General features: G+C 62.4%; 53 protein-coding genes and 3 tRNA genes (2 of these 56 running past the window's edge). 35 read left to right on the plus strand and 21 right to left on the minus strand.

The window, feature by feature from the left end; genetic code table 11:
* A protein-coding gene (locus PCLY_RS15070) for a LysR family transcriptional regulator (protein ID WP_061240458.1) crosses the window boundary here: on the minus strand, positions 1–158 show its 5' end (the start). 808 nt of this gene lie to the left of the window's left edge; only the first 158 of its 966 coding nucleotides appear in the window; it begins with the start codon at positions 156–158; the stop codon falls past the left edge of the window.
* 269 nt (positions 159–427) lie between these two features.
* Here PCLY_RS15070 and PCLY_RS15075 point away from each other — a divergent pair, with 269 nt between their 5' ends.
* The 4 genes from PCLY_RS15075 to aldA are packed head-to-tail and all read left to right on the plus strand — an operon-like array spanning position 428 to position 5,215.
* Positions 428–1,729, plus strand: coding sequence for an MFS transporter (locus PCLY_RS15075; RefSeq protein ID WP_061240459.1), 1,302 nt, complete (start codon positions 428–430; stop codon positions 1,727–1,729).
* A gap of 21 nt (positions 1,730–1,750) precedes the next feature.
* Positions 1,751–2,935, plus strand: coding sequence for an L-rhamnonate dehydratase (rhmD, locus tag PCLY_RS15080; protein ID WP_061240460.1), 1,185 nt, complete (start codon positions 1,751–1,753; stop codon positions 2,933–2,935).
* Positions 2,936–2,947: 12 nt separating this feature from the next.
* Positions 2,948–3,748 carry an HpcH/HpaI aldolase family protein gene (locus PCLY_RS15085; RefSeq protein WP_061240461.1) on the plus strand — a complete coding sequence of 267 codons (801 nt, stop codon included), beginning with the start codon at positions 2,948–2,950 and terminating at the stop codon, positions 3,746–3,748.
* 36 nt (positions 3,749–3,784) lie between these two features.
* Complete coding sequence (gene aldA, locus PCLY_RS15090; RefSeq protein WP_061240462.1) at positions 3,785–5,215, plus strand: aldehyde dehydrogenase; 1,431 nt, start codon at positions 3,785–3,787, stop codon at positions 5,213–5,215.
* Positions 5,216–5,452: 237 nt separating this feature from the next.
* Here aldA and PCLY_RS15095 read toward each other — a convergent pair whose 3' ends face one another.
* Entirely contained in the window at positions 5,453–6,109 is a 657-nt protein-coding gene (locus PCLY_RS15095) for a glutathione S-transferase (RefSeq protein ID WP_156458613.1), read from the minus strand.
* Positions 6,110–6,285: 176 nt separating this feature from the next.
* Here PCLY_RS15095 and PCLY_RS15100 point away from each other — a divergent pair, with 176 nt between their 5' ends.
* The 9 genes from PCLY_RS15100 to PCLY_RS15140 all read left to right on the plus strand — a co-directional run bounded on the left by PCLY_RS15100 (position 6,286) and on the right by PCLY_RS15140 (position 15,430).
* Entirely contained in the window at positions 6,286–6,849 is a 564-nt protein-coding gene (locus tag PCLY_RS15100; protein ID WP_061240464.1) for a TetR/AcrR family transcriptional regulator, read from the plus strand.
* Between the two features lie 122 nt (positions 6,850–6,971).
* Entirely contained in the window at positions 6,972–8,414 is a 1,443-nt protein-coding gene (locus PCLY_RS15105; protein WP_061240465.1) for a TldD/PmbA family protein, read from the plus strand.
* Entirely contained in the window at positions 8,414–9,733 is a 1,320-nt protein-coding gene (locus PCLY_RS15110; RefSeq protein ID WP_061240466.1) for a TldD/PmbA family protein, read from the plus strand. Before PCLY_RS15105 ends, PCLY_RS15110 begins: the two co-directional genes overlap by 1 nt.
* 155 nt (positions 9,734–9,888) lie before the next feature.
* Positions 9,889–10,908: a substrate-binding domain-containing protein gene (locus tag PCLY_RS15115; RefSeq protein ID WP_061240467.1), complete on the plus strand. Its 1,020-nt coding sequence runs from the start codon at positions 9,889–9,891 to the stop codon at positions 10,906–10,908.
* Positions 10,892–11,896: an ABC transporter substrate-binding protein gene (locus PCLY_RS15120; protein ID WP_061240468.1), complete on the plus strand. Its 1,005-nt coding sequence runs from the start codon at positions 10,892–10,894 to the stop codon at positions 11,894–11,896. Before PCLY_RS15115 ends, PCLY_RS15120 begins: the two co-directional genes overlap by 17 nt.
* A gap of 31 nt (positions 11,897–11,927) precedes the next feature.
* Complete coding sequence (locus PCLY_RS15125; RefSeq protein WP_061240698.1) at positions 11,928–12,767, plus strand: ABC transporter permease; 840 nt, start codon at positions 11,928–11,930, stop codon at positions 12,765–12,767.
* Positions 12,764–13,558 carry an ABC transporter permease gene (locus tag PCLY_RS15130; protein ID WP_061240469.1) on the plus strand — a complete coding sequence of 265 codons (795 nt, stop codon included), beginning with the start codon at positions 12,764–12,766 and terminating at the stop codon, positions 13,556–13,558. Before PCLY_RS15125 ends, PCLY_RS15130 begins: the two co-directional genes overlap by 4 nt.
* Positions 13,555–14,586 carry an ABC transporter ATP-binding protein gene (locus PCLY_RS15135; RefSeq protein ID WP_061240470.1) on the plus strand — a complete coding sequence of 344 codons (1,032 nt, stop codon included), beginning with the start codon at positions 13,555–13,557 and terminating at the stop codon, positions 14,584–14,586. Before PCLY_RS15130 ends, PCLY_RS15135 begins: the two co-directional genes overlap by 4 nt.
* Positions 14,579–15,430, plus strand: a complete 852-nt coding sequence (locus tag PCLY_RS15140) for a phosphodiesterase (RefSeq protein WP_061240471.1) — start codon at positions 14,579–14,581, stop codon at positions 15,428–15,430. The genes PCLY_RS15135 and PCLY_RS15140 overlap by 8 nt, the downstream gene beginning before the upstream one ends.
* Positions 15,431–15,455: 25 nt before the next feature.
* Here PCLY_RS15140 and PCLY_RS15145 read toward each other — a convergent pair whose 3' ends face one another.
* Entirely contained in the window at positions 15,456–16,580 is a 1,125-nt protein-coding gene (locus tag PCLY_RS15145) for a methyltransferase (RefSeq protein WP_061240472.1), read from the minus strand.
* A gap of 69 nt (positions 16,581–16,649) precedes the next feature.
* On the opposite strand from PCLY_RS15145, the gene PCLY_RS15150 reads away from it, so the two are divergent.
* Positions 16,650–17,426, plus strand: coding sequence for a ferredoxin--NADP reductase (locus tag PCLY_RS15150; protein ID WP_061240473.1), 777 nt, complete (start codon positions 16,650–16,652; stop codon positions 17,424–17,426).
* Here PCLY_RS15150 and PCLY_RS15155 read toward each other — a convergent pair whose 3' ends face one another.
* The gene (locus tag PCLY_RS15155) at positions 17,427–18,452 is read right to left on the minus strand and encodes a CNNM domain-containing protein (protein WP_061240474.1); all 1,026 of its coding nucleotides are present in this window, start codon (positions 18,450–18,452) and stop codon (positions 17,427–17,429) included.
* 198 nt (positions 18,453–18,650) lie between these two features.
* Between PCLY_RS15155 and PCLY_RS15160 the strand changes: the two genes are divergently transcribed.
* The gene (locus tag PCLY_RS15160; protein ID WP_061240475.1) at positions 18,651–18,899 is read left to right on the plus strand and encodes a YdcH family protein; all 249 of its coding nucleotides are present in this window, start codon (positions 18,651–18,653) and stop codon (positions 18,897–18,899) included.
* A 68-nt stretch (positions 18,900–18,967) separates the two neighbouring features.
* Positions 18,968–19,246, plus strand: coding sequence for a YdcH family protein (locus tag PCLY_RS15165; RefSeq protein WP_061240476.1), 279 nt, complete (start codon positions 18,968–18,970; stop codon positions 19,244–19,246).
* A 74-nt stretch (positions 19,247–19,320) separates the two neighbouring features.
* Here the strand turns inward: PCLY_RS15165 and PCLY_RS15170 are convergent, their stop codons facing one another.
* A complete protein-coding gene (locus tag PCLY_RS15170; protein ID WP_061240477.1) occupies positions 19,321–19,815 on the minus strand; it encodes a GNAT family N-acetyltransferase in 495 nt (164 codons plus the stop codon).
* 97 nt (positions 19,816–19,912) lie between these two features.
* Between PCLY_RS15170 and radA the strand changes: the two genes are divergently transcribed.
* The 3 genes from radA (at position 19,913) to yjiA (ending at position 22,831) form a co-directional block, all read left to right on the plus strand.
* Positions 19,913–21,271, plus strand: a complete 1,359-nt coding sequence (gene radA, locus PCLY_RS15175; RefSeq protein WP_061240478.1) for a DNA repair protein RadA — start codon at positions 19,913–19,915, stop codon at positions 21,269–21,271.
* A 217-nt stretch (positions 21,272–21,488) separates the two neighbouring features.
* Positions 21,489–21,638, plus strand: a complete 150-nt coding sequence (locus tag PCLY_RS25040; RefSeq protein ID WP_197432195.1) for a hypothetical protein — start codon at positions 21,489–21,491, stop codon at positions 21,636–21,638.
* A 218-nt stretch (positions 21,639–21,856) separates the two neighbouring features.
* Positions 21,857–22,831, plus strand: coding sequence for a GTPase (gene yjiA / locus PCLY_RS15180; protein ID WP_061240479.1), 975 nt, complete (start codon positions 21,857–21,859; stop codon positions 22,829–22,831).
* A gap of 5 nt (positions 22,832–22,836) precedes the next feature.
* Here yjiA and PCLY_RS15185 read toward each other — a convergent pair whose 3' ends face one another.
* Positions 22,837–23,208 carry a PilZ domain-containing protein gene (locus PCLY_RS15185; RefSeq protein ID WP_061240480.1) on the minus strand — a complete coding sequence of 124 codons (372 nt, stop codon included), beginning with the start codon at positions 23,206–23,208 and terminating at the stop codon, positions 22,837–22,839.
* A 169-nt stretch (positions 23,209–23,377) separates the two neighbouring features.
* Between PCLY_RS15185 and PCLY_RS15190 the strand changes: the two genes are divergently transcribed.
* Complete coding sequence (locus PCLY_RS15190; RefSeq protein WP_061240481.1) at positions 23,378–23,884, plus strand: DUF3015 domain-containing protein; 507 nt, start codon at positions 23,378–23,380, stop codon at positions 23,882–23,884.
* A gap of 61 nt (positions 23,885–23,945) precedes the next feature.
* Here the strand turns inward: PCLY_RS15190 and glyA are convergent, their stop codons facing one another.
* Positions 23,946–25,199 carry a serine hydroxymethyltransferase gene (glyA, locus tag PCLY_RS15195; RefSeq protein WP_061240482.1) on the minus strand — a complete coding sequence of 418 codons (1,254 nt, stop codon included), beginning with the start codon at positions 25,197–25,199 and terminating at the stop codon, positions 23,946–23,948.
* 125 nt (positions 25,200–25,324) lie between these two features.
* Positions 25,325–29,458, minus strand: a complete 4,134-nt coding sequence (locus PCLY_RS15200; RefSeq protein WP_061240699.1) for an EAL domain-containing protein — start codon at positions 29,456–29,458, stop codon at positions 25,325–25,327.
* Between the two features lie 497 nt (positions 29,459–29,955).
* On the opposite strand from PCLY_RS15200, the gene ettA reads away from it, so the two are divergent.
* Positions 29,956–31,623, plus strand: coding sequence for an energy-dependent translational throttle protein EttA (gene ettA, locus PCLY_RS15205; protein ID WP_061240483.1), 1,668 nt, complete (start codon positions 29,956–29,958; stop codon positions 31,621–31,623).
* A 97-nt stretch (positions 31,624–31,720) separates the two neighbouring features.
* Here ettA and PCLY_RS15210 read toward each other — a convergent pair whose 3' ends face one another.
* Both PCLY_RS15210 and PCLY_RS15215 read right to left on the minus strand, forming a co-directional pair.
* Positions 31,721–32,053, minus strand: coding sequence for a PilZ domain-containing protein (locus PCLY_RS15210; protein ID WP_061240484.1), 333 nt, complete (start codon positions 32,051–32,053; stop codon positions 31,721–31,723).
* Positions 32,054–32,062: 9 nt separating this feature from the next.
* Positions 32,063–34,387 carry a DUF1631 domain-containing protein gene (locus tag PCLY_RS15215; RefSeq protein ID WP_061240485.1) on the minus strand — a complete coding sequence of 775 codons (2,325 nt, stop codon included), beginning with the start codon at positions 34,385–34,387 and terminating at the stop codon, positions 32,063–32,065.
* A gap of 206 nt (positions 34,388–34,593) precedes the next feature.
* Between PCLY_RS15215 and PCLY_RS15220 the strand changes: the two genes are divergently transcribed.
* The 3 genes from PCLY_RS15220 (at position 34,594) to PCLY_RS15230 (ending at position 34,836) form a co-directional block, all read left to right on the plus strand.
* Positions 34,594–34,669 (plus strand) — tRNA-Asn (locus PCLY_RS15220).
* Positions 34,670–34,678: 9 nt separating this feature from the next.
* Positions 34,679–34,755 (plus strand) — tRNA-Pro (locus tag PCLY_RS15225).
* A gap of 5 nt (positions 34,756–34,760) precedes the next feature.
* Positions 34,761–34,836, plus strand: a tRNA-Lys gene (locus PCLY_RS15230).
* Positions 34,837–34,999: 163 nt separating this feature from the next.
* Here PCLY_RS15230 and PCLY_RS15235 read toward each other — a convergent pair.
* The 4 genes from PCLY_RS15235 to PCLY_RS15250 all read right to left on the minus strand — a co-directional run bounded on the left by PCLY_RS15235 (position 35,000) and on the right by PCLY_RS15250 (position 37,737).
* Entirely contained in the window at positions 35,000–36,301 is a 1,302-nt protein-coding gene (locus tag PCLY_RS15235; RefSeq protein ID WP_061240486.1) for an NAD(P)/FAD-dependent oxidoreductase, read from the minus strand.
* A gap of 63 nt (positions 36,302–36,364) precedes the next feature.
* Positions 36,365–36,538 carry a DUF3094 domain-containing protein gene (locus tag PCLY_RS15240; protein WP_061240487.1) on the minus strand — a complete coding sequence of 58 codons (174 nt, stop codon included), beginning with the start codon at positions 36,536–36,538 and terminating at the stop codon, positions 36,365–36,367.
* 24 nt (positions 36,539–36,562) lie between these two features.
* Entirely contained in the window at positions 36,563–37,111 is a 549-nt protein-coding gene (locus PCLY_RS15245; protein WP_061240488.1) for an MOSC domain-containing protein, read from the minus strand.
* Positions 37,108–37,737, minus strand: coding sequence for a DUF1780 domain-containing protein (locus tag PCLY_RS15250; RefSeq protein WP_061240489.1), 630 nt, complete (start codon positions 37,735–37,737; stop codon positions 37,108–37,110). Before PCLY_RS15250 ends, PCLY_RS15245 begins: the two co-directional genes overlap by 4 nt.
* A gap of 225 nt (positions 37,738–37,962) precedes the next feature.
* Here PCLY_RS15250 and PCLY_RS15255 point away from each other — a divergent pair, with 225 nt between their 5' ends.
* On the plus strand, positions 37,963–38,652 hold the full coding sequence (locus PCLY_RS15255; protein ID WP_061240490.1) for an energy-coupling factor ABC transporter permease: 690 nt from the start codon (positions 37,963–37,965) through the stop codon (positions 38,650–38,652).
* 106 nt (positions 38,653–38,758) lie between these two features.
* Positions 38,759–38,974, plus strand: coding sequence for a hypothetical protein (locus PCLY_RS15260; protein WP_061240491.1), 216 nt, complete (start codon positions 38,759–38,761; stop codon positions 38,972–38,974).
* Between the two features lie 73 nt (positions 38,975–39,047).
* Here the strand turns inward: PCLY_RS15260 and yacG are convergent, their stop codons facing one another.
* The 5 genes from yacG to pilB form a co-directional block, all read right to left on the minus strand.
* Positions 39,048–39,242 carry a DNA gyrase inhibitor YacG gene (yacG, locus tag PCLY_RS15265; protein WP_061240492.1) on the minus strand — a complete coding sequence of 65 codons (195 nt, stop codon included), beginning with the start codon at positions 39,240–39,242 and terminating at the stop codon, positions 39,048–39,050.
* Positions 39,239–39,847 carry a dephospho-CoA kinase gene (coaE, locus tag PCLY_RS15270; protein ID WP_061240493.1) on the minus strand — a complete coding sequence of 203 codons (609 nt, stop codon included), beginning with the start codon at positions 39,845–39,847 and terminating at the stop codon, positions 39,239–39,241. Before coaE ends, yacG begins: the two co-directional genes overlap by 4 nt.
* A 246-nt stretch (positions 39,848–40,093) precedes the next feature.
* Positions 40,094–40,963 (minus strand): prepilin peptidase, encoded by an 870-nt coding sequence (locus tag PCLY_RS15275; protein WP_156458608.1) that lies wholly within the window; start codon positions 40,961–40,963, stop codon positions 40,094–40,096.
* Entirely contained in the window at positions 40,964–42,181 is a 1,218-nt protein-coding gene (locus PCLY_RS15280; protein WP_061240494.1) for a type II secretion system F family protein, read from the minus strand. It abuts the gene before it with no gap.
* Positions 42,182–42,184: 3 nt separating this feature from the next.
* Positions 42,185–43,885: a type IV-A pilus assembly ATPase PilB gene (gene pilB, locus PCLY_RS15285; protein WP_061240495.1), complete on the minus strand. Its 1,701-nt coding sequence runs from the start codon at positions 43,883–43,885 to the stop codon at positions 42,185–42,187.
* A gap of 277 nt (positions 43,886–44,162) precedes the next feature.
* Here pilB and PCLY_RS25330 point away from each other — a divergent pair, with 277 nt between their 5' ends.
* The 5 genes from PCLY_RS25330 (at position 44,163) to PCLY_RS15305 (ending at position 47,540) form a co-directional block, all read left to right on the plus strand.
* Positions 44,163–44,348: a prepilin-type N-terminal cleavage/methylation domain-containing protein gene (locus PCLY_RS25330; protein WP_061240496.1), complete on the plus strand. Its 186-nt coding sequence runs from the start codon at positions 44,163–44,165 to the stop codon at positions 44,346–44,348.
* 26 nt (positions 44,349–44,374) lie between these two features.
* Positions 44,375–44,818: a hypothetical protein gene (locus PCLY_RS24880; protein WP_156458609.1), complete on the plus strand. Its 444-nt coding sequence runs from the start codon at positions 44,375–44,377 to the stop codon at positions 44,816–44,818.
* A gap of 160 nt (positions 44,819–44,978) precedes the next feature.
* Positions 44,979–45,788, plus strand: coding sequence for a hypothetical protein (locus tag PCLY_RS15295; protein WP_231740167.1), 810 nt, complete (start codon positions 44,979–44,981; stop codon positions 45,786–45,788).
* 1 nt (position 45,789) lies between these two features.
* A complete protein-coding gene (locus tag PCLY_RS15300; protein ID WP_061240497.1) occupies positions 45,790–46,632 on the plus strand; it encodes a hypothetical protein in 843 nt (280 codons plus the stop codon).
* The gene (locus PCLY_RS15305) at positions 46,629–47,540 is read left to right on the plus strand and encodes an ABC transporter ATP-binding protein (RefSeq protein ID WP_061240498.1); all 912 of its coding nucleotides are present in this window, start codon (positions 46,629–46,631) and stop codon (positions 47,538–47,540) included. Before PCLY_RS15300 ends, PCLY_RS15305 begins: the two co-directional genes overlap by 4 nt.
* A 131-nt stretch (positions 47,541–47,671) precedes the next feature.
* Here PCLY_RS15305 and nadC read toward each other — a convergent pair whose 3' ends face one another.
* Positions 47,672–48,520 (minus strand): carboxylating nicotinate-nucleotide diphosphorylase, encoded by an 849-nt coding sequence (nadC, locus tag PCLY_RS15310; protein WP_061240499.1) that lies wholly within the window; start codon positions 48,518–48,520, stop codon positions 47,672–47,674.
* A gap of 423 nt (positions 48,521–48,943) precedes the next feature.
* Here nadC and PCLY_RS15315 point away from each other — a divergent pair, with 423 nt between their 5' ends.
* From PCLY_RS15315 to PCLY_RS15330, 4 genes are all read left to right on the plus strand, one after another.
* Entirely contained in the window at positions 48,944–51,244 is a 2,301-nt protein-coding gene (locus PCLY_RS15315) for a DUF1631 domain-containing protein (RefSeq protein ID WP_061240500.1), read from the plus strand.
* Positions 51,245–51,404: 160 nt separating this feature from the next.
* Positions 51,405–51,956, plus strand: coding sequence for a 1,6-anhydro-N-acetylmuramyl-L-alanine amidase AmpD (gene ampD, locus PCLY_RS15320; RefSeq protein WP_061240501.1), 552 nt, complete (start codon positions 51,405–51,407; stop codon positions 51,954–51,956).
* 2 nt (positions 51,957–51,958) lie between these two features.
* Positions 51,959–52,792, plus strand: a complete 834-nt coding sequence (ampE, locus tag PCLY_RS15325) for a regulatory signaling modulator protein AmpE (protein ID WP_061240502.1) — start codon at positions 51,959–51,961, stop codon at positions 52,790–52,792.
* A 359-nt stretch (positions 52,793–53,151) separates the two neighbouring features.
* Complete coding sequence (locus PCLY_RS15330) at positions 53,152–55,182, plus strand: methyl-accepting chemotaxis protein (RefSeq protein WP_061240503.1); 2,031 nt, start codon at positions 53,152–53,154, stop codon at positions 55,180–55,182.
* 84 nt (positions 55,183–55,266) lie between these two features.
* Here PCLY_RS15330 and PCLY_RS15335 read toward each other — a convergent pair whose 3' ends face one another.
* Positions 55,267–55,889: the 3' portion of a TatD family hydrolase gene (locus PCLY_RS15335; RefSeq protein WP_061240504.1), read on the minus strand. 157 nt of this gene lie beyond the right edge of the window; the window shows 623 of its 780 coding nt (coding positions 158–780); its start codon lies beyond the right edge, outside the window; the stop codon is at positions 55,267–55,269.

A 55,889-nucleotide genomic window follows, 5' to 3' on the forward strand; every position in this document is an offset into this window, starting at 1 on the left:
TCGATCTCATGCAGCATGCGCGTGGCCGCCGGTTGCGACATGTTCAGCATCTGCGAGGCCCGGTGCAGGTTCTGGCTCGAGCCCAGGGCAATCAGCATGTGCAGGTGTTTGTAACGCAAGCGGTTGAACAGATTGCGCGGGCTATTGGGCGATTGCATGGCAGATTCCATTGATACCTTTTAGTTATCGATATTAAGCGAGATTCGATTGGTCGTGCATCGATGGTCGCCGTTAGAGTCGGAGCTACAAAAACAACAGCTCCGAGGCTCGCATGCTTACCATCCATACCGCGTCTAGACACGCACCGTCACTTCCAGCATCCCCATTCGCTCAGCGCTCAAGCCGTCATCCGGCTGTGGTCTGAGGTTTTCCCTGGCGCCAGTCGCCAGCCCACGCAGTGCACAATAATTCCAAGAGGAATACTGTCGTGAATAACGTACCTGCTGCTCTGATCGCCAAGATTTCCTGGCGGCTGCTTCCCTTCTTGCTGTTGATGTACATCCTCGCGTTTCTTGATCGCGCCAACGTCGGCTTCGCCAAGCTGGCATTCCAGGCCGACACCGGGATCAGCGATGCCGCCTTCGCTTTTGGGGCCGGCATCTTCTTCGTCGGCTATGCCCTGCTCGAAGTCCCCAGCAACCTGATCATGCACAGGGTTGGAGCGCGCATCTGGATGTGCCGGATCATGGTCACCTGGGGCCTGCTTTCGGCGGCGATGATGTTCGCCCACAACGAAACGACCTTTTACTTGCTGCGCTTTCTGCTCGGCGTGGCCGAGGCCGGTTTCTTCCCCGGGGTCATCTACTACCTCACGCAGTGGTTCCCTTCGGCGTCGCGTGGCAAGGCCATGGGCTTCTTCTACTTCGGCGCACCGCTGGCATTCATTTTCGGCGCGCCGCTGTCGGGCCTGTTGCTGGAGTTTGATGGCTTCGCCGGGCTGCACGGCTGGCAGTGGATGTTCCTGATCGAAGGCTTGATGGCTTCGGTGGTCGGTGTCTGGGCCTACTGGTATCTGGACAACAAACCGGCCGATGCCAAGTGGCTAAGCATTGAGGAGCGTCAGAGCCTGCAGGCCGCTATCAGTGCCGAGGATCGTGAAAAACAGTCCCATGGCCACAACCTGCTCGCGGTGCTGTTGCAACCGACCGTGCTCTATCTGTGCGCCATCTATCTATTGATCCAGGCCAGTGTGTACGGCGTAGTGTTTTACCTGCCCAGCCAGGTGGCCGGGCTGATGGGCAGCAAGGTCGGCTTCATGGTTGGCCTGGTCAGTGCCATCCCCTGGGTTTGCGCGCTGCTCGCCGCCTGGCTGATTCCCGCCTGGTCGGATCGTACAGGTCAGCGTCAGCGCACCGCCTGCCTGACACTGCTGATGTCGGCGGCCGGCATCGCCCTGTCTGTGAGTGTGACCAGCCCACTGGTGGGCGTGCTGGCGCTGTGCTTCGCCGCGGCCGGTTTCATCGCGGTGCAGCCGATCTTCTGGACCCTGCCTTCGAGCTACCTGGCCGGTAGCGCTGCTGCGGGCGGCATCGCCCTGATCAATTCCTGCGGTGCTCTCGGTGGTTTCATTGCGCCAATCCTCAAGAACTGGGCGGAAACCGCCGCCGCTTCGTCCGCCGCCGGCCTCTACCTGCTGTCTGTCACCACTGTGATAGCGGCGTTGATGGTGCTCGTCTTTCGCCTTCCCGGCGGACGCGAGCAACTGAACCGGCCCGCCACCTCTCACTGAATCGAATCAAGGAGCAATGTCATGAGTGTCCCGACGATCAAGCAGGTACGTGCTTTCACCCTGCGCGGTGGTGGCGCCGATTACCACGACCAGGGCGACGGCCACTGGATCGACGACCATATCTGCACGCCCATGAGCAAGTATCCCGAGTACCGTCAGAGCCGCCGCAGCTTTGGCATCAATGTGCTTGGCACGCTGGTGGTGGAAATCGAGGACAGCGCCGGCAACGTCGGCTTTGCCGTGACCACGGGGGGGGAGCCGGCCGCCTATATCGTCGAGAAGCACCTGGCGCGCTTCATCGAGGGGGCAAAGGTCACCGACATCGAGAAGATCTGGGATCAGATGTTCAACTCGACCCTGTACTACGGGCGCAAGGGCCTGGTGATCAACACCATTTCCGGTGTCGACCTGGCGCTCTGGGATCTGCTTGGCAAGGTGCGTCAGGAGCCCGTGCACCAGTTGCTCGGTGGCGCCGTGCGCGATGAGCTGCAGTTCTACGCCACCGGCGCGCGCCCTGATCTGGCCAAGGAAATGGGCTTCATCGGCGGCAAGCTGCCGCTGCATCATGGCCCGGCCGAGGGCGAGGAAGGTCTGCGCAAGAATCTCGAGGAACTGGCGACCATGCGTGAGCGGGTCGGCAAGGACTTTTGGCTGATGCTCGACTGCTGGATGAGCCTGGATCTCAACTACGCCACGCGCCTGGCCCACGGCGCCGCCGAGTTCGGCCTGAAGTGGATCGAGGAGGCGCTGCCGCCGGATGACTATTGGGGCTACCGCGATCTACGCAAGAACGTGCCGGCGGGCATGCTGGTGACCACCGGTGAGCACGAGGCGACGCGCTGGGGCTTTCGCATGCTGCTGGAGATGGGCTGCTGCGACATCATCCAGCCCGATGTCGGCTGGTGTGGTGGCATCACCGAGCTACAGAAGATCTCGGCGCTGGCCGATGCGCACAACGTCATGGTCGTGCCGCATGGCTCGTCGGTATACAGCTACCACTTCGTTGCCACCCGCACCAACAGCCCGTTCGCCGAGTTCCTGATGATGGCGCCCAAGGCCGACGAGGTGGTGCCGATGTTCCATCCGCAACTGCTCGGCGAACCGGTGCCGGAGCGTGGCCGCATGCGCCTGTCGCGCCTGGACAAACCGGGCTTCGGTGTCGAGCTGAACCCCGAATGTGCCCTGCATCGTCCCTACACGCACTGACCGGAGCGCCCCATGAAGTTGCCCCTGAACCCCTTTAAAGCCGCCCTGGCCAGCGGTCAGTCGCAGTTCGGCATCTGGGCCGGATTTGCCAGCGGCTACGCCGCCGAAATAGTCGCCAGTTTCGATTACGACTGGATGCTGATCGATGGTGAGCACGCGCCCAATACCCTGCCGACACTGCAAGCGCAGTTGCAGGCCGTGGCGCCATACCGCAGCGCGCCGGTGGTACGGGCGGTCAACAGCGACCCGGCACTGATCAAGCAGTTGCTCGATATCGGCGCACAGACGTTGATGATCCCCATGGTCGAAAGCGCCGAGCAGGCGCGTGCCCTGGTGCAGGCCACACGCTACCCGCCGCACGGCATTCGTGGTGTGGGTGGCGGCCTGACCCGCGCCACGCGCTGGGACAGCGTGCCGAACTACCTGAAGACCGCCCATGAGCAGCTGTGCCTGATCGTGCAGGTGGAATCACGCGCCGGGGTCGAGAACGTCGAGGCGATTGCCGCCGTCGAGGGTGTGGATGCGGTGTTCGTCGGCCCGGCGGACCTGTCCACCAACCTCGGTTACTACGGCGATGCCAGCCAGCCCGAGGTGCAGCAGGCGATTCGCCGTGCCATCGAGGCCACACTGGCGGCCGGCAAGGCAGCCGGCATTCTCGCGCCACAGGAGGCCGATGCCCGCCGCTACCTCGACTGGGGCTGCCAGTTCATCGCGGTCGGCATCGACATCAGCCTGATGCGCCAGGCCGCACTCGCCAACCTGAGCAAATACAAGGCGCTGGATGACCAGCCCGTGGCTTCACGCACCTACTGAACCGGCGCAAGTCGGCACTGACAACAGGAAAACGCCATGTCCGTTACCGTCTATCAGAACTACATCAACGGTGCCTTCACTGCCAGCCAGGAGCACCTCGACGTCTTCAACCCTGCCAACGGAGAGCTGCTGGCCAAGGTGCCGGCCTCCACCGACGAGGATCTTGACCAGGCCTTCGCTGCGGCCCGGGCCGCGCAGAAGGACTGGGCACGCAAACCGGCCATCGAACGTGCCGGCTATCTACGCAAGATCGCCCAACTGATCCGTGCCAACGCCCCGGCACTGGCGCGCACCATCACCCTGGAGCAGGGCAAGATCAACGCTCTGGCCGAGGTGGAAGCGAATTTCACCGCCGACTACCTCGACTACATGGCCGAGTGGGCACGTCGTATCGAAGGCGAGGTGATCAGCAGCGACCGCGCCAACGAGCAGATCTTCCTGCTGCGCAAGCCGCTGGGGGTGGTCGCCGGTATCCTGCCGTGGAACTTCCCGTTCTTTCTCATCGCTCGCAAGATGGCGCCTGCACTGATCACCGGTAATACCATCGTGATCAAACCCAGCGAGGAGACGCCGAACAACTGCTTCGAGTTCGCCAGGCTGGTGGCTCAGACCGACCTGCCGCCGGGCGTGTTCAATGTGGTCAGCGGTGACGGCCGGGTCGGTGCTGGCATGACTGGCAGTGGCCAGGCCGACATGATCAGCTTCACCGGCAGCGTGGAAACCGGCCAGCGCATCATGGCCGCGGCCGCACCGCACCTGACTAAGCTCAATCTGGAACTGGGTGGCAAGGCGCCGGCCATCGTCCTCGCCGATGCCGATCTCGATCTGGCGGTGCGTGCCATCCGCGACTCGCGCATCATCAACACCGGGCAGGTGTGCAACTGCGCCGAGCGCGTGTATGTCGAGCGCAGTGTGGCCGAGCCATTTATCGCGCGCCTGGCCTCGGCCATGGCAGCCACCCGCTATGGCGACCCGGTCGCCCAGTCGGATGTGGAGATGGGCCCGCTGATCAACCGCGAAGGTCTGGACAAGGTAGCGGCCAAGGTGCGTGAAGCTCTGGCCCAGGGCGCGACGGCGGTGACCGGTGGCCAGGTGGCCGATCTTGGTCGGGGTTACCACTATCAGCCCACGGTGCTGGCGGGCTGTCGCGCCGACATGCCGATCATGCGCGAAGAAATCTTCGGCCCGGTGCTGCCGATCCAGATCGTCGATGACCTCGACGAGGCCATCGCCTTGGCCAACGATTGCGAGTACGGCCTGACCTCATCGCTCTACACCCGCGACCTGGGTAAGGCAATGCATGCCATGCGCGAAATTGACTTCGGCGAAACCTACATCAACCGCGAGAATTTCGAGGCCATGCAGGGGTTCCATGCCGGGGTGCGCAAGTCGGGCATCGGCGGTGCCGATGGCAAGTACGGCCTGTACGAGTACACCCACACCCAGGTGGTCTATTTGCAGGGCTGACTGCTCCAGCCAGACGCAGGCGCTCTGGCGCCCGTGTCTGGCTTGCCCCTCGGCTAGTACGGGCCGCCTCTGCGGTCACTTCCCAGGAGGCCCGATATTCGCCCTCAACGATACGCTCATGCGTGGCTTCGCCGCGCTTAAGAGCACCGCCGATTTCTGGTCGCATTGCGAAAGGTGGACAAGCTTCGCGTTGTCCACCCTAGGTTGTACAGAAACGCAGCGTGTCGCGCGCAACCTTCAACTTGTCGGTGCGCCTTTTTCTACCATTGCGGCCCAGGCAACCAGGCTGGGGCGCTGTTGCATCCGGGCATACCATTCTCGAAGAGCCTGGCAATCATCAGGAACCGCCAACCCTAGGAGCGCGGAGAAGATCATGCCGCCAATCACGGTAATATCCGCCATGGAGAAGGAGGGGCTGGCAACGAATGGCTGGCTCTTCAATACCTCATTGAAATAGCGCATGCCTCGTACGGCCTTGTCACGCATGTGCAGGCCCCACTCCCTGTTCTGATAGATCTCGACGTGTGAGCCTAGGCCCGGGGTGGCATGGTGAAAGTACATGCTTACGGCATCCAGAAACTCGATCTCGGCACGCTTGGTCATCATGTGAATTAGACCCTTTTCAACGGCGGTGCTGCCGGTCAGCGTGGGTGAACCGTCCAGGTCGTCCAGATACTGCGTGATGGCCGTACATTCCGCGATGCGGGTACCGTCTTTCAGCTCCAAGACTGGAAGAGTGCCGGAGTAATTGATTTCGAGAAATTCGGGTGCCTTGTGCTCGCCTTTCCATAGATTGATCGAAACGAAGTCGACCTTTGCTAGCAGGCCTTTTTCCGCGAGCGCGATGCGCACTCGCGCCGGGTAGGGGCCGTTGTACCAGTCATAGATTTTCATCGGCAGTGGGGCGGCGTCGGTAGGGCAATTTGCAGTATTCATTTGTATGCCTATCTATCAGTTGGTAGGCATAGTTGTAGGCGCTATCCGGTTTGTGTCAATACCTATCTATCAGTTGGCAGGTTGTGGGCTTGCAGTTAGCATTCTCGCCATCTTCCAACCAGCGGGGTAATGGCGTGAGTTCAAACGCACGAGAGGCCATCCTGACGGCTGCAAAGCAGGCGGCGCAGTCGCATGGTTATAGCGGGCTGAATTTTCGTGACCTGGCGGCTGTAGTCGGTATCAAGAGCGCGAGTATCTACTACCACTTTCCCAGCAAGGCCGATCTCGGCGCGGCGGTCGCCAGGCGTTACTGGGAAGATACGGCCGCCGTACTGGAGGCGATGCAGGCAGGGGCTGACAGCCCGCTTGAATGCCTGCAGCGGTATCCCTCCATTTTTCGCCGGTCGCTCGAAAGCGGAAACAGGTTGTGCCTTGGCAGCTTCATGGCCGCTGAGCACGAAGACCTTCCCGCGCAAGTGAGGAGTGAGGTGCAGGCGTTCGCCACCGTAAACGTGGCATGGCTGTCCAAGGTTCTGCTTGCGGCCGGGTTCGGCGATCCGGTTGCGTGCGAGGAGCGGGCACGGGCTATTTTCGCGGCTATTGCCGGTGCCCAGCTGATTGCCCGCAGCCGCGCCGATATCGCCTTGTTTGATTCGCTTCTGGAAGGCTATCGGAAGGCTGGGCTGCTGCCAGCCTGAGTAAAAGGCCGTGGTGCCGCGAACCAGGCAAGATGGGCTTAGTGCATTGATCCCGCTCTGACACGTGCAGCCCCAGCAGTGTTGCTAGACTGTGCCCCTTTGCCACGATCCAAGGGGGCTCAATGTTCGCCTTCAGCGAAGTCCTAGAACGCCGTTTCGCCGCCCTGCAGTGCTCTGCCGATTTCTGGTCGCTGCGCCATGTACGTGAGAGCAGGGCGTCCTATTGGGTGCGCCGGCGCGTGGCGCAGGCGCCTTCCTTCCTCGACGATGGCGGCGCCATGCTCAGCGTGCGTATCGCCGGTGTCGAAGCCTATGCGGCCACCAGCGATCTCAGCCAGGCTGGCCTGCAGGCAGCGTTGGAGCGGGCCGAGCAGATGGCCCGTGCACTGGCCGGACATAACCTGCTGGCGCTCGCTGAGCTGCCGTATCCCGCCGAGCAGGCCGACGACGTGATGCCGGGTTACCAGCAGCCCCTGGCCAGCGCCGCACACTGGTTCGAGCTGCTGATGGCCGAGTCGGCGCTGATTCCCCAGGATGCGCGATTGGTTGACAGCCATGTTGGCCTGACCTTCACCGAGCATGAGCAGATCTACCTGAATAGCGCCGGAGCCTGTCTGCGCCGCGCCCAGCGTTACGTCTTCCCGCAGGTGGGCGTCACCGCCAGTGATGAGCACGACAGCCAGAGCCGCAGCTTCGGCGGTACCCACCTGGCGCGCCAGGGCGGGGCCGAGGTGTTGCAGCAACTGGGCGTGATCGGCAGTGCCGCGCGTATTGCCGATGAGGCGCTGCAACTGCTGCTGGCGCCCAATACCCCTAACGGTGAACGTGACCTTTTGTTGCTGCCGGACCAGATGATCCTGCAGATCCACGAGTCCATCGGCCATCCGCTGGAGCTCGATCGCATCCTCGGCGACGAACGCAATTTCGCCGGCACCAGCTTTATTCGTCAGGACGATTTCGGGCATTACCAATATGGCTCGCCGCTGCTCAACGTCAGCTTCGACCCGGGCGTGCCGGGCGAGCTGGCCAGCTACAGGCATGACGACGACGGCACGCCGGCCGAGCGCCAGCTGTTGATCGAGCGGGGCATCCTCCAGCGTCCGCTGGGTGGCGCGCTGTCGCAGTGGCGCAGCGGTTTGCCAGGCGTGGCCAACAGCCGCGCCTGCAGCTGGAATCGGCCGCCCATCGACCGCATGGCCAATCTCAACCTGGAGCCGGGTGACAAGACCTTGGCCGAGCTGATCGGCGGCATCGAGCGCGGCATCCTGATGAGCAACAACCGCTCCTGGTCGATCGACGATGCGCGCAACAAATTCCAGTTCGGCTGCGAGTGGGGTCAGTTGATCGAAAACGGCGAGCTCAAGGGGGTGGTGAAGAACCCCAACTATCGCGGTATCAGTTCGCGCTTCTGGCGCAACCTGCGCGCGGTGGGGGACGCCAGCACCTTCGAGGTGATGGGCACGCCCTATTGCGGCAAGGGCGAACCCAATCAGGTGATCCGCGTCGGGCATGCCTCGCCGGCTTGTGTGTTCGCCGATATCGACGTTTTTGGAGGGGCGGCCTGATGGACGCACGTCAGCATTTTTGCGCATTGCTGGAGTACCTGCAGGAGCAGGTCGTGGGCGAGGAGGGCTTCACCCTGGGCTACGGCGCCGAGCGCTCCAGCTTCATCCGTTTCAACCAGGGTCAGGTGCGCCAGGCCGGGCAAGTACAGCAGGTGTATGTCACCCTGGCGCTGTACCAGGGTCAGCGCCATGCCGAGAGCAAGCTGGCACTCAGCGGTGTGCTCGATGAGGATGTGCCCCTGCTGCAGCAGGCGTTGCGACAACTGCGAGATGTACTGCCTTCCCTGAGTGATGACCCCTATCTGCGCCTGAACCGTGAGGCCTGGCGCAGCGAATTGGCCGGTGATGCGGTGCGCCTGGACAGCGCAACCATGGCGCAGCAGATCGTCAGGGCGGCGACGGGACTGGATCTGGTCGGCTTCCTGGCCGTGGGGCCGCAGTACCAGGGTTTTGCCAGCTCCTGGGGGGCGTTCGGCTGGTACGCGGCGAGCAGCTTTAACCTCGAGTTCAGCCTGTTCCATGGCAACGGCCAGGCAGTGAAGAGCGGTTATGCCGGTGAGCAGTGGGATGCCCAGGCATTCGCCCGCAAGCTCGATGGCGCGCGCCAGCAACTGGCGTTTCTCGGCCGCCCGGCCAAGGCGCTGCAGCCGGGTGCCTATCGCGCCTACCTGGCGCCGGCCGCGCTGGAGGAGCTGGTCAGCCTGTGCTGCTGGGGCTTTGGCGCCCAGGCGTTGGCTTCCGGTGGCAGCCCCTGGCAGCGTCTGTTCAGCGGCAAGGCGCAGCTCAACCCGTTGCTGACGCTGGATGAGCGTATCGAAGGCGGCTTGGCCCCGGCCTTCACCGCCGAAGGGCCGCGTCAGCCGTTGCGCCTGATCGAGCAGGGTCGCCCCGGCGAGCGCATGGTCAGCTCGCGCAGTGCAGCCGAGTATGGCCTGACTGCCAATGGTGCGGGCCGGGGCGAATTCCCCTTGTCGCTGCGCATGCAGGGTGGCGATCTGGATGAAGCCCAGGTGCTGCAGCGGCTCGGTACGGGGCTGTATATCGGCAACCTGTGGTACGGCAATTTCTCCGACCTGCCAGCCGGGCGCCTGACCGGCATGACTCGCTTCGCCACCTTCTGGGTCGAGGACGGGCAGATCCAGGCGCCGGTCAACACCATGCGCTTCGACGATTCGCTGTTCGACTTTTTCGGCGCGCATCTGGAGGCGCTGACCCGCGAGCCGGAACTGCTGCTGCCCACTGGCACCTATGGCGCCAGGCAGACCGGCTCCATGGCACTGCCGGGGGCCTTGCTGTCACGGTTTGCCCTGACCTTGTAAGGCCGGGCTCACCCTCGGCTATCGCTGGGCCCGATCCCGGCGAGCGGCTGGCCACGCGGCGTCGGGCGTAACCATTCTGGCGTCCGGCTGTCGCGATATTGTCACCTTGGCAGCGCACCATTCGCTCAAATGAGATCGATCTCAGGCGAGTGAAGATGGCAGATCTGAAAGCAGTGGCGCAGTTGGCAGGCGTGTCTCGGGCAACGGCGGCGCGTGCCTTCGCGTCCCCCGAGCTGGTGCGCCCGAACACCCGTGAACAGGTGTTGCTGGCGGCGCGCGAGCTGGGTTTTCGGCCCAATCGGCTGGGGCGGCAGATGCGCCTGCAAACCACCCAGCTGATCGGCGTGGTGGTGCCCAACCTGCTCAACCCGGTGTTCGCCGAGCAGTTCCAGGCCATGGAACAGGCAGCGCGTGCGCGCGGCTACAACCTGTTGCTGGCTACCACCGATTACCAGGCCGAGCGCGAGAGCGACGTGGTCGAGGAGCTGCTACGCCAGCGTGTCGACGGCCTGGTGCTGACGGTGACCGAGGCGCGCAGCAATCGCGTGCTGCAGAGCCTGGCCCAGGAGGACACGCCCTTCGTGCTGGCCTATCACCAGCCCGAGGATGCCGAGTACAGCGCCGTGTCTGTGGATAACCGCGCCGGCATGGCGCTGGCCACGCGGCATCTGCTGGAGGCCGGCCACCGGCGCATCGGCATGGTCGCCGGCTCTGCATTGCAGTCGGACCGTGCGCGTCTGCGCTACGCCGGCTATCAGGACGCCATGCGCGCGGCCGGGCTGCCGGCGCTGCCGCTGATCGAAATGCCCGCCCACACCCAGGCCGACTTTGCCGCCATCGAACCCTTGCTGCGCGGCCCGCAGGCGCCCAGCGCGCTGCTCTGCTCCAACGACCTGCTGGCTATCAGCCTGATCAACGTGCTGCGCCGCAATGGCTGGAGCGTGCCCCACCAGCTGTCGGTGATGGGCTTCGACGGCATCGCCCTGGGCACGCAGATGCACCCGACGCTGTGCAGCGTGGTGCAGCCCATCGCCGAGCTGGCGCACACCGTAATCGACCAGTTGCTGGCACAGATCGCCGGCGCTCACCCCGTTTTCCACTGCCTGCCGTGCCATATCCGCCCCGGCGAAAGTATCCGCCCCTACGAGGACACATCCCATGATCCGCTTCAGTAAAACCCTTGCAGCCCTGCTGTTTTGTGGCGCCGCCAGCCTCAGTCACGCCGCCGAAACGGCGATCTGCTACAACTGCCCACCGGAATGGGCTGACTGGGGCACCCAGCTCCAGGCGATTGCCGAGAACACCGGCGTCAAGGTACCGCTGGACAACAAGAACTCCGGCCAGGCCCTGGCGCAGCTGGTGGCCGAGCGTGCCGCGCCGATGGCCGACGTGGTCTATTACGGCGTGACCTTCGGCCTGCAGGCGCAGAACGCAGGCGTTGCCGGCAGCTACAAGCCCAAAGGCTGGGACGAGATTCCCGCCGGGCTGAAAGACCCTGAGGGTCACTGGTTCGCCATCCATTCCGGCACGCTGGGGATCATGGTCAATGTCGACGCCCTCGGCGGGCTGCCGGTGCCGCAAAGCTGGGCCGACCTGCTCAAGCCCGAGTACAAGGGCATGGTCGGTTATCTGGACCCGTCCAGCGCCTTCGTCGGCTACGTGTCGGCGGTGGCAATCAACCGCGCCATGGGCGGCGACCTCGACAACTTTGCGCCGGCCATCGACTACTTCAAGAAGCTGGCCGGTAACGCGCCGATCGTGCCCAAGCAGACCGCCTATGCGCGGGTGCTGTCCGGCGAGCTGCCGATCCTGGTCGACTACGACTTCAACGCCTACCGCGCGCGCTACAAGGACCAGGCCAACGTCGCCTTCGTGATTCCCAGCGAGGGCAGCATCAGCGTGCCCTACGTGATGAGCGTGGTGGAAAACGCCCCGCACCGCGCCAATGCCGAGAAGGTGCTGGACTTCGTGCTCTCCGACAAAGGCCAGGCGCTGTGGGCCAATGCCTACCTGCGGCCGGTACGCCCGGTGCAGATGCCCGCCGAGGTGGCGGCGCGCTTCCTGCCGGCAAGCGATTACGCCCGCGCTGGCGTGGTGGATTACCAGAAGATGGCCGCGGCGCAGGAAGCCTTCGCCGCGCGCTACCTGAAAGAGGTGCGCTGAGGTGAGCAGCGCGCTGAGCAACCGCTCTGCCATGACAGTCGACAGCCGGCCGCTGTGGCGCTGGCGACCCGGCGCGGCCGTGGCTCTGGTGCCGGCAGCCGCGGTGCTGCTGGCCTTCTGGCTGTTGCCACTGGCCCACCTGGTGCTGCTCGGCGGCGAAAGCCGCGGCGAGGCAGGCAGTGGCTATTGGCAGGTGCTGAGCAGCGGCCAATATCTGAGCAGCCTGGCGCAGACCAGCGTACTGGCTGCCACGGTGACCCTGGCGGCGTTGCTGGTGGGCAGCATCAGCGGGGTGTTCCTGGCCCGCCAGCGCTTCTTCGGCCGTTCGGCTCTGGTTGCCTTGCTGACCTTCCCTCTGGCGTTCCCCGGTGTAGTGGTGGGCTTTCTGGTGATTCTCCTGGCCGGCCGCCAGGGCGTGTTCGCCGCGTTGGGTATGGGGCTGGTGGGTGAGCGCTGGGTGTTCGCCTATTCGCTGGCCGGGTTGTTTCTCGGCTACCTGTATTTCTCCATACCGCGGGTGATCCTCACCGTGATGGCCGCTAGCGAAAGTCTCGATGCCAGCCTGGAGGAGGCCGCCCGTTCGCTGGGTGCCAGCCACTGGCGGGTGATCTGGGACGTGATCGTGCCGGGGCTGATGCCGGCGTTGGTGTCCTGCGGGGCGATCTGCTTCGCCACCTCGATGGGCGCGTTCGGCACCGCCTTCACCCTGGGCACCCAGCTCAACGTCACCCCTGTGGCGATCTACAACGTGTTCACCAACTACGCCAACTTCAGCGTGGCAGCGGCGCTGTCGGTGATCCTCGGCGCGCTGACCTGGGCGGTGCTGCTGGTGGTGCGCAAATGGGTGCGCCAGTCCGGAGGGCTGCTATGAAACGCTCGACGCTGTTTGCCGCGCAGCTGATCTTCACCTGCCTGGTCTGTGCCTTCATGCTGGTGCCGGTGCTGCTGTCGCTGCTTGCCGGGCTGACCCGCAATTACTTCCAGGGCCTGTCCAGCGGCCTGACCTTCGACTGGCTGCTGCAGGTGTGGCAGGCCTATTCGCCGACGGTGTGGCTGTCGCTGCAACTGGCGCTGGCCTGCGCCCTGTGCGTGTGCGTGATCGGCGTGCCGGCGGCCTATGCGCTGGTGCGCATGAACAACCGCTTCAGTCGCGCCTTCGAGGAACTGATGGTGCTGCCGGTGGCGATGCCTGGCCTGGCCAGTGCCCTGGCGCTGCTGCTCACCTATGGGCACTTCGGCGGCTTTCGTGGCAGTTGGTTGTTCATTCTGGTCGGCCATGTGCTGTTCACCCTGCCGTTTCTGGTGCGCCCGGTGATGGCGGTGATGCAGCGGCAGAACCTGCCGACCCTGGAAGACGCTGCCGCCAGCCTCGGCGCCGGCCCACTGCGACGCTTCTTCACCGTGGTGGTGCCCAACTGCCGGGCCGGCATCCTTGCTGGCGTGCTGATGGTCGTCACCCTGTCGCTGGGCGAATTCAACCTGACCTGGATGCTCCATACGCCGATGACCAAGACCCTGCCGGTGGGCCTGGCCGACAGCTACGCCTCGGCGCGGCTGGAAGTCGCCAGCGCCTACACCCTGCTGTTCCTGCTGATGATCGTGCCGCTGCTGATCGCCCTGCAGGCCATCAGCGCCCGCCTGTCCCGTGGAGACCAACGATGAGCGCTACCTCCATTCGCCTGCACAACTGCCGCAAGGCGTTCGCCGACGGCACCGTCGCCGTGGATGACCTCAGCCTGGAGATCCAGGCCGGCGAGACCCTGGCCATCCTCGGCCCGTCCGGCTGCGGCAAGACCACCACATTGCGCTTGATCGCCGGCCTCGAACGGCCGGATGCCGGGCAAGTGCTGTTCGCCGGGAACGACGTCACGCCACTGCCCATCGAGCGCCGCGACGTGGGCATGGTGTTCCAGAACTACGCGTTGTTCCCCAATCTCAACGTGGCCGACAACATCGTTTACGGCCTCAAGGTGCGCAAGGTACCGCGTGCCGAACGGGAGAAGCGCTGCGCCGAGCTGCTCGAACTGGTCGGCCTGCAAGGCTATGGCCACCGCGCCATTCATGAACTCTCCGGCGGCCAGCGCCAGCGCGTCGCCCTGGCCCGCGCCGTGGCGCCACGCCCGCGCGTGCTGCTGCTGGATGAACCGCTGGCGGCCCTGGATGCGCAGTTGCGCGAACGCCTGCGTAGCGAGCTGGGCCAGTTGCTGCGCGAGCTGGCCATCACCGCCGTGTTCGTCACCCATGACCAGGGCGAAGCCATGGCCCTGGGCGACCGCATTCTGGTGATGGAGCGTGGCCGTATCGCTCAACTGGCCACGCCGCGCGCGCTGTATCAGCAGCCGGCCAATGCCTTCGTGGCGAATTTCATCGGCACCCTGAACGCCTTCGCGGTGCTCGGTCGCACGGCCAATGGCGTACAGGTCAACGGTGGCGAGTTGCCGTGGAGTGCCAGCGAATTGCCGAACACGCTGTACTGCCGCCCTGAGCACCTGCAGGTGACCAGTGCGCCGGGCCACGTGCGCGGACGCTTGCTCGGGCAATTCTTCCAGGGCGCGCAGAGCCGCCTGCTGGTGGACGTGGGCGGCGCGCAGCCGTTGTCGGTGGACAGCAGCGACGACCGCCTGCTCACCCCCGGCGATATGATCAACCTGGCCGTCGAGCCACAGCGAGTGTTCAGCCTCAATGCCTGATGTCATCCCCAACGCTTCGACCTTCCTGATCGCGCAGATCAGCGACCTGCACCTCAAGGCCAGCGGCAAGCTGAGTTACGGGGTGGTCGATACCCTGGCGGCGCTGCGCCGTGCGGTCGCGCACCTCAACGCCAGCCAGCCGCGCCCGGATATCGTGCTTATCAGCGGTGATCTGGTGGACTTCGGCCAGCCGGACGAATACGCCGTGCTGCGCCCCGAGCTCGAGCGTCTGGCCATGCCCTATTACCTGGTGCCCGGCAATCATGATGATCGCGCGCATCTGCTGGCAGCCTTCGCTGACCACGCCTATCTGCCACCATCGCCCGAGGCGCCGCTGGACTGGGTCGTCGATACCCATCCCGTACGCCTGATCGGTCTCGACACGACGATTCTCGGTAGCCACGGCGGGCAGCTGCAGGACAGCCAGTTGCGCTGGCTGGATGCTCAGCTGGCGCTGCGCCCGCAGGTGCCGACGGTGCTGGTTCTGCATCACCCGCCATTCATCAGCGGCATCGGCCATATGGACCGCGAGCCGTTTGGCAATGCGGCGGCGCTGAAATGGCTGATTGGCGGCCACCCGCAGGTGGAACGGCTGCTTTGCGGGCACCTGCACCGGCCAATCCAGCGGCGCTTCGGCGGCAGCCTGTGTTGCGTCTGCCCCGGGGTTTCCCATCAGATCGTGCTGGACCTGCAGCCCAGCGCCCCGGCGCATTTCAACCTGGAGCCGCCTGGCTATCTGCTGCACCACTGGCACGCGGAACATGGGCTGGTCACGCACAGCGGCGTGTTCGGCGAATATCCGGGGCCGTATCCGTTCTATGACGCCAATGGCCTGATCGACTGAGCGGTGGCTCCCCGGTACTCGCGGCTTACTTGGTCGCCTTGAGCACCACGAACTTCGGGTTGGCCGCGACCTGTTCGACACCACGGAACAGGCGCTTGAGCTTGGCGTGATAGCCCAGGTGGCGGTTGCCGACGATCCACAGTTCGCCGCCCGTGACCAGCGCCGCGCGGGCCTGCTGGAACATGCGCCAGGCGAGGAAGTCGCCGACCACCTGCTGCTGGTGGAAGGGCGGGTTGCACAGCACCAGATCCAGCGAGTCGGCCGGCTGCTCGGCCAGGCCGTCGCCGGCGCGGATGGTCACCGGGCGCTCGCCCAGGGCCGACTGCCAGTTCTCTGCAGCGGACTGCACGGCCATATAGGACTCGTCCACCAGGGTCAGCTCGGCTTGCGGGCTGCCCAGGGCATAGGCGATGCCGAGCACGCCGTTGCCGCAGCCGAGATCGGCAACCCGACGCGCGTCCAGATGGTGCGGCAGATGCGGCAGGAAGGCGCGGGTGCCGATGTCCAGGCCGTCGCGGCAGAACACGTTGGCATGGTTGAGCAACTCCAGTGCCGGTTTGTCCAGGCGATAGCGAGTCGGGTAGGGCGAGCGGGGCGCTGCCTTGGTTTCGGGCGTAGCACTGAGCAGGCGGGCTTTCTTCACCGCCAGCGAGGCCTGCACCGGGCCGATGTATTGCTCCAGCAGATCGCCAGCGGCGCGGGGCAGGTGCTTGATCATCGCGCCGGCAATCACCTGGGCGCCTGGCGCCATCTGGCCGTGCAGGCGAAGCAGTTGCTCCTCCAGCAGCGCCAGGGTCTTGGGTACGCGGATCAGCACCCAGTCGAACGGCCCCTGTGGCGTTTCGCTGCTCGGCAGAAAACTCACCCAGTCATGGCTCAAGCCGTTGCTGGCGAGGTTCTTCTGCAGGGCCAGATAGCCCAGGTGCGAGTCGCCACTGCTGGTCACCTGGCAATGCCCGGCCAGCGAGCAGGCCAGGGCACCGAAGCTGTCGTTGAGCAGCAGCACGCGGCTGCCTGCTTCGAGGCCTTGTTCGTGCAGGTGATTGAGCAGGTATTCGTCGGCCGCGTCGAATGCCTGCAGGGGTTCGTTTGCCTGATGCGGCTGGCGCTGCAGCTCGAGGCTGGCGAAGGGGGTGTCGAGAATAGGCATGCAAACCTTCGGTGTTTGTCGTCGGCCGATTGCGCCAGACTGGGCAGGTATTCAATGAAGGGGGCGATTATGACCGTCAGCGATGACAAGTTCACCCGTCAGACCCTGCTCGATGTGCAGACGCTGACGCCGAGCCTGTTCACCCTGCGCACCACACGCGATGCCGGGTTTCGTTTCCGTGCCGGGCAGTTCGTGCGTCTGGGAGTGGAAAAGGCCGATGGTTCGTTGGTGTGGCGCGCCTACTCGCTGGTGTCTGCGCCGCATGACGAGTTCCTCGAGTTCTTCTCCATCGTGGTGCCGGGCGGTGAGTTCACCAGCGAACTGAGTCGCTTGCGCGTTGGCGACAGTCTGCTGGTGGAGAAACAGGCCACCGGCTTTCTGACCCTGGATCGCTTCGTCGATGGCCGCGATCTGTGGCTGCTGGGTAGCGGCACCGGTATCGCCCCATTCCTGTCGATCCTGCAGGACTTCGAGGTGTGGCAGCGCTTCGAGCGCATCGTATTGGTCTACAGCGCGCGAACCGCCGCCGAGCTGGCCTATCAGCCGATGATCCGTGGTTTCGCCGAGCTCGAGCACCTGGCCGAGTTCGCCCACAAGCTCACCTACTTGCCGGTGGTCACCCGCGAACAGGTGCCGGGTTGCCTGGCGGCGCGCATCACCGACTTGCTCGACAACGGCGAGCTGGAGCGTGCCGCTGCTCTGCAACTGACCCCGGAGCACTCGCGGGTGATGATCTGCGGCAACCCGCAGATGATCGACGACATTCGTCAGCGTCTGAAGGCGCGCGGGCTGAACCTGAGCCTTACGCGGCGGCCCGGGCAGGTGGCAGTCGAAAACTACTGGTGATCAATCGGCGCGGATTGCCTTGATCCGATGCTCCCAGCGGCGCTTGGCGAAGCGGCGCATGTTGGGGATATCGTCGGTTTCGTCGAGGATCGGTTTACCGATGATGGTTTCCATGATGTCTTCCAGCGTCACCAGGCCGCGCCAGCTGCCGAACTCGTCGTACACCAGGCACATGTGCTGACGCTCCTGCATCAGCAGGGTCATCAGGTTTTCCACGTTCATGCTTTCCGGCACGACCTTGAGCGGCTTCATGATCTGCGTGATCGGCTCGCCATCGTTCTCGGCGGCTAGGGCGTCGTAACGGAACACCACGCCCAGCGGCGACTCGTCTTCGCCGATTACCGGGTAACGGGAGAACTGGCTCTCGCGGGCGCGCGCCTTGAACGCAGCGATGGACTCGTCCGGCGCCGCCGATTCGCAGACGATACGCGGGGTCATGATGTCGCGCAGACGAATTTCGTGCAGGTCGAGAATGTTGCTGATCACCCGGTGCTCGTCTTCGTCGAGCTTGCCCACTTCGCGGCCTAGCAGGGTCAGCGCCTTGATTTCCTGGCGAATGTCGTGCTCCGGCTCCTTGCCGCCGAACAGGCGCATGATCAGGTCTGACATCACGATAAACGGCTTGAGCAGCAGGATCATCGCCCGCAGCAGGCCCGGCAGGATGGGCGCCAGGGTACGCCAGTAGCGGGCACCGATGGTCTTCGGCAGAATTTCCGAGAGCACCAGAATCAGCAGGGTCATGATCGCCGAGGCGATGCCCAGGTAACCGTCACCAAAGACGATGGTGACCTGTGCACCGACGCCGGTCGCACCGACGGTATGTGCGACGGTGTTGAGGGTCAGGATGGCCGCCAGCGGCTGGTCGATCTTGTCTTTGAGTTCTTTCAGCCTTTCGTACAGCTGCGGTCTTTCGACCTTCTGCTGAGCGATGTAACTGGGCGTGAGGGAGAGCAGGGCGGCTTCGAGGATGGAACAGATGAACGAAACCAGAATGGAGAGGACAGCGAACGCTATCAGGAGTGTCATGTAGGGGGATAAGTGACCAAGGGCCTGCCAATCTAACGCAAGCTCCGTGGAAAAAGCAGAAAAGCTGCAACATTTCATTTCGTGATGCCGGCGCAGGCAGCGTTCGCTGGCCCGACCTCTTGCTTGCCCGGATATCACCGACTGCACCTGGCCAAGCTTCGACTAGGCTAAAGGAACAATCTCTGGGGAGGCTCCTCCATGCCGCTTGAACATCACCCGCTGAATCGCGAGTTTCCGCAGCATCACGATGCGCTGCGCCAGCTGATGCAAAGTGACCCGCACTTTCCTCGCCTGGCAGAGGAATACGAGGCGCTGGACAAGCGCATCTACGAAATCGAGGACGGTCGCGAGGCTGCTGACGACCTGATCCTGCAGGGGCTCAAGCTGCAGAGGGTGGGGCTCAAGGATGAAATCGCCGAACTGCTGCGCAAGGCAGGCGGTGCTTGATCCTGATCAAATGAAAGGTCGACGTGTGGCGCTAGGCTGGAGCCCTCTTTCCTGTCGGAGGCTTCATCATGCACGTCGACCATCATCCGCTGGTTCATGACTTTCCCGAACTGCGCAGCGAACTGCAGCGCCTTAGGCAGAGCGACGAACAGTTCTCTCGCCAGGCCGAAGAATACGAAGCGCTGGACAAGCGCATCTGTCGTATCGAAGACGGTATCGAGTTGCTCGATGACGTCACTCTCAGCGCCCTGAAACTCAACCGCGTCGCGCTCAAGGACGATCTGGCGCGCCAGCTCAAGCGTGCCTCCGGGCAGTGCTGTGGGTGTGGCAACGGTTGCAAGGGGTGATCGCCTAGCAACTACGGTGCGCGCAGCGGCCCTCTCGGAATTCATCCGGGCGATGCCAGCAAAACTGACAGCCTTCAATGCACGGGCGGGTTGATCAGATAGGTCAGCAACCCGTCCGCCTCGTCTTCCGTCCAGACTGCCCTTGGCGGTCTCGGCAACTCGCTCAACAACTGCTGCCAGAAGGCCAGGGCCACTTCGTCCTGGCGGTAGAAGCGCAGCAGCCAGGGGGGGCCGTCGCCCATCGCCTGATGCACCAGTGCGCGGCCGATACCCAGGCGGCGGTAGCGTTTGAGAATGAACAGGTCGGCGAACTCCGGCGCATCGATACCGGGCAGCTCGCTGCGTTCGACCAGCAGGAAACCGGCGATGAAACCATCGGCGAGGATCAGGCTGGCGCTCCAGCCTGGCTCCTGCCAATAGCGCAGCAGGTGCTCCTCGTGGATATAGAAGCGGCCGTCCGTTTCGACGTCTTCCTGCTCCCAGTCCGAACTGTCGTAGGAGTAGAACTGGTAGAGGTTGCGGATCAGTGGCAACTGCTCGGCAGTGGTGGGCAGCAGTTCGATCTGCATGGCGTTTCCTGGTGAGGGTCAGTGTCGGTGGTCTGTAAATCTATCCAGTAGTTCGGTATCGTTCCAGCCTTCGCTCAACAGGCAGGACGATTTCCCCATGGCCAAGGCAAAACGCATGTACGGCTGCACCGAGTGCGGCGCCACCTTTCCCAAGTGGGCAGGGCAGTGTGGCGAGTGTGGCGCCTGGAATACCCTGGTGGAAACCGTGGTCGAGGGCGCCACGCCCAGCGGCCGCACCGGCTGGGCCGGCGACAAGGCCAATATCAAGACCCTGGCTGAAGTCAGTGTCGAAGAAATTCCGCGTTTTTCCACTGCCTCCGGTGAACTCGATCGCGTGCTCGGCGGTGGCCTGGTGGACGGCTCGGTGGTGCTGATCGGCGGTGATCCCGGTATCGGCAAGTCGACCATCCTCCTGCAGACCCTGTGCAACGTCGCCCAGCGTCTGCCGGCGCTGTACGTCACCGGCGAGGAGTCGCAGCAGCAGGTGGCCATGCGCGCGCGGCGCCTGGATCTGCCGCAGGACAAGCTCAAGGTGATGACCGAGACCTGCATCGAGTCGATCATCGCCACCGCGCGCCAGGAAAAGCCCAAGGTCATGGTGATCGACTCGATCCAGACCATCTTCACCGAACAGCTGCAGTCGGCGCCAGGCGGCGTCGCTCAGGTACGCGAGAGTGCGGCGCTGCTGGTGCGCTTCGCCAAGCAGAGCGGCACGGCGATCTTCCTCGTCGGTCACGTCACCAAGGAAGGCGCGCTGGCCGGCCCGCGCGTGCTGGAGCACATGGTCGACACCGTGCTGTATTTCGAGGGCGAGTCCGATGGCCGCCTGCGCCTGCTGCGGGCGGTGAAGAACCGCTTCGGTGCGGTCAACGAGCTGGGTGTGTTCGGCATGACCGACAAGGGCCTCAAGGAGGTTTCCAACCCATCGGCGATCTTCCTCACCCGCGCTCAGGAGGCAGTGCCCGGCAGTGTGGTGATGGCCACCTGGGAAGGGTCGCGGCCGATGCTGGTGGAGGTGCAGGCGCTGGTCGATACCAGCCACCTGGGCAACCCGCGCCGCGTCACCCTGGGCCTGGATCAGAACCGTCTGGCCATGCTCCTGGCCGTGCTGCATCGCCACGGCGGCATCCCCACCTATGACCAGGACGTGTTCCTCAACGTGGTCGGTGGCGTGAAAGTGCTGGAAACGGCCTCCGACCTGGCGCTGATGGCGGCGGTGATCTCCAGCCTGCGCAACCGTCCCTTGCAGCACGACCTGCTGGTATTCGGCGAAATCGGCCTGTCCGGTGAGATCCGCCCGGTGCCGAGTGGCCAGGAGCGCCTCAAGGAGGCGGCCAAGCACGGCTTCAAGCGCGCCATCGTGCCCAAGGGCAACGCCCCCAAGGATGCCCCGCCTGGCCTTCAGGTCATCGCCGTGACGCGTCTGGAGCAGGCACTGGACGCCTTGTTCGAGTAGCGCCATTGATAGCCGGGGCAATCCAGGGTTGGTGCGGTCCTGTCCTCGGTTGCATCCGGGGTCTGCCGATTTGTGGCGGGCGCGCAAGCGGCTTTGGCCGCGCTCCGGCATGCGGCGTTCTGCCGCGACCAGGCACCGGCGGAAATTGATCGAGGTCAATGGGTAGCAGGCTAACGGAGCGCAGCATGAAACCGTACTCACTGAGGGAGACAGCATCATGTTCCTGTTCTTCGATTTCTTTTCCCGTGCCTTCAACTTCGACGCCCGGGCCGTGCAAACGCGTGATTCAGCGCAACGCGAGCGGCAACGTATCGAAGCCCGTCGTCAGCGCCGCCAGGAGTCCGAGGCTGCCTGCCGCCTCCACTGAGTGTTGCGGCTCGCTCTGCGCTCAGCAGGGTAGCAGCGCCTGCGGCGTACGGCTCTCGGCCAGCAGCGCCGAGGGGTAGTCTGAACCGGTCACTTGTTAGTCCTTGCAGCGCGCAGCCGAGGCTTGCTTCACGGCGGTCGGTGAGCGCGCTAAGGTGTCGGCCCTTTACGCCACCTCTGATCGTGGCGTGCACCTGATGCTCTGCGAGGACTGACTGCATGCCGCCATCCGCTATTCCCGTCACCGTACTCACCGGTTTTCTCGGCGCAGGCAAGACCACCTTGTTGCGTCACATGCTCAAGGCCGAGCATGGCCTGCGCCTGGCGGTGATCGAGAACGAGTTCAGCGCCACCCCCATCGACGGCCAGTTGCTCGGCGATGAACCGGTGAAACTGGTCACCCTGGCCAATGGCTGCGTGTGCTGCTCGATCCATGTCGAGCTGGAAAAGGCGCTGTACCTGTTCCTGGAGAAGCTCGACAGTGGCGAACTGGCCTTCGACCGCCTGGTGATCGAGTGCACGGGGTTGGCCGACCCGGCGCCCGTGGCGCAGACCTTCTTCGCCAGCGAGGAGCTGGCGGAGCGTTACCGGCTCGATGGCATCGTCACCTTGGTCGATGCGGTCAACGCCGAGCGTCATCTGAGCGAAACCATCGCCCAGGCCCAGGTCGGTTTCGCTGACCTGATCTTGCTGAGCAAGACCGACCTTGCCGGCTCGGCAAGTGTCGAGGCGCTGCGGGGACGGCTGCAGCGGATCAACCGTCGTGCGCCGATCGAGGTGGTCGAGCATGGTCATATCGACCTGGCAGCGTTGCTCGATCTACGCGGCTTCGAACTCGATCCGACGCCGGCGCGCGGCCTGACCTTGCGTCCGCTGCTGCCAGCGGGCAAGACCGCGGACCGCATCCGCACGCTGGTGCTGGAGAGCGGAGAGGCAGTCGATCTGGAACGCCTCAGTGCATTCATGGAGGCTTTGCTGGCGCGTTTCGGCGATGCGCTGCTGCGCTACAAGGGGGTACTCGCGGTGGCCAACGAGCCGCGTCGCCTGGTGTTTCAGGGCGTGCTGCGACTCTATAGCTTCGACTGGGACAGGGAATGGGCGGCGGATGAGGCGCGCGAGAGCGTACTGGTGTTCATCGGCGACGATCTACCCGAGGACGAAATCCGCCAGGGTTTCGCCGAATTACTCGGGTAGTCAGATCAGGGCTGCTCGCCGAGGGCGGCAAGTTCCCGTTCCAGCAGGCTCTCGTCGCCCAGGTTGAGCTCGACCAGGCGACGCAGGTGGCTGATCGAATCCAGGTCGATATGGCGGCAGACGAAGCCGAGATAGCCCGCCTGGGTTCGGGTCAGCAGCACTTCCATTTTCACCCGCGCCTCGTCGCCGAGCTGGATATGCGCTTCGAGCGGCTGGTCCGGGTCAGCGTTCCAGTTTGTCGGGGTCTCGACCATCAGGCCCTTGAGCGACAGGTCATGCAGCACCGCCGACCAGCGCCGTTCGCCTTGCACGAGCTCGGTAGGGGCGTCGAAGGCGATGCGCTGAAAGCGCCGACGCTCGTTGGCTGTATCACTCATTCCTGAACTCCGATCTGCAGGTTTCCCAACACTATAGCCAAGGCGGCTGTGGTCGGTGGCGAATTGTATCGAGTTGCACGAACGGTAGCGCGGGTTGTTTGACAGCAGGGGTGACCTGACCAAAGCTCCTTATGCAGTTTCAATCAATCGATATTGCGGGGCGATAGATATGGGCAAGCGAATGTTGGGCAAAGGTTTGATCTTTGGTGTCCTGAGCATGGCCAGTGTTGGCGCGTTCGCCGACGCGGCTGGGGGCAATGGCTGCGGCTGGGGCAACATGCTCTTCGAAGGACAGCGTGGCATGGCGCCTCACTTCCTCGCCACCACCACCAATGGCACCTTCGGCAACGCGACCTTCGGCATGACCTCCGGTACCAACGGTTGCGATACCAGCGGCGCGTTGGGCTACAACGGTCGCTCCATGCTGGCGATGAACGGCATGCTCGATTCCATCGCCGAAGACATGGCCATGGGCCAGGGCGAAGCGCTGGACGCCTATGCCACCTTGCTGGGCGTCGAAGCCCAGGACCGTGCGCACTTCGCCAAGGTCACCCACGACAATTTCGGCAGCATCTTCAGCAAGGCCGACGCCACCAGCGAGCAGGTGCTCGCCGCTACTCTCGATGTGATGAGCCGTGACGCGCAACTGGCGCGCTACGTTAAACAGCCGGCCTGAGGTGGAATCCAGGCAAAAAGAAGCCCGCCAATAGGCGGGCTTCTTCATTTCAGTTGCTGCTTCAGTTGCCGTATACCGGGAACTTGGCGCAGAGGGCTTTGACCTGATCGCGCACGCGGCCTTCGACTTCGTCGTTGCCGAGGTTGGCCAGCACTTCGCAGATCCAGCCCGCCAACTGACGGCACTCGTCTTCCTTGAAGCCGCGAGTGGTCACGGCCGGGGTGCCGATACGCAGGCCTGAGGTGACGAACGGCGAGCGCGGGTCGTTCGGTACGCTGTTCTTGTTCACGGTGATGAAAGCGCGGCCCAGGGCGGCGTCTGCGTCCTTGCCGGTGATGTCCTGCTTGATCAGCGACAGCAGGAACAGATGGTTCTCGGTGCCACCGGAGACCACGTCGTAGCCGTTGTCGATGAATACCTGAGCCATGCTCTGGGCGTTCTTGATCACCTGCGCCTGGTAGGCCTTGAACTCGGGCTGCAGGGCTTCCTTGAAGCACACCGCCTTGGCGGCGATGACGTGCTCCAGCGGGCCACCCTGGCCGCCCGGGAAGACGGCGGAGTTGAATTTCTTCTCCAGCTCTTCGTTCTTGCGCGCCAGGATCAGGCCGCCGCGCGGGCCGCGCAGGGTCTTGTGGGTGGTGGTGGTGACCACGTCAGCGAACGGCACCGGGTTCGGGTACAGGCCAGCAGCGACCAGGCCGGCAACGTGGGCCATGTCGACGAACAGGTAGGCACCGACCTGGTCGGCGATGGCGCGGAAACGCGGAAAATCCAGCACCTGCGAGTAGGCGCTGAAACCGGCGATGATCATCTTCGGCTTGTGCTCGACGGCTAGGCGCTCGACTTCGTCGTAGTCGATCAGGCCCTGGTCGTTGATGCCGTACTGCACGGCGTTGTAGATCTTGCCGGAGAAGCTGACGCTGGCGCCGTGGGTCAGGTGACCACCGTGGGCCAGGCTCATGCCCAGCACGGTGTCGCCGGCTTCGAGCAGGGCCATGTACACGGCGCTATTGGCCTGGCTGCCGGAATGCGGCTGGACGTTGGCATAGTCGGCGCCGAACAGCTGCTTGGCGCGGTCGATGGCGAGCTGCTCGACCACGTCGACGTATTCGCAGCCACCGTAGTAGCGCTTGCCTGGATACCCTTCGGCGTACTTGTTGGTCAGCACGCTACCCTGGGCTTCCATCACCGCCGGGCTGGTGTAGTTTTCCGAGGCGATCAGCTCGATGTGCTCTTCCTGGCGCAGTGCTTCCTGCTCCATGGCGGTAAAGAGTTCGGCGTCATAACGAGCGAGGGTCAAATCACGGCTGAACATGGCGGTCCCCTGAAATCAGCTGGGCGGTAGAAGAAGGGGGCGGATTCTACCGCAAAGGTCGCATTCAGGCATATGAGGGTCGGTCATGAAGCAGACAAATGCCCCTCATGCGCCTTTCGCGCCGCTCAGTCGAGCATGAACAACGCGGCGCCGCTGAACTGCGCGCTGAACTGTTGCGCGGACATCGGCTTGCCCAGCAGGTAGCCCTGTACCTCGTCGCAGTCGTGTTCGCGGAGGAAATCCAGCTGTTTCTGCGACTCGACGCCCTCGGCGATCACGGCCAGGTTCAGGCTGTGGGCCATGGCGATGATGGCGCGAGCGATCTGCGCATCCTGCTCGCCCTCCGGCAGGCCGTCGACGAAGCTGCGGTCGATCTTCAATACGTCGATGGGGAACTGCTTGAGGTAGTTCAGCGACGAGTAGCCGGTGCCGAAGTCATCCACCGCGATGCACAGGCCCAGTTGCTTCAGGTCGGCCAGAGTCTGCATGGCGCTGGCGACATCGCGCATCAGGATGCTCTCGGTCAGCTCCACTTCCAGGGAGGAAGGGGCAATGGCTGCTTTAGCAATGATGGCCGAGATGCGCGAAGTCAGGTCGCCTTCGGCGAACTGACGGGCGGAGAGGTTGACCGACACTTTGGGGATGCGAATCTTCTGCTCATGCCAGGCCTTGAGCTGGCTGCAGGCTTCCTCGAGCACCCATTCGCCGACCTGGACCACCAGGCCGAGCTCTTCCAGTACCGGAATGAAGTCGTTGGGCGGAACCAGGCCACGGGTCGGGTGATTCCAGCGCAGCAGCGCTTCCACGCCAGTCAGGCGACGGCCATCGCCGGAGAACTGCGGCTGATAGTGGAGCACGAACTGGCCCTGTTCCTGGGCGTGGCGCAGGTCGCTTTCCAGTTCCAGGCGTTCCAGGGCGCTGGCGTTCATGTCGGCCTGGTAGAACTGGAAGTTGTTCTTGCCGCGTTCCTTGGCGTGGTACATCGCGGTGTCGGCGTTCTTCATCAACTGGCTCAGCTCGTCACCGTCTTGCGGGGCAAGGGCGATGCCGATGCTGGCAGTGACGAAGAACTCGCGGCCTTCGAGCACGAAGGGGCGAGCCAGGCTGGAGAGAATCTGCTCGGCGACATGGATGGCGCGATTCAGGGCGCCTTCACGAGTGGCGCGCGGCTGCAGCAGCAGGGTGAACTCGTCGCCGCCCATGCGCGCCACGGTGTCGTCGCCGTCGACGCAGGCGGACAGACGCACGGCCACGTCCTTGAGCATGCGGTCGCCGGCCGCATGGCCGAGCGAGTCGTTGATCGGCTTGAAACGGTCGAGGTCGAGGAACATCAGCACGACCCATTCGTCGTGGCGTTCGGCATGCTGCAGGGCGCTGTGCAGGCGATCCTGGAACAGGGTGCGATTGGGCAGGTGGGTCAGGGCGTCGTAGTAAGCCAGACGGTGGATGCGCTGTTCGCTGGCCTTGCGCTCGCTGATGTCGCTGAAGAAGCACACGTAGCTGACCAGGTCGCCTTCCTCGTCATGCACCGCAGTGATGCCGACCCAGGCCGGGAAGTTCTCGCCGCCCCGGCGCTTGAGCCAGACCTCGCCCTCCCAGCTGCCGCGCTGGTTGAGCTGGCCGAGGATGTACTGCATGTGCGTTGCCTGCTGGCGGTCGGCGGTGAGCATGCCGGGCAACTGGTCGAGCACCTGGCCGGCGGAGTAGCCACTGACGCGGCTGAACGCCTTGTTGACCTGAACGATGTAGCCAGCCGGGTCGGTTACCAGAATCGCCGCGGTAGAGTGCTCGAATACCGTGGCGGCCATGCGCAGATCCTTTTCCGCGCGGCGCTGCTGGCTGATGTCACGGCCGACGCCGAGGATGCCTTCGAAGCGACCGTTCTCGTCCCACATCAGCACCAGGCGCAGCTCGACCGGGATCTTGTGGCCGTCGGCACGCAGGCAATCGAAGACGAACAGCTGGTCCGGCAGCTCGTCGCGCAGGCGGTTGAGGCGGTCACGCTCACCGAGCGCGTCCTGGATGCGCTCGAGCAATTGGTTGAGCCCGATCAGTTGCTGCGGATTGGCCGCCATGCTGGCAAAGCCATTGGTCATTACCCAGTTGACCGAGTAGCCCATCACCGGCTCGACAGAGGGGCTGACATAGTTCAATGCCAGGTTGCTGTCGGTAGAGAAAATCACGTCGCTGATGCTTTCTGCCAGCAGGCGATAGCGCTGCTCGCTGTCACGCAGCGACTGGTTGCGCTCGATCTGTTCGGTGATGTCCTTGGCCACACCGATCAGTCGGCTGACCCGGCCCTGTTCATCACGCGCCAGAGCCTGCTCGCGGATGCTGAACCAGCGCCACTGACCGTCGCGGTGGCGCCAGCGCAATACCGACTCGAGCAGCAGGCCGTCGCCGACCACTTTCTGCAGGTTGCGGATGCGCCAGTAGTAGTCGCTGTCGTCGGGGTGCAGCACCTGGACCCAGAAGTCCTCGCGCATGGCGCGCAGCTCGGCCTTGCTGTAACCCAACTGCAGGCCCAGGCTGTGGTTGCTGAACAGCACCTGGCGGTTCTGCATGTCGTGTACGTAGAGCAGGTCAGGGACCGAGCGCACCACCTCCGACCAGAAACGCTCGCGCTCGATCAGTGACAGCTCGATACGCTTGCGGCTGGTGATGTCGCTGATGCTCAGGGTCACCGCCTGGTAGTCCTGGATCATTTCCGGCAGGCGCAGCACCAGCCAGACATGGCGCTGCAAACCTTGCGCGGTGACCAGCTGGGTTTCCAGTTCCACCAGGTTGGGGCCTTCGACCACTGCCACCGCCAGGCGATAGCGCAGATCGTCCGGCTGCACCGGGCCGTTGTCCATCAATTGCTGCCAGGCTTGCTCGGTGGACTTCACCCCGAGCAGGTTGAGCGCCACCTGGTTGGCCTCGGTGATGCGCAATTGATCGAGCAGTTGCTCCTGATGCCCGGCATCGGCCTGCAACCAGCGCTGCAGCCCCCCGGCATCACGCAGCTTGTGTTGCAGCAAGAGGCTGCGCAAGCCGGAAAGATCGAGCACGCAGAGGGCTACGCCGGTGCCTTCGAAAATGTCCTGATAGCGCCTGCGGGTCTCTTGCAGCACGCGCATCGCCTGCTGCTCGTCGGTGACGTCACGCAGCACCCACACGTAGCCGGCCTGTTGGCCGACCCCGCCGATATCGCTGCGGGTCACGGCGAACAGGCGGGCGCGGCCGTCGTCTTCCACCCTGACCAGTTCCGGCCCCAGGTCATGAGTCAGTTGCGGGCTGTTGAGCAACAGGGGGTCGAGGTCGGGTAGCAGGTCGAGCAGGTGGACATCCCAGGCCGCTTCACTACTCAGCCCGAACAGGGCTTCGGCCTGCGGGTTGAGGTAACGCAGCTTGCCATCGGCCTGGGTCACCAGAATGCGCTCTTCGACGGCGCCGAGCGCGCTGGCCGCCTGGCGCAGCGAACGGCGCGACTCGGTATTCAGGCGTTGCAGGCGGCGTTGCTCGCGCTGCAGGCCATAGAGCGCCAGCAGGGTGAGCAGGCTGCACAGGGTAAACAGCAGGAACTTGCCGGCCAGGCTCGGCATCAGCTCGTTTCCGGCGCGGTCGGCGTCGAACAGCGCACGCAGCTGCCAGTCACTGCCGGGCAGAGGGATCAGCTGCAGGCTCTGCGCCTGCTCCGCAGCGGTCACCGGTGCGACGATGTTGCGCGCTTGCCCCAGGTCATCGGCACGCGCGATGACACGCTGGCTGAGGAGGTCTTCGAGCAGCCATAGGTGTTCACTCTGATGCTGTTCGCGCAGCCAACTGCGTAATGCGCTGGTGCGCATGCGCAGTACACGGTGGCTGTCATCGGCCTGGCGCAACAACAGGTACAGCACGCCGTCGTCCTGCGCGCTGAAGGCGAAGTGGTACGGCGCGGACCCGCTGCGCTGCTGCTGATTGCGGATGAAGCTGAGGTCACGCGATTCGCTGGCACTGTCGGCCAGCAAGCGTCCGTGGGCGTCGAGCCAGGCCACGCTGTTCAACGTTGGGAAGATGCTGCGCAGTATCGTGACCAGCTCGTCGCCATTGCTGTCTCGCGCTGCAACGCTCTGCAGCATCGCCTGGCCAGCCTTGGCCTTCAGGCGCATGTTCAGACTCACATGCCTGGCCAGCTGGGCGCTGTAGCCCTGGCTCAGTTGCTTCTGGCTGTCGAGCAACTGGCGGTATTCCTGCGTCAGCTGCCAGGCCAGCAGCGTCAGGATCGCCAACACCAGCACCACCAGAGCACGCCGCAACGCTTCGCGGCGCTTTGGTGCGCGCGACTCGCCGGGAGGAGGAGACGGCAGGGAGGAGGGGGTCGACACGTTCTGTGAACCTGCAGCTAGTGCTGGGCTATTGTAGCGTTACGGCGCGCGGTTAGGCCTGCGCTCGCGCGAGCCGGCTAGCATGCCTGTAAACGTGGCCAAGTGCCAGCTGTGCCGACGAGCGTGGGTTTGCCCTGACCCCCACATTCCGGTAGCTTTGCGCCGCGCGCGTGAACTGTCCGCGCGGTACTTGGCGTTCGCTCCGACAGGGGCTAAGGTCTCTGCACGACGCCCCCGCTGCGGCCTCCGTGAAAACTGGCAGCAGCCGGTGATACGGCGGCCAGGCCGGCACATGTCAGGGGGCATCGCCTGTTAGACTACGCGTCTTGCCGGTGTCGTCACTCGCAATCTTTTGCAGTGTCTGCCAGGCCCGCCACTTCCAGCTCTCATTCTCACCAGTCAGGTTCTCCATGGCTCAGTACGTCTACAGCATGCATCGGGTCAGCAAGGTCGTCCCGCCGAAGCGTGAAATTCTCAAGGACATCTCCCTCTCTTTCTTCCCGGGCGCCAAGATCGGCGTGCTGGGTCTCAACGGCGCCGGTAAGTCCACGCTGTTGCGCATCATGGCTGGCGTCGATACCGAGATCGATGGCGAAGCCCGCCCGATGCCCGGTATCAAGGTAGGCTATCTGCCGCAGGAGCCGCAGCTCGACCCGAGCAAGACCGTGCGTGACATCGTCGAAGAGGCGGTAGGCGAGATCAAGCAGGCCCAGGCCCGTCTCGACGAGGTCTACGCTGCCTACGCCGAACCCGACGCCGACTTCGATGCGCTGGCGGCCGAGCAGGCCAAGCTGGAGGCCATCCTCCAGGCCTCTGACGGTCATAACCTCGAGCGCCAGCTGGAAGTCGCCGCCGATGCCCTGCGTCTGCCGGCCTGGGATGCGAAGATCGAGCACCTCTCCGGTGGTGAGAAGCGCCGCGTGGCGCTGTGCCGCCTGCTGCTGTCGGCCCCCGACATGCTGCTGCTCGACGAGCCGACCAACCACCTGGATGCCGACTCGGTGGCCTGGTTGGAGCGCTTCCTGCACGACTTCCCCGGTACCGTGGTAGCCATCACCCACGACCGTTACTTCCTCGACAACGTTGCCGGCTGGATTCTCGAACTCGACCGTGGCCACGGCATCCCCTACGAGGGCAACTACTCCGGCTGGCTGGAATCGAAGTCCAACCGTCTGGCCCAGGAAGCCAAGGCCGAGGCCTCGCATGCCAAGGCCATGAAGGCCGAACTGGAGTGGGTGCGCCAGGGTGCCAAGGCGCGTCAGTCCAAGTCCAAGGCGCGTCTGCAACGCTTCGAGGAAATGCAGTCGCAGGAATTCCAGAAGCGCAGTGAGACCAACGAGATCTACATCCCCGCCGGTCCGCGCCTGGGTGACAAGGTCATCGATTTCCACAACGTGTCGAAGTCCTTCGGCGATCGTGTGCTGATCGACGACCTGTCCTTCAGCATCCCCAAAGGCGCCATCGTCGGCGTGATCGGCGGCAACGGCGCGGGTAAATCGACCCTGCTACGCATGATCACCGGCAAGGAGCAGCCGGACGCCGGCCAGATCGAGATCGGTGAAACCGTGCAGATCGCCAGCGTCGAGCAGAGCCGCGAGGCGCTCGAAGGCAACAAGACCGTGTGGGAGCAGGTCTCCGACGGCTTCGACATGATCAAGGTGGGCAACTACGAGGTGCCGTCGCGCGGTTACGTCGGGCGCTTCAACTTCAAGGGTGCCGACCAGCAGAAGTTCGTCAAGGACCTCTCCGGTGGTGAGCGCGGTCGTCTGCACATGGCGCTAACCCTGAAGCAGGGTGGCAACGTGCTGCTGCTCGACGAACCGTCCAACGACCTCGACGTGGAAACCCTGCGTGCGCTGGAAGACGCGCTGCTGGACTTCCCTGGCGCCGCCATCGTGATTTCCCACGATCGCTGGTTCCTCGACCGTATCGCCACGCACATCCTCTCTTACGAGGACGATGGCAAGGTCAACTTCTTCGAAGGCAACTACACCGAGTTCGAAGCCGACCGCAAGAAGCGCCTGGGCGATGCAGCCGCGCAGCCACACCGCGTGCGTTACAAGAAGCTGGCGCAGTAAGTGTTCGCCAGATGAAAAAACGGAGCCTTCGGGCTCCGTTTTTCGTTGCGGCATTTGCGCGGAGCGGGCTGTGTGCGCCTGCTGCCCCGCCAGCGGCTCAGAGTTTTGCCAGCAGGCTGTCCAGTGCCTTGGCCTGATCCTCGGCCAGGTCGATGATATGAAAGCCCGCCCAGCAATGCTGGCCATCGGCGCCGGGGCGACTCCACAGGCAGTCGGCACCCAGGCGCACCTCCTGAACCTTGTCGCTGCCCGCGGTGCACACCAGTCGGCATTGCAGCACCGCGTCCGCGGTCTGTGGCGTATCGCTGAACAGCATGAAACCGTCGGCGGACAGGTCGACGATGCGGCCCAGGCGCTGGCCGCTGTTGAGGTCGAAGACCTCCAGCTGCATCTCGGTGCCATGGCGGCTGTGTTGGCGACGCTCTTCCATGGAAATTCCTCAGCGGGGTTCGGCTGTGCGCCCAGTGAAGCGCTGCAGCACACGATAGATGGCGGTCAATGCACGATCCACCAGAGGCGTCGCGCGTTCGGGAGTGACGATACGGGCCAGGCCCTTTTCCATTTCGCTGGCCAGCAGGGTCAGCGGCTTGATCGCCACGCGCTGGCCGCTGTTGTCGACGAACATGTAGTTGTGGGTGGTCGGGCTGAACCAGGAGAGCTTGAGTACGCGGCTCTTGCTGTCCTCGACGAATTCGAACCAAGTGCCGAACTCGACGTTGGCCAGTTCCTTGGCCAGCATCTGCGCGCGGGCCGAGAGTTTGCTACGCGGGGGCGCCTGGCGAGCCAGGTCGGCATCTTCGCCGAGCATCGCGCCCAGCGGGCTTTCCGGCAGATTGGGCTTGAGCTGCGCCGCCAGCTGCGGCTGCTTGGCCTGTACCGCGTGCTGGCAGGCCACCAGATCCTGTAGCAGGCGGCGGATGCCGTCTTCGTGATAGCCACCCAGCAGTTCCAGGCCCTTGCGCAGGTCGCTGAGCATGGGCACGCGTATCTCCTGCAGGTGCTGTTTGTCGGCATCGCCCAGTGGCGTGCCGCTCCAGGCCAATTGTTCGGCCACTTCGCAGGCGCGTCGCCACTCTGCGTTGTGCTCGCCGTGGCGCAGCAGGACGAACACCAGCACGTCGGCCCAGGTCAGTTCGAGGAAGTTGCGGATGATCGCCGGCAGGTCGCGCTGCGCAACGCATTGCTGAACCACCTCCAGCGCCTGCTCACGAGCACCGAGCAGGCGGTCGCGGCCCTTGGCTGCCTCGACCGCACGGCGCTCACGCAACTCGACCTTGTGACGCAGGGTTTCGACGTACTCGTTGAATTCTTCGATCAGGCTGTCGAACAGCCCCAGATCCCCGCTAAAGCCGTGAATCACCCGCTCGACCACCCACTGCATCTTGGCCAGCAGGCCACGCTCGTCACCTTCGCTGCCATACAGCACGCCGGCCTGAGCCATCGCATTGAGCAGGCGACGAGCCGGATGGTGGTGCTGGGTGAACAGTGCCTTGTCCAGCAACGCGATTTTCAGATAAGGCGTATGCAAGTGTGAGAGTGCGGTCTTGCAGGCGTCCGGCAGGTTCTCGTCGTCGAGGATGAAGTCGAACAGCATGCCGACAAGGTCGATCACGTCGGCTTCCTGATCGGATACCTTGCTGTCGCCTGGCAAGCTGCTGTGCGATTCAAGCTGCTGTTGCAGGTCTGCTTTGAGGCCTTCCACGGCCTGCGGCTTGTGCAGGCGCTGGGCTAGCTCGCTGGCGGACTGCTGCTGCATGCGGTTGAGCGCATCGAGCAGTTCGCTGGCGCTGTAGGTACGGCTGGCCTCGCGTGGCGAGAAGCTGACGATGCTGCGCGTGCCACCCAGCAACGGCGCATCCGGATGGCTGTGGCGGTGCTCGTCGAGCAGGCTGGAGAGGCCGCTGAACAAGGCGCTTGGGTCGCTTGGTGGCGGTGCGTTGAGGTCGAGATCGAGCAGCGCCGGCGCTGGGCTGGCGGGTGCGTTGCCTGGCTGGACTGGCTCCTGTGGTTGGCTCGACGGAGCCTCTGCCTTGGGCGGCTCTGGGCGACTGACGCTCGGATTGATCTGCGCGCTGTACTTGAGATTGGGCAGTACGCCGGCATCGATCAGACGCTGGTTGAGCGCAGCGTAGAGCGAGTCCAGGCTTTGCATCACATGGCGATCGAAGAGCATGTACAATATGGTCTTGATCTGCAGCGGGAACGGGCAGGGGGCCAGTGCATCACGAAACGCCTGGGCGATGGCCTGCGGGCCGAAGGGGTTGCTGTCCTCGCCGAGCTTCTGGCCATTGTTGAGCAGTGCCAGGCGCTGCTCCAGGGCGAACAGCGGCTGGGTGCAGCGAGCCTTGACCCGGCTGACCATGTTGGTGACCTGAAGGGTCTCTTCGTAATCTTCGTTCTGCACCAGTGCCAATTGCTCCGCGTCCAGTGGAGCAGCGGTCTGATTCTGCAATTTGCCGTCGAGGAAGTCGGAGAAATTGTTGGCGATCGCCTGGTGATAGCTGCGTTCTATCTGCGGACGCTGGCGGCGAATCTCGCGCATGCTGTCGAAGAACAGCGTCTGCACCTTGTTGTTCTCGGCCTTCTCGGCGCACTCGAAGAGCGTGTCGTCGACCTGGCCGAAAACGCCGTTGAGGTGCTCAGCCAAACGGTTCATCACCAATTTGCGGCAGGCCTGCACCAGATCGCTGAAGCGCGGCTGGATACCGCGGCTCGCGAGGCTGACCACCTTGGGATGAATAGGGGGCTTGTCCTGGTTACTCATGGACTGTCCTGGCTGGCGTCGTCGGCTGGCGCGTCCTGCGTCGTGCCGTAGTTCGATGAAACATATAGTAGTCCATGCTCGCGCTGCAAAGCATTGTCGTAAAAGCAGTTTGCAGGGGTTGACAGGGAAAATTTGCTACGTAAAATGGCGCGCCTCTGAAGCGGTAAAGCGAAAGCCGAAGCGCAGCAGAGCTGGAAGACCGAAGTTCCGCGATAGCTCAGTCGGTAGAGCAAATGACTGTTAATCATTGGGTCCCTGGTTCGAGTCCAGGTCGCGGAGCCAACTTCCTATCGGGGTATAGCGCAGTCCGGTAGCGCGCTTGCTTTGGGAGCAAGATGTCGGGAGTTCGAATCCCCCTACCCCGACCATATTTGGGTCGTTAGCTCAGTTGGTAGAGCAGTTGGCTTTTAACCAATTGGTCGTAGGTTCGAATCCTACACGACCCACCACCACAACGAACAAGCCCGCCTAGTGCGGGCTTTTTCGTTTCTGCATTCCCGCATTCGGGCAATGTGCTTGCCTCCCCTGTCCCACTTGCGGGAGAGGGGGCGGGGGAGAGGGCTAATTGGCTGCAGAGTTACTTGCAGAACCCTCTCCCGCCCTGCGCCGCTTTTAGTGCAGCTTCAGGCGTGGTTCGGTGCTGCGCCCGATCCGGTCGCTGAGCATCAGCAGCAGTGTGCGCGGCACGCCATACAGAGCCATCTGGTGCATGCGATAGAGCGATACGTAGAACACGCGCGCCAGCCAGCCTTCGAGCATCACGCTGCCGGTCAGGTTACCCATCAGGTTACCGACTGCCGAAAAGCTCGACAGTGAGATCAGCGAGCCGTAGTCGCGATAACGGTATTCCGGCAGGGGCTGGCCGCTGATCTTCAGGCGTAGTGACTTGGCCAGCAGTGATGCTTGCTGATGCGCGGCCTGGGCGCGAGGCGGTACGTTGCGCCCATCGTTGCCTGGCTGAGGGCAGGCGGCGCAGTCACCGAAGGCGAACACGTCGTCATCCCGCGTCGTTTGCAGCGTCGGACGCACCTGCAACTGGTTGATGCGATTGCTCTCGAGTCCGTCTATATCCTTGAGAAAACCCGGTGCACGGATGCCGGCCGCCCAGACTTTCAGGCTGGCCGGAATGAAATTGCCGTCAGCGGTTTTTAGGCCGTCGGCGGTCACTTCGCTGACGGCGGCGCCGGTCAGTACGGTGACGCCCAGTTTCTCCAGCGTCTGGTGCACCGGGCGAGCGATGCGTTCCGGCAGCGCCGGCAATACGCGTGGGCCTGCTTCGATCAGGGTGATGCGCATGTCTTCCGGGCGAATGCGATTTAGGCCATAGGCGGCCAGCTGCTTGGCGGCATGGTGCAGCTCGGCGGCCAGCTCGACGCCCGTAGCGCCCGCGCCGACGATGGCGATGTTGATCTGAGCTCCCTGTTCGTGTTCGCTGGCATGGGCGCGCAGGTAGTGGCTGAGCATGCGTCGGTGAAAGCGCTCGGCCTGCGCCCGCGTGTCGAGGAAGATGCAGTGTTCGGCAGCGCCGACCGTGCCGAAGTCGTTGGTGGTGCTGCCGACGGCGATCACCAGGCTGTCGTAGCTGATGCTGCGCTCCGGCATTAGCACCTGACCGTCATCATCCAGCGTGGGCGCCAGGGTGATGTGCTTGTTGGCACGGTCCAGGCCGGACATGCGCCCCAGCTGAAACTCGAAATGATTCCACTTGGCCTGCGCCACGTAGTTCAGTTCGTCTTCCGAGGAGTTCAGCGAGCCAGCGGCCACTTCGTGCAGCAGGGGCTTCCAGATGTGGGTGAGGTTGGCGTCGACCAGAATGATCCGGGCAGCGCCACTCTTGCCCAGTTTTCTACCCAGACGGGTGGCCAGCTCCAAACCGCCGGCGCCGCCGCCGACAATCACGATGCGATGGGACATGGATATTGCTCACAAGGCTTTGAAAAAGACGGTGTGAGTACGAGAGGGCGAGCGCGAAGCAGCTCATAGCACCAGTCGACTCAGAAAGCGGCTCAGCAGGCCCAGGCCGATGACGACGGCCAGCACCACGGCGAGCAGTCGCCAGACGCGAAACGGCTGACGTTCCACTTGGTGCTGCGGTGCGCTCAGGTATTGGTCGACTTTTTGCTGGTCTTCGGGGCTCAGGCGGCTGGTCATGGGCGGGCCTCTGCTTGAATGCAGCTATTCTAGGCGTGCCCGCCAGCCTTGGCGAGCGTTGTTGTCCTGCGGGTCAGGTAGCGTTTCGAGGGGTTGCACGGTTACCGCGTCATCCAGGCGGATGATGCCGCCTTCGATCACCCGGGCGGTGATGCCGCCATGGCCGCGCATGGCCTGGAAGGTGCCGCGCCCGAGGCGCTCCTCCAGGCGGGCGCAGGGTTGGCACCAGCCAGTGGTTTCCAGCAGTGCCTGTCCGATGCGAAAGCGTCGGCCCTTGAGACTGAACAGGTTGATGCCGGCGACCGCGATATTGCGGCGCAGCTCGCTCGGCTGCATGGGGGCATCGCGTCCGAGCAGCCCGGCGACGACGGCCAGATGCTCCCATTGAATCAGGGTGACCTGCCGCGCATTGCGTGGCCCTGGGCGACTGTGATCGCCCGTCAGGCCGGCCTCACGCCGAGCCTCCACGGCTTCGACTTCGAGCATGGCCTCGCGCGCCCTCGGGCGCACGCCTATCCAGCGCACCTGGCCGACCTGCGGCACCTCTGCCAGCAACTCCTGCAGCGGGCTCATAGGCCAATCCCGATGTCGAACAGCAGGCTGCGCCCGAGGTTCTGGCGTAGAAAATCCGGCGCGTCGGGGTGGGCGAACAGTACCCGGGCGAAGCGCGGGCCGACCAGCGACAGCGAGCGCCAGCCCTGACGCAGGTATTCGGTCGGGGGTGGAAAGTGGCTGTTGCAGTCGAGCACGGCACGCTTGAGGCTGACGAAGGCAACCAGGTCGAGGTCGCCCGGATCGAGGCCGCGTTCGCGATAGTTATGCGCCTTCTTGCGCAAGGTTGGCGCCAGGCGCGCCTGCATCTCGCTGGCGGGAATGCGCTTGGGGCGTATTTCGCGGCGCACCAGCTGGCTCAGGGAGAAGGCGCTGCGGCGCCGTTCCAGCTCGGCGCGCCACTCGTCATTGAGTCGGCGGCCTTCGTCGAGGACGAAGAACACCTCGAAATTGGCATCGCGAAACAGCACGTCCGGTGGCTCCTGGCCACTGGGGGTAAAGTCATCGTTGTGATGGCGCACGTTCAGCGCCTGCAGCAGGCGCTGGCAGACCCAGCGCTCGCGCTCCCATTTCTTCGCGTTGGAAAGGAAGGCATTGGCCTGTTCGGCCTGGTGGGTAAGTAAGCGCAGGTAGTCGGAGTCGTCCATGCCCAGAGCTTAGCCGCAGCGCCGACCTGCATGCCAGTGCCGGTCGTGTAGCGGTTAGCCGGTAGGGCAGTCGTCATCGCCTCGCGGGCGTTGATCTGGCTGCGGTCGTGGGGACGTTTCAGTGGCCAATCCAGTCTGTTCCACTGCGCAGGTGTCCGCCTGGCCAGGACTGCCGGTGTAGACTGCCTGCACTCATGGCGATGAATGAAGGAGAGGGGCGCGCGCATGATCGCTTCCAACCTGCTGGCGTTCTCCACCTTGCTGGGTGGCTGGTTGATCTATGGGCTGGCGCTGCTCTGGGCGATTGCACGAGCGCCCTGGGTCGAGCTGTTCAGCGACCTGCGCCGCCAGCACCTGCTGTTTGGTACCATGCTCGGCCTGTTCCTGCTCTGGCTGGTGCGTCGCGATTTCGACTCCGGGCTTTCCTACCATTTCATCGGTATGACGGCTGTGACGCTGCTGCTCGACTGGCCGCTGGCCGTGCTTGCAGGCCTGGCGGCGCAGCTTGGCCTGCTGGCTATCGGTCGACTGGATCTGGCCTCGCTTGGCGTCAACGGCGTGCTGCTGGTACTGACCCCCGTGCTGATCACCGAGCTATGCGCGCTTCGCGTGGAGCGCGCGCAGCCGCGCAACCTGTTCGTCTACATCTTCTTCTGCGGTTTCTTCCCAGCGGCATTGGCGACGCTGGCGACTCTGCTCGGTGGCTTGGCGCTGTTGTGGCTGGATGGTCTGTTCCCCATGCCACCCTGGCTGGACGACTTCGCCGGCTATTTGTGGCTGGTGGCATTTCCCGAGGCCTTCATCAACGGCACCATCGTCACCGCGCTGGTGGTGTTCTGTCCGGACTGGCTGGAAACCTTCAACCGCAGCCGTTATCTGCAGGCGCCCTGGAAGGAAAGTGATCGCGGCGACTGAATGACGCCGTATTGGCCGATTGAATGCCACGGGCGGATTGATCCCCGTCAATATCTGAAACCTGTCTGGCGACATGCTGTGCAAAACACTGCCGAGGAAGCCGAACATGAGTGTTCACAGCTGGGCGAGAAGCACTGTTCAACGCGATCTGCATGACGCCCAAGAGCAGGGCCATGAGCCTGTCATGGCACTGCGTGCGCTGCTGTCGGAGGTCGTGCAGCAGAGCAGGGCGCTGCGTGACACTCAGGAGCTGGCGCACGAACTGCAGTTTCTCGCCGACAACCTCGACGATGACCGCGATTACGCCTTCATGCGTCCCTGAGATGCGCCGGGCGCTATGGTTTCCGCAGTTCATCCAGGCACTCGTAGGAGCGGCTTCAGCCGCGATCGCATTATTAATGCGGTCGTGTAGGCAGGTCGCCGCTGAACATCTCGTCTTCCAGGTCATTGCCCGGAATCGCATGTTCCTCGGCGGCCCAGGCGCCCAGATCGATCAGCTTGCAGCGCTCGCAGCAAAACGGGCGGTAGGTGTTCTCGACTTTCCACTCGACGGGCGCACCGCAGGTGGGGCATTGAACGGTCGTGGTCATGGTTGGCCTCCGCGCAGGGTCAGATAGAAGTTGTGCAGGCGCTCGACCTCCGCGTCCAGCCAAGCCCTGTCTCGATCATTGACCAGTACGTCGTGGGCGTGGCGCAGTCGCTCTTCGCGGCTGGCCTGTGCCTGCATGATGGCGCGAACCTGCTCTTCCGAGCTCTGGTCGCGCGCGATGGTGCGTTGGATCTGCAGCTCTGCAGGTGTGTCGACTACCAGCACGCGCTGGGTCATATGTCGCTGGCCGGATTCGACCAGCAGCGGTGATACCAGGATGGCGTAAGGTGACTCGGCGCGTGCCAGAACCTGAACGATTTCCTCGCCGATCAGCGGGTGCAGCAGGCTTTCCAGCCAGCGGCGCTGTTCGGCGTCGGCAAAAACCAGCTTGCGCAGCGCGGAGCGGTCCAGCTCGCCATTGGCTTGCAGCACGCCCTCGCCGAAGTGTTCGACGATCTTTGCCAGCGCGGGGCGGCCTGGCTCGACCACCCAGCGCGCCGCATGGTCTGCATCGACCACATGTACACCGCGCTCGATGAAGCCCTGCGCCACCGCGCTCTTGCCGCTCCCAATGCCGCCAGTCAGGCCGAGTATCCAGGGTTTCATGACGCCAATGCAGCCTCGTTATTGCTCAAGGCCGCGATTGTAGGGGGGATTGGGATGCGATGCGAATCGCGTATGCCGAGAATCGCCATCCCGCGAAGGCAAGAACTGGGTTGGCGCCATGCCGGCGGTAGCCCGGATGAAATCCGGGATTGGCCGATAGATTTCCCCGGATTGCATCCGTGCTACAGACTGCAGGAGCGACGCCGTGCTGCGAGTCCGTGCTTGCTGGTGGCAGAGCTGAGCGCGTTAGAACCCGGCAAACTTCAAATAACTACCAGTAATCACGTCGCCCCAGAGCAATGCGATCCAGCCGGCAATCGCCAGATAAGGCCCGAAGGGCATTGGCGTGCTGGAATCGCTACCGCGCATGCGCAGCAGAATCACCCCCAGCATGGCGCCGACCAGCGACGACAGTAGAATGGTCAGCGGCAGAATCTGCCAGCCACCCCAGGCGCCGAGCATGGCCAGCAGCTTGAAGTCGCCATAACCCATGCCTTCCTTGCCGGTGATCAGCTTGAACAGCCAATACACCGACCATAGGCTCAGATAACCGGCAATCGCTCCCCACAGAGCATCTTCCAGGTTGGTGAACAATCCGTAGTAATTGACGATCAAGCCCAGCCACAGCAGCGGCAGCACCAGCACATCCGGCAGGATCTGGTGGTTGGCATCGATCAAACTCATTGCCAACAGCCCCCAGGCCAACACCAGCATCGCCCCTGCTTGCCAGGTAAAGCCGAAATGCCAGGCTATGTAGCCGGAAAGCACACCGCAGGCCAGTTCGACGATGGGGTAGCGTTTGCTGATCGGCGTCTTGCAGTTCGAACACTTGCCGCGCAGGAACAGGTAACTGATGACCGGGATGTTCTCCCAGGGGCGGATCTCATGACCGCAGTTAGGGCATGCGGAGTTGGGCAGGATCAGGTTGAAGGTTTCTGATTGGGGTGCTTCTGGTAGCTCAAGCACCTCACGCGCCTGGCTTTGCCAGCCGCGCTGGAGCATCAGCGGTAGGCGGTAGATCACTACGTTGAGGAAGCTGCCGATCAGCAGGCCAAGTAACAGGACGAAGAAAACAAAGGCCAGCATATGGCTGGCCAGAAAATCTATCGCGAGCATTTAGACTACGGCGCCCAGTTGGAAGATCGGTAGGTACATCGCAACGATCAATCCGCCAACCAGGACGCCGAGCACGGCCATGATCATTGGTTCCATCAACGTGGTGAGGTTGTCTACAGCGTTGTCGACTTCTTCTTCGTAGTAGCTGGCAGTCTTGTCCAGCATTTCATCCAGCGAGCCGGCTTCTTCGCCGATGGCTGTCATCTGTACGGCCATGGTGGGGAAGATGCCGGTACTGCGCATGGAGAAGTTCAGTTGAGTACCGGAAGAGACGTCGACTTTGATCTTGTGGACGGCGTTGCGGAATACGACATTGCCGGTGGCGCCTGCTACCGATTCGAGTGCGTCGACCAGTGGAACGCCGGCTGCAAAGGTCGTTGCCAGGGTGCGGGCGAAGCGTGCGACCACTGCTTTGTACAAGATGTCACCGATGATTGGGGTCTTGAGTAGTACTCGGTCCAGTGCATCACGAAATTTTTCCGAACGCTTGTAAGACTGGGAAAAAGCGAATGTAGCGGCAAAAACGATGGCCAGGACCACAAACCACCAGTGCTGCAGACCTCGTGACAGATCGACGACGACTTGGGTAAAGGCCGGTAGCTCGGCACCAAAACCTTGGAACACCGACTCGAATTGCGGCACGACCTTGATCAGTAGAATGGCTGTCACGATCACTGCAACTACAACGACCGCGATCGGGTAGGTCATGGCTTTCTTGATCTTGGCTTTGAGAGACTCGGTCTTTTCTTTGTAAGTGGCGATACGGTCCAGCAGTGTTTCCAGGGCCCCTGACTGTTCGCCGGAGTCCACCAGGTTGCAATACAGGTCATCGAAGTACATTGGTTTCTTGCGCAGCGCTGACGCAAAGCTATTGCCGGCGGCAACTTCCTGTTTAACCTCATCGATCAGTTTGCGCATATTGGGGTTGCCGACACCCTCGGCGATGATGTCGAAAGACTGCAGCAGCGGCACGCCGGCCTTCATCATGGTTGCCATCTGCCGGGTGAACAGGGCGATGTCCATCGGCTTGATTTTCTTGCCTGCGCCGAACAACGAAACCGCCTTCTTGCGCACCTTGATCGGGTTGATACCCTGCTTGCGCAGTTGTGCCTTGACCAAGGCAGGCGACTGCCCGCTAAGCTCACCTTTTACCTTGCCTCCCTTTCTATCGGTGCCTTCCCAAGCGAATACGCTGGTTTTCAGTGCTTTTTCCGCCATGGATTAATCCTTGGTCACGCGGTTGACTTCTTCCAGGCTGGTGATGCCTTGCATCGCCTTGAATAGCCCCGAAGTACGGAGGTCGTTGAAACCATCGGCTCGTGCCTGCTTGGCGATTTCGATGGAGTTGCCTTCTTCCATGATAATGCGTTGCAGTGAGGGCGTGATTTTAACTACTTCATAAATCCCAATCCTTCCTTTATAGCCGCCTTTGCAATTGTCGCAGCCGTTGGGTGCATAGAGCTTGAAGGTGCCGATCTTGTTTTCCGGGAAGCCTTCCTTGAGTAGTGCCTCGCGCGGTAGCTCCAATTCCTTCTTGCAGCTGCAAAGTTTGCGAGCCAGGCGCTGGGCGATGATCAGGTTGACAGAGGTCGCGATGTTGAAGGCCGGCACACCCATGTTGCGCAGGCGGGTCAGGGTTTCTGCGGCGCTGTTGGTGTGCAGGGTCGACATCACCATATGGCCTGTTTGCGCGGCCTTGACTGCAATCTCCGCTGTTTCCAGGTCGCGGATCTCACCCACCATGATCACGTCAGGGTCCTGGCGCAGAAAGGCACGCAGGGCCTGGGCGAAATCCATGCCGTGCTTCGGGTTGACGTTGACCTGGTTGATGCCTTCGAGGTTTATCTCCACCGGGTCTTCTGCAGTGGAGATATTGATGTCTGTGGTATTGAGGATATTCAGGCCGGTATAGAGCGATACCGTTTTGCCGGAGCCGGTGGGGCCGGTGACCAGGATCATGCCCTGAGGCTGCTTCAGGGCGGTCATATAGAGATTTTTCTGCTCCTCCTCGTACCCCAGGGCATCGATACCCATCTGCGCGCTGGTAGGGTCGAGAATCCGCATCACGATCTTCTCGCCCCATAGTGTGGGCAAGGTGTTGACTCGAAAGTCGATGGCTTTGCTTTTCGAGATCTTCATCTTGATCCGGCCATCTTGCGGCTTGCGCCGCTCGGATATATCCAGCTGCGCCATGACTTTCAGGCGAGCGGATAAACGGCTTGCAAGCTGAATGGGTGGGCGTGCAACTTCATGCAGCATGCCGTCGGTACGAAAGCGCACGCGGTAGGACTTCTCGTAGGGCTCGAAATGCAGGTCGGAGGAGCCCCCCTTGATCGCGTCCAGTAGCATCTTGTTGATAAAACGCACCACAGGCGCATCATCGGCATCGCCACCGGTGCCAGCATCATCCTTGTCGTCGTTGACGGCTTCTACATCCAGGCCGTCCAAGTCAACATCAGCCAGATCCTCCATGCCGGTATTACCGGTATCGAAAAAGCGCTCCAAGGCATCGCCCAGCTTGTCGTCCTCGACCAGCAGCGCCTCGGTGCTAAGCCCGGCGCTAAATTGAACATCGGTGAGTGCCTGATGATTGGTGGGGTCGGAAAGCGCAATAAACAGCTTGTTGCCCCGACGGTATAGCGGCAAAACACGATGCTGGCGGCAGAGCTTTTCGCTAAGCACCTCTCGTGGCTGGCTGTCCTTGTCGATGGCGGTCAGGTCGAAATACGGCACGCCAAACTGTTCGGCCGCCACCTCCGCCAGTGCGCGGCTGCTAACCAGCTTGTTCTGTACCAGGTATGACACCAAGGGAATCTTGTTACGGGCTGCCTGCGCCTGAGCATTGCTGGCTGCGCGTTCGTCGAGAATCTCTGCATTGACGAGTTGTCGGGCAAGCCCGGTTACGATCACTGTTTCGTTCATTGCATTAGGTGTCGAGCTGATGGCTAAGGTACTCCTTATAGCCTAAAGCCGTGCTGTCGCCCAAGTAGGTTCTCTAGGGGTGACGTAAAGTGTCAGTTGGTGACTTTTGTAGGAAGTGCTGCTGGCGTGGAGTTGTTTGTGGCCTTCCGCATCAGTCTGCTTCGGGAGGATAGATGGCGTTCAAATGCTTCTTGTGTGGCTGGTTTGTCGGGGTTGGCACGTTATCTGCTTTGGGTGGGGTGGGGTCGTTGACCTTAACCACAATAGGAGTTCGTCCATGAAGTCTCTTAAGAAACAAAAAGGTTTTACTCTGATTGAGTTGATGATTGTTATTGCGATCATTGGTATTTTGGCTGCTATCGCTATTCCGCAGTTCAATGACTATCGAGCCAAAGCAAATGATTCCACTGCCTTGGCTGATGTCAAGAATGGTGTAACTATCTTTGCTGCAGCCCAGCGTTAATAATTCGCAGGAATTCCGAGGCTCTTATGAAAAAAATTAATTTTTTTGGCGTAGCCGCAGTGCTGGCATTTTCTGTCGGCGTACATGCAGCCCCAGCTGCCGTTACAAGTAATGCGCTAATCGCCGTTCCAGATTGCCCGCTGTTGTCTGAAGACGTGCGTATTCCGCTTTCTAACAATGTGATAGCTGCTCGAAACTGCGCAGGTGGTGCTGCCAACTCTATTCGGATGGCGGCTTGTCACACTGCTGGGCGCCAGGGTAGCCGTACTGTTGAGGTGCCATGCACCAACGATACGGTAGCTAACCCGGGTCTGCCGCAGTGCACTGATCCGCAAGTATCTGTAAACCGTGTAACTAACACGGGGGCGGCTATCGTGGTCGGCTCCACTGCGGGCGGGCAAGTTGGGCCGCTTGATTTGGCTAACTATGCTTGTGATGCTGGTACTGTTGCTGGCCGTATTCCGGATTAATAGTTACGAAGGAGGGAGAGAAATCTCCCTCTTTTGAGTCTGGTTTTTGGTTGGGGGAAGTTCTGAGTTGTGGTGTGATATCTGATTGGTGCGGTTGTTCATGTCTATGGCATTTTAAAAATATTCGAGGCATGGTTTTTTATTTGGTAGTTATTTTTTTATGCTGATATTGAAAGATGCTCTAGTGGCTCTTCGTTTGATTTTTAGGGCTGGCTTTAGTCAGCTGGCTGTTGGCCTTGTAGTAGTGGTGTTGCTGGCTACTTTGCTGTCTTCCTATTTTAGTGGTCGTCAATTGGCAACTGTAGGTGTGGATGTGGGGTTTTCCACAATGCGCTTGCTTTTGCCGCTCTTGCTTGTGCTGTTGATGCAGGAGGTTCTGTTTCGTGAGTTTGATAAGCGCTATTACCTGAGCTCTCTGGCACATCCGCGTACACGTATCAATTTATTGGCTGGGCGAGTTGTTGCGGTTTTGGTGTTTGTGTTGGGTCTATTGCTTGTTTTGTCGGTTTTGCTGGTTTGCTTGGTGGAGATGATTGGTGGTATGTATCTCCAATCTACTCCAGTAGGGCTAGGATTGCCCTATATAGTTACCATTTCCTTTTTTGCGGTTGACCTTCTGGTATTGACTTCAGTAGCGACCTTGCTTTCGGTTTTGGCTTCTACGCCCAGCTTTGTGTTGATAGGGACCTTGGGCTTTATGCTGGTAGCGCGCTCGTATGGAGCTGTTGTCGAATTGCTGAGCAGCGACTCTGGATTGGTGGGCAATGCTGAGAACTATCGTGATAGCTTAGGTGTTCTGGGATATCTAGTGCCGGATCTTGGTGCGCTGGATGTGCGCATGATCATGCTCTACGGGAAAATGGAGTTTCTTCCTTCCGACTGGGGGTGGCTGCTACTTTCCTGTCTTAGTTACATAATTGCACTGCTCGCTCTGTCGGTATGTGCGCTACAGCGTAAGCGATTCAATTGATATGCGTCGCCCGCACTTCTTGCTGGTAATTCTAGCGATTTTTGGTTTTGTATTATTTGTTGCTACTTCTCAGTTGCGGAATCAATCATTCGACGGGACAGCTTCAGGCATTGAAGGGCGCGTGGTTATTGCGGCTCCAGTATTGGTCGTATTGTTTGGTGGTGATCGTTTTCTGGCTGCTAATTTAGAGGCCATGCGTTTAGCAGCTACTGGTATGGATGGTGGGCATTCAGATATTGGCTATTTGATTCGATCTCAACAAGAAGTAGCGAAGCTCAATCCTTGTCACGAAGACAACTACTACTTGGCCAACGGGCTGCTCACCTGGGGCGGTGCGGATCGTGAAGGCTCTGAGGTGTTGCGTCGAGCCATGCAGTGTCGGTTCTGGGATGAGCTGCCCGCATTTTTTTATGGTTTCAACCAGGCCTTCTTCGACAAGGATATCGCCGAGGCCAGTCGTGCCTTGGATTTGGCGGCGGAGCGTGCGACCGACAACGCGGCCGGTTTCCGGAAACTGGCGGTGATGCTGCGGGCAGAAAGTTTCGCTGACGAGAAGCTGGCTCTTGATTATCTGATCCGGCAGCGGGATGCCGCTCACAACGATCCTAAGCTGCAGCAGATGCTCGACAAGCGCGTTGTTCGCTTACAGGGTTTGGTTTCCCTCCGTGACGCGCAACGGCGTTTCGAGTCCGAAAATGGCTCGCTGCAGAATTTGGGTCAACTGGTCGATTATGGCTTGTTGACCTCTTTGCCAGAAGACCCCTTGCGACTTGGTTATGAGTTGAAAGACGGTCGAATTATTCTTAAGAAGTTGCAAATCGCCGGGATAGAGGATCAACCTTGAGCGCTGTACTGGAGTTCAACGGCGTCAGCCACACTTTCCACGCCAAGGGCAAAGAAGTTCGCGCGTTAAATTGCGTAAATTTCGCCCTCACCGAAGGCGAGGTTTTTGGTTTCGTTGGTCCTAATGGTGCCGGCAAGTCCACCACTATCAAGGTGATGCTGGATATCATCAACGACTATCAGGGCGAGGTGAGCATCTACGGTGTCGATGCGCATCGAGCCGAGGCGCGTCAGCCTTTGGCGTTTGTGCCTGAGTCGCCAGCACTTTACGAGCAATTTACCCCGCTGGAAATCCTGCGGATGGGCCTGTCCATGTACGGTATCAAGCGTAAGGACGCCGATGCCTGGTGCATGCACTGGCTGGAGCGTTTCTCCGTCGATATGAATGCCAAGCGGCGTATTCGCGAGTTGTCCAAGGGCAACGTTCAGCGGGTGGCGTTGGCCCATGCGATGGTTGTACAGCCGAAGTTGCTGGTGCTGGATGAGCCGCTTTCGGGCCTCGATCCGGTTGGGCGCAAGGATGTGGTGGACATCCTGACCGAGTTCAAACAACAGGGTGGGGCGATTTTTTTCACCTCTCACGTTTTGCACGATGTCGAGCGTATCGCCGACCGCTTTGGTTTTATCAATAAAGGCGAGCTGCTGACCGTGCGCTCCCCGCGTGAGCTGGCGGCTGAGCGGGCTGACGATATGTTGGTGCGCTATCACGCGGCGCAGCCGGTTGGTGAGCCGCTACGGGTATTGCGCGAAGGCGAATTCGAGTGCGAGGTTCTGCAGGCGGACTTGCCGGCGTTCATTGCGCAACTGAGTCAGGTCGGCGGCCACTTGCTGACGATCAAGCCGGCCGTCTCGCTGGAGACCGTGTTCTTCAATATTCTTGATGGCGCCGCTCGAAAGACGAGTGCCTGACGTAGGGTGCGCCGTGCGCACCGACTACTCGTTGCGATTTCTCTCGACCCTGAAGCAGCCGCTCTTTGGGAGGGGCAGTGAGGTTGTGGGAGGCCGTTATTTGCCGCGAGGCTCTTAGGGTTGGCGTTGTGTTACAGCGCCAACCTCATCGACAAATCCACCGCCTTCACATCCTTGGTCAGCGTCCCCAGCGAGATGTAATCCACGCCCGTTTCTGCGATCACGCGCAACGTGCTGTCATTGATCCCGCCCGAGGCTTCGAGCTTGGCGCGGCCGGCGGTGAGTTTGACCGCTTCGCGCATATCCTCGAGTGACAGTTCGTCGAGCATGACGATATCGGCGCCTGCTTCCAGCGCTTCGCGTAGTTCTTCCAGGCTTTCCACTTCCACTTCCACCGGCTTGCCGGGGGCGATCTGCTGGGCAGCGGAAATTGCCTGGGCGATGCCGCCGCAGGCGGCGATGTGGTTTTCCTTGATCAGGAAGGCGTCGTACAAACCGATGCGGTGGTTGTGGCAGCTGCCGCAAGTCACGGCGTATTTCTGCGCCAGGCGCAGGCCGGGGAGGGTCTTGCGGGTGTCCAGCAGTTTAACCTGAGTGCCTTCGACCAGGTCGGCATAGTGGCGGCAACGGGTGGCCACGGCCGACAGCGTCTGCAGAAAGTTCAGCGCGCTGCGCTCGCCGCTGAGCAGAGCGCGGGCCGGGCCTTCTAGACGGAACAGGGTCTGGTCGGCGTGAACACGGTCGCCATCCTGCACCTGCCAGTGCACCGCGACGCGCGGGTCGAGCTGACGAAATACCGCATCGACCCAGGCCGTGCCGCATATCACAGCATCTTCACGGGTTATCACCCGGGCTCTGGCCAGGCGCTCGGCCGGAATCAGCTGGGCGGTGATGTCGCCGCTGCCGATGTCTTCGGCCAGGGCGCGGCGGACATTGGCTTCGATTTCGCTGCTGAGATCGGCGAGGGTCAGGTTGGGCATGATCGGCTCCGGTGTAGGCGAGCGGCGATTATAGAGGCAGGTGGTGGCAGGGCAATGCTCCATCACGATGCCGCGCCCTTATGTCGTTCTGCAAAATGAGCAGGCACTTTTACACGTTGTCGTGGTTCTCAATGAAGAGAGCAGGTCCAGTGATCTGACCGCCGGTGCAGCGTTACCGGGCTGTCAGCGTTAGGCTGTAAGGGTGCCGCTGTCGTGTATTGGCTACCGTCCGGAGGTGGCGTGTGGCTATCTGTGATCTGCATCATGTCTGTAGGAAAAATTGGCTTGGTATGGCGCGCAGCCTCCCTATAATGCCTTTACTTTTTTCATTATTGACGCCAGGCCTTTGACGTTACGGACGACGCTCGGTTGACGCTGTGCAGACCAGGAAGCTCGGGTTCGGGCAGTCTGCGGGAGACTAGAATGAAGACCGACGCGAATGTGGTGCACCTTAACAAGGCCACCGCAGAGCAATCGCCAACTTCGCCGGTAGGAAGACTGCCCGTGGCGCTGATTCAGGTGCGTGACAAAGCCGCGCAACAGCTCAAGCAGAATCTGCAGAGCCTGTTCGACAATGCCGACGATACCCTCTTCGAGATGGCGGATCGGGCGACCAGCAATGCCGAGCAGAATGCCTTCTTCGAGGCCATGCGCGACCTGCGCCTGAAGCGCAAGAGCATCGAGCGCGGTTTCCTGCAGAAGGTGTTCGAGTCCTTCGCCAACCTCAATCAGTACGAAATTGGTAAACCACAGCCTGCGCTGGATGCGGTGTCGTTCGATAGCCTGAGCCTGGTGCAGAATGACGAGCTGGAAGAGACCGTGGCGCTGGACGCCATGGTCGCCAGGGTGATGAGCCGTGACGCCGTCGCGCTGGGCCACCTCACCACCCGTCTCAATGCGCTGATCAGCAAGAAGCTCGATGACAAGAGCAATCCGCTCGGTCCCACCCTTCTCAGTGAATACTTTCTCGACTCCTGTAGCGGCCTGGGTGTGGAGATCAAGGTCAAACTGATCATTCTCAAGCTGTTCGAGAAGTATGTGCTGGGCGGCTGTGACACGCTCTATGCCGAGGCCAATCAGGCGCTGATCAGTGCCGGTATTCTGCCTGAGCTGAAATCCGCACAGCCGCGTCGTCAGCAGCGCCCGACAACGCCCACTTACGCTCAAGGCGCCGGTGAGGAAGGTATTCCTCTGCTCGAAGGCGCCGATCAGAGCGTGCAGGAAGTGTTCGGCGCGTTGCAGGACCTCCTTTCTCAGGTTCGCGGCACTGCCATGCCGCGCCGTGCCCAGACGCGCGACGCGCTGCCGATCACCAGTAATGACCTGATGCGCCTGTTGTCGCATATGCAGCAACGTGCGCCGGCGCAGGTCAACGTCGAGGATTTCGACCTGCGCGACCAGCTCGAACAGCTTCTCGAGCGTGCCAGTGCCAAGAGCGGCAAGGCGCGAGTCGTCGGTGAAGTCGATGAGGACGTGATCAACCTGGTGTCGATGCTGTTCGAATTCATTCTCGACGATCGCACCCTGCCTGACTCGCTCAAGGCGCTTATCGGCCGCCTGCAGATCCCAATGCTCAAGGTCGCCGTGCTGGACAAGACTTTCTTCAGTCGTGGTAGCCATCCGGCGCGCCGCCTGCTCAACGAGATCGCCTCTGCGGCGCTGGGCTGGGTCGACCAGGACGATGCGCAGCGCGACAGTCTCTATCAAAAGATCGAGCAGGTGGTTCAGCGCCTGCTCAATGATTTCGTCGATGATCCGGCGATCTTCTCCGAGCTGCTGGCCGAGTTCATGGCATTCACCGGCGACGAGCGTCGCCGTAGCGAGCTGCTCGAGCAGCGCACGCGTGACGCCGAGGAGGGCAGCGCCAAGGCCGAACTGGCTCGCCGCCAGGTCGAGCACGCGTTGAACGAGCGTCTGCTGGGCAAGACCCTGCCGGAAGTGGTGGTGCGTCTGCTGCAGGAGGCCTGGAGCAAGGTGCTGATGCTCACCTGTCTCAAACATGGGGTGGACTCGGACGAATGGCATGCCGCCCTGCAGACCATGGACGATCTGGTGTGGAGCGTCGCTCCGCATGAAGATCCGGAAGCACGTCTGCGTTTGCTCGAGCTGGTGCCCGGTTTGCTCAAGGCGTTGCGTGAAGGCATGGCCAGCGCGGCCTTCGATCCTTTCTCCACCAGCGAGTTCTTCAGTCAGCTGGAGGTGCTGCATGTGCAGGCCTTCCAGCGTTTCAAGCGTGCCGCAGCGGAGCCCGAGGTGGTGCCGGAGCCGTCCGGGGAGACGAGCGACGCCGAGCAGGCTGGTATCGAGCTACCGCTGCTTGAGTTGCCTGCTGCCGAAGAGGTGCAAGGCGCTCCGGCAATGATCGAAGTGGTCGAAGAGATCATTCTCCTGGCGCCTGGGCAGACCCGGCCTCAGGAGCCTGACGTGATGGCCCCGGACGATGACGAGGCGCTGCAGTACGTAGATAGTCTGCGCGTCGGCAGCTGGGTCGAGTTCCAGGAAGATGAAGAGCACAAGCTGCGTTGCAAACTGGCGGCGATCATCAAACCGACCGGCAAGTACGTGTTCGTCAATCGCACCGGCATGAAAGTGCTGGAGAAGAGTCGCAACGCGCTGGCCGTGGAGTTCCGCCGCAATGCCATCCGCCTGCTCGACGATGCACTGTTGTTCGATCGTGCGCTGGAGTCGGTAATCGGTAACCTGCGCAAACTGAAGAACGCCTGACCCGTTCGGCCGGGGAGCGCACTGCTCCCTATCTCAGCAGTAACCGCGCCGCGAGGCGCGGATGCTCTCGAATTTCCCGCCTTTGCACATCCTGTTGCGGCCTCGCTCTTGGCCGCCGTAGCCTCCTGCTCTAGAGTGGGGGCTCGTTCAGGAGCATTTCATGCAGCTCGACCCCTCAACCGGCTGGTTTCAGGGCATTGATCACTGTCCTTCGCCGAATTTCAATGCTCGCCCCTGTGGCGAGATTTCTCTGCTGGTAGTCCACAACATCAGCCTGCCGCCTGGGCAGTTCGGCACCGGCAAGGTGCAGGCGTTCTTTCAGAATCGATTGCCTACGGGTGAGCATCCCTTCTTTGCCGAAATTGCATCCCTGCAGGTTTCCGCGCATTTCTTCGTCGAGCGTGATGGCAGGCTGACGCAGTTCGTCTCCTGTCTGGATCGTGCCTGGCACGCCGGCGTTTCATGGTTCGACGGGCGCGACAACTGCAATGATTTTTCGCTAGGAGTGGAGCTGGAAGGGACGGATGATCTGCCCTACACCGACGCTCAGTACGCCAGGTTGACCGAGCTGACGCGGCAGTTGCTGGACGCTTACCCGGCGCTGTCGACGCAGCGTATTCGTGGCCACTGCGACATCGCACCAGGGCGCAAGACCGACCCGGGGCCGGCATTCGACTGGTCGCGCCTGCATGTCGACTTGAAGGAGAGGTAGCAATGAGTTTTCTGGTGATTCTGCTGGTGCTGTGGGTCGAGAAGTTTTCCGCCTGGCGCCTGCACATCCAGCAGGACGGCCCCTGGCTGGCGCAATTGCAGCGCTTGCAGAGCGGCGGCCTGCAACAAGCCCCCTGGCTGTGTCTGCTGCTTCTGGTGCTGCTGCCGGTGTCGCTGCTGGGGCTGCTCCTGTTGATCCTCAAGCCCCTGGCGTACGGCTGGCTGGCCCTGCCCGTGCACCTGTTGGTACTGATCTACAGCCTGGGTCGTGGTGACCTCCTTGCCGCGCTGGGGCCGTTCCGTGATGCCTGGCGGCGCGGTGATGGTCAGGCGGCCTACCACGTAGCCGAGCGTGACCTTGCGCTGGCACCGGAGGAGGGCGCCGAGCTGCTCCAGCAGGTGCAAGGGCACCTGCTGTGGCAGGCCTACCAGAGTTTCTTCGCGGTGATCTTCTGGTACCTGCTGCTGGGGCCCATGGCTGCGCTGGCATACCGCCTGTTTGCGTTGTGTGCGGAGCATGCCGAGCAGCCGGCCCTGCGTGAACGAGCCGTGCAACTGCGGCATGCCTTCGATTGGCTGCCGGCGCGGGTGCTGGCGTCGAGTTTCGCCCTGGTCGGCAACTTCGTCGCGGTCAGTCGCGCCTTGCTGCACGAGCTGCTGAGCTGGGATATCTCCGCCGCGCAACTGGTGATCAAGGCCGGGCGTGCCGCCGGCGAGATGCCTCCGCCAGTGATGGGCGAAGAAGGCGTCGATACCCTGGATCAACTGTGGCAACTGCTGATACGCGCTGCGGTGGTCTGGTACGCCGGTTATGCGGTCTGGGTGCTGTTCATCTAGCGCCTGATCCAGGCGACACCCTGCCGGGCGGGGCGACCTGCTGCCACACCATAAGTGGCAGGTTGCACCCGCCCTGTTTCCTTCTGTCATGCGTTGGCGAACTACGCTTACCCGGCTCGGGGCGAGCGAGGCGCGCTGCGCGCGTTTAACCTTAAGTTACAGAGAGGCGTGTCGATAAGGGGTATAAGTAGGCGCTAGCCGGGCCTGTTTGGTGATTTTCGCCACATTTATATGCCTGTATTGACCGCGTTGATCGACGCGTAACAGGTCGGGCTGCCCAGGACGCCGCTGTCAGCCCGCAAGAGGCGCGGCGGCCGTTCAGCGACACCAATAACAATAATGGCAACTGGAGACGTCTAGTGAAGACCGTGTTGTATCCGGCCATCGCGCTGATGAATCGCCTCAGCTTCGGCATGAAGTTCAGCCTGATCAGTGTTCTGTTCTTCCTGCCCATGCTCGTCACCAACTTCTACCTGGTGCGCGACTCCTATCGACAGTTCGTCGGCACCCAGACTGCCCTGGAGAGCCTCGAACTGCTGGGCAACAGCCTGCAACTGCGCCGCGACCTGGAAAGCCTCAACGATCTGGTACAGATCAACTCGATGATCGGTCAGTCCGGTCAGGCGGGCGACCTGGAGGGGCGCATCGATCAGTTGGAGAGCTCGCTCAATACCGGTTTGCAAGGCCTTGAGCCGGTTACCCAGGATGCCGAGCAGAGTGCCGAGTTCACTGCCAAGCGCGATGAGCTGCTGGCCGATTTGCAGAGCGCCGCCACCGAGACGTCGTTGCAGAGCAAGGCAGTGATCGTCGAGAGACTGCTCGGTTCTTCCCAGGTATTCATCAAGCTGGTGGCCAGCCAGGCCGGCCTCAGTCAGGACCCTCAACGTCAGGTGCGGCAGATCAGTGAGCTGATCACCAATGTCACCCCGCAGGTCACCGCTGCGCTGAGCCAGGGGCGCGCCATCGGCGCCTATTCCCTGGGGCAGGGCTTTCTCAACTCCTCGGCCAGCACCAAGTTCGATGAGCTGCTGTTGCTGCTGGAGAAGCTCCACGCCGAATATGGCCTGAACCTGCAGGACGCGCTGGCCGGCAACGTCGCGGCGCAGAATGGCCTGGGCAGTCTTGCCGAGGCCAGCCGGCAGACGCTCAAGGACAGTGCCGTGCTGTTCGAGGATCAGGTGATTATCGCCGACAGCCTGGATACACCCTGGACGCAGTTCTACGATCAGGTCAGCCAGGAAATGGCCAAGACCTATGCGTTCAACGACGGCCTGCTGGCCTTTCTCGACAGCCAGTTGAGCGAGCGCCTGAGCGAGAACCGCGCGCAGATGCTGCTGCTGGTGGTGGCGCTGGTGGTGGTGTTTCTGTTGATCGTCTATCTCTACGGCGGCTTCTACGTTTCCACCCGTGCGACGCTGAAGAACCTCGGTCAGGTGATGGACAAGGTGGCGGCTGGCGATATGACGGTCAACTTCCGGGCGCAGAGTCGCGATGAGCTGGGCGAGCTGGGCCAGGTATTCAACCAGACCGTGGTGCGTATCCATGACCTGATCGAGCGCGTCGGGCACACCGTCGGCGAAGTCGGCGGCCAGGCGGATCGCGTCGAACTGGTCTCGGGTGAGAGCAACCAGGCCGTGGCCAGCCAGCGTGCGCAGATCGAGCAGGTGGCGACGGCGATGAACCAGATGGCTGCCACGGCGCAAGAGGTGGCGCGCAGTGCCGCCGCTGCGGTGGGCAGTGCGCAGAGCGTGAATCAGGAGACGGTCACCGGGCGTGCCCTGGTCGAGACGCAGGTCGGGGCGATTCAGCGCTTGGCCGGCGAGATCGATCAGTCGGTGACGGTGGTCAATCAACTGGCCAATGACAGTGCGGCGATCAGCCAGGTGCTGGACGTGATCAAGGGCATCGCCGAGCAGACCAACCTGCTGGCGCTCAATGCCGCCATCGAAGCGGCGCGAGCGGGTGAGCAGGGCCGTGGCTTCGCCGTGGTGGCCGACGAGGTGCGCAACCTGGCCAAGCGCACGCAGCAGTCCACCGAGGAAATCGAGGCGATGATCGTCAAGCTGCAGGGCGGCGTCGGTGCGGCGGTCAAGGCGATGAACGCCAGTCATCAGATGGCTGACGGTACGGTGAGCGAGTCCGCCAAGGTGCAGTCGGCCCTGGAGAACATCCTCGGTGCGGTAGGCATGATCGTCGATCAGAATCAGCAGATCGCGGCGGCGGCCGAGCAGCAGACCGCCGTGGCGCACGATATCGATCAGAACATCGTCGAGATCAACCACGCGGGTGAGCGCACCGCAGCCGGTGCCAGCCAGACCGAGCAAGCCAGCCGCGAGCTGAGCGAACTGGTGTCGCGTCTCAAGCAGTTGATCAGCGCATTCCGGGTCTAGTTGCTGCGTGGCAGGCGCTTCGGCGGCGATGCTTTTGCAGTGATCGCGGCTGAAGCCCCTCCGTCGGAGGCGACCGATCTCGCCTCAGTTCCAGCCGAACAGCTCATCCGCATTGCGGCTGCTGGCCGCTGCCAGTTCTTCGGCTGTCACTCCACGCAGCGTTGCCAGCTCGCTGCAGATGTCCTGCAGATGCTCTGGGCTGTTGCGCTGGTTTGGGTGCATGGCGGGCGCCATGTCCGGGGCGTCGGTTTCCAGCACGATGGCGTCCAGTGGCAGCTGCGCCACCACCTTGCGCAGTCGATTGGCCTGCGGCCAGGTAGCGGCGCCGCCCAGGCCGAGGCGAAAGCCCAGCTTGATGTACTCGCGGGCTTCTTCCAGGCTGCCGGCGAAGGCGTGGATGATGCCGCCGCGCGCCAGGCGAAAGCGCTTGAGCGTGGCGATGGTCGCGGCATGGGCGCGGCGTACGTGCAGCAGCGCCGGCAGTTCGAACTCCACCGCCAGCTCAAGCTGCGCTTCGAACAGCGTCTGCTGGCGCTGCCGATCCAGGTGCTCCAGGTAATAGTCCAGGCCGAACTCGCCAACGGCGCAGAGCTTGCGATGCCCGGCCAATCTGCCCAGCCAGTCGCGCAGTTCATCGAGATGCTCTGGGCTGTGCTCGTCCAGGTAGACCGGATGCAGGCCGAATGCGGCATGCAGCTCTTGATGTT

The organism is Ectopseudomonas composti (assembly GCF_001567565.1).
In the GTDB taxonomy this organism is placed as follows: Bacteria; Pseudomonadota; Gammaproteobacteria; order Pseudomonadales; family Pseudomonadaceae; genus Aquipseudomonas; species Aquipseudomonas composti_A.

Excerpts from the sequence above, each read along its gene's own strand:
- rhmD (WP_061240460.1), top strand. The coding sequence starts at position 1,751 with ATGAGTGTCCCGACGATCAAGCAGGTACGTGCTTTCACCCTGCGCGGT.
- PCLY_RS15085 (WP_061240461.1), top strand. The coding sequence starts at position 2,948 with ATGAAGTTGCCCCTGAACCCCTTTAAAGCCGCCCTGGCCAGCGGTCAG.
- aldA (WP_061240462.1), top strand. The coding sequence starts at position 3,785 with ATGTCCGTTACCGTCTATCAGAACTACATCAACGGTGCCTTCACTGCC.
- PCLY_RS15095 (WP_156458613.1), bottom strand. The coding sequence starts at position 6,109 with ATGAAAATCTATGACTGGTACAACGGCCCCTACCCGGCGCGAGTGCGC.
- PCLY_RS15105 (WP_061240465.1), top strand. The coding sequence starts at position 6,972 with ATGTTCGCCTTCAGCGAAGTCCTAGAACGCCGTTTCGCCGCCCTGCAG.
- PCLY_RS15110 (WP_061240466.1), top strand. The coding sequence starts at position 8,414 with ATGGACGCACGTCAGCATTTTTGCGCATTGCTGGAGTACCTGCAGGAG.
- PCLY_RS15115 (WP_061240467.1), top strand. The coding sequence starts at position 9,889 with ATGGCAGATCTGAAAGCAGTGGCGCAGTTGGCAGGCGTGTCTCGGGCA.
- PCLY_RS15120 (WP_061240468.1), top strand. The coding sequence starts at position 10,892 with ATGATCCGCTTCAGTAAAACCCTTGCAGCCCTGCTGTTTTGTGGCGCC.
- PCLY_RS15125 (WP_061240698.1), top strand. The coding sequence starts at position 11,928 with ATGACAGTCGACAGCCGGCCGCTGTGGCGCTGGCGACCCGGCGCGGCC.
- PCLY_RS15130 (WP_061240469.1), top strand. The coding sequence starts at position 12,764 with ATGAAACGCTCGACGCTGTTTGCCGCGCAGCTGATCTTCACCTGCCTG.
- PCLY_RS15135 (WP_061240470.1), top strand. The coding sequence starts at position 13,555 with ATGAGCGCTACCTCCATTCGCCTGCACAACTGCCGCAAGGCGTTCGCC.
- PCLY_RS15140 (WP_061240471.1), top strand. The coding sequence starts at position 14,579 with ATGCCTGATGTCATCCCCAACGCTTCGACCTTCCTGATCGCGCAGATC.
- PCLY_RS15145 (WP_061240472.1), bottom strand. The coding sequence starts at position 16,580 with ATGCCTATTCTCGACACCCCCTTCGCCAGCCTCGAGCTGCAGCGCCAG.
- PCLY_RS15150 (WP_061240473.1), top strand. The coding sequence starts at position 16,650 with ATGACCGTCAGCGATGACAAGTTCACCCGTCAGACCCTGCTCGATGTG.
- PCLY_RS15155 (WP_061240474.1), bottom strand. The coding sequence starts at position 18,452 with ATGACACTCCTGATAGCGTTCGCTGTCCTCTCCATTCTGGTTTCGTTC.
- PCLY_RS15160 (WP_061240475.1), top strand. The coding sequence starts at position 18,651 with ATGCCGCTTGAACATCACCCGCTGAATCGCGAGTTTCCGCAGCATCAC.
- PCLY_RS15165 (WP_061240476.1), top strand. The coding sequence starts at position 18,968 with ATGCACGTCGACCATCATCCGCTGGTTCATGACTTTCCCGAACTGCGC.
- PCLY_RS15170 (WP_061240477.1), bottom strand. The coding sequence starts at position 19,815 with ATGCAGATCGAACTGCTGCCCACCACTGCCGAGCAGTTGCCACTGATC.
- radA (WP_061240478.1), top strand. The coding sequence starts at position 19,913 with ATGGCCAAGGCAAAACGCATGTACGGCTGCACCGAGTGCGGCGCCACC.
- PCLY_RS25040 (WP_197432195.1), top strand. The coding sequence starts at position 21,489 with ATGTTCCTGTTCTTCGATTTCTTTTCCCGTGCCTTCAACTTCGACGCC.
- yjiA (WP_061240479.1), top strand. The coding sequence starts at position 21,857 with ATGCCGCCATCCGCTATTCCCGTCACCGTACTCACCGGTTTTCTCGGC.
- PCLY_RS15185 (WP_061240480.1), bottom strand. The coding sequence starts at position 23,208 with ATGAGTGATACAGCCAACGAGCGTCGGCGCTTTCAGCGCATCGCCTTC.
- PCLY_RS15190 (WP_061240481.1), top strand. The coding sequence starts at position 23,378 with ATGGGCAAGCGAATGTTGGGCAAAGGTTTGATCTTTGGTGTCCTGAGC.
- glyA (WP_061240482.1), bottom strand. The coding sequence starts at position 25,199 with ATGTTCAGCCGTGATTTGACCCTCGCTCGTTATGACGCCGAACTCTTT.
- ettA (WP_061240483.1), top strand. The coding sequence starts at position 29,956 with ATGGCTCAGTACGTCTACAGCATGCATCGGGTCAGCAAGGTCGTCCCG.
- PCLY_RS15210 (WP_061240484.1), bottom strand. The coding sequence starts at position 32,053 with ATGGAAGAGCGTCGCCAACACAGCCGCCATGGCACCGAGATGCAGCTG.
- PCLY_RS15215 (WP_061240485.1), bottom strand. The coding sequence starts at position 34,387 with ATGAGTAACCAGGACAAGCCCCCTATTCATCCCAAGGTGGTCAGCCTC.
- PCLY_RS15235 (WP_061240486.1), bottom strand. The coding sequence starts at position 36,301 with ATGTCCCATCGCATCGTGATTGTCGGCGGCGGCGCCGGCGGTTTGGAG.
- PCLY_RS15240 (WP_061240487.1), bottom strand. The coding sequence starts at position 36,538 with ATGACCAGCCGCCTGAGCCCCGAAGACCAGCAAAAAGTCGACCAATAC.
- PCLY_RS15245 (WP_061240488.1), bottom strand. The coding sequence starts at position 37,111 with ATGAGCCCGCTGCAGGAGTTGCTGGCAGAGGTGCCGCAGGTCGGCCAG.
- PCLY_RS15250 (WP_061240489.1), bottom strand. The coding sequence starts at position 37,737 with ATGGACGACTCCGACTACCTGCGCTTACTTACCCACCAGGCCGAACAG.
- PCLY_RS15255 (WP_061240490.1), top strand. The coding sequence starts at position 37,963 with ATGATCGCTTCCAACCTGCTGGCGTTCTCCACCTTGCTGGGTGGCTGG.
- PCLY_RS15260 (WP_061240491.1), top strand. The coding sequence starts at position 38,759 with ATGAGTGTTCACAGCTGGGCGAGAAGCACTGTTCAACGCGATCTGCAT.
- yacG (WP_061240492.1), bottom strand. The coding sequence starts at position 39,242 with ATGACCACGACCGTTCAATGCCCCACCTGCGGTGCGCCCGTCGAGTGG.
- coaE (WP_061240493.1), bottom strand. The coding sequence starts at position 39,847 with ATGAAACCCTGGATACTCGGCCTGACTGGCGGCATTGGGAGCGGCAAG.
- PCLY_RS15275 (WP_156458608.1), bottom strand. The coding sequence starts at position 40,963 with ATGCTCGCGATAGATTTTCTGGCCAGCCATATGCTGGCCTTTGTTTTC.
- PCLY_RS15280 (WP_061240494.1), bottom strand. The coding sequence starts at position 42,181 with ATGGCGGAAAAAGCACTGAAAACCAGCGTATTCGCTTGGGAAGGCACC.
- pilB (WP_061240495.1), bottom strand. The coding sequence starts at position 43,885 with ATGAACGAAACAGTGATCGTAACCGGGCTTGCCCGACAACTCGTCAAT.
- PCLY_RS25330 (WP_061240496.1), top strand. The coding sequence starts at position 44,163 with ATGAAGTCTCTTAAGAAACAAAAAGGTTTTACTCTGATTGAGTTGATG.
- PCLY_RS24880 (WP_156458609.1), top strand. The coding sequence starts at position 44,375 with ATGAAAAAAATTAATTTTTTTGGCGTAGCCGCAGTGCTGGCATTTTCT.
- PCLY_RS15295 (WP_231740167.1), top strand. The coding sequence starts at position 44,979 with ATGCTGATATTGAAAGATGCTCTAGTGGCTCTTCGTTTGATTTTTAGG.
- PCLY_RS15300 (WP_061240497.1), top strand. The coding sequence starts at position 45,790 with ATGCGTCGCCCGCACTTCTTGCTGGTAATTCTAGCGATTTTTGGTTTT.
- nadC (WP_061240499.1), bottom strand. The coding sequence starts at position 48,520 with ATGCCCAACCTGACCCTCGCCGATCTCAGCAGCGAAATCGAAGCCAAT.
- PCLY_RS15315 (WP_061240500.1), top strand. The coding sequence starts at position 48,944 with ATGAAGACCGACGCGAATGTGGTGCACCTTAACAAGGCCACCGCAGAG.
- ampD (WP_061240501.1), top strand. The coding sequence starts at position 51,405 with ATGCAGCTCGACCCCTCAACCGGCTGGTTTCAGGGCATTGATCACTGT.
- ampE (WP_061240502.1), top strand. The coding sequence starts at position 51,959 with ATGAGTTTTCTGGTGATTCTGCTGGTGCTGTGGGTCGAGAAGTTTTCC.